We start from the raw sequence: 56,976 nt of genomic DNA on the forward strand, positions 1-56,976 counted from the left end.
GAAGTGTGTTTCGTCTCGCAGTGGCTGGTAGACCGACTCCTCGGTGAGTGAAATGACGTGCTGTTCTCCGTCGACTTCCTGAACCAGGCGCAGCCCGTTGCCGACGGCGGTCCGGCGTACCGCTTTGATGCTCTCGGCGAACCCGAGCTCAGTGGTGATCAGCGCGCCGAGCAACTCGTCCCCGCTAGCACCCAAGGACACGACCGGCAGGTTCTGGGTGTCGCCGAAGCTGCGCTTGGAGAATCGGGCCGTGAACTCCGCCCGAGCGGCAGCGGCGGCTTCGAGTCCGTGCAGTGCGGCGACCATCTCCCCGGCCAGGAGCCGTTTGATCGCCATGGGGTGCGCGCTGCCGTCCTCGCGGCGCTTGGCGATGTGGCCGATCTCCGCGTCGCTCCACTCGGTGAGGAGTTGCAGGTACGGCTCGATGAGGTGGTCGGGGATCGACATCAGCCGGCCGTACACGTCGTCGGGACTGGCCGTGAGGCCGACGTAGTTGCCCTTGCTCTTGCTCATCTTCGCGCCGGTACCGTCGGTGCCCTCGATCAGCGGGGTGGTGATGACGAACTCGGGCTTCTGGCCGGAGATCTCCATGACCTTGCGGCACATCTGCAGGTTGAGCAGCTGGTCGACGCCGCCGAGCTCGACGTCGGCGGTGATGGCAACGGAGTCCAGGGCCATGACGATCGAGTACATGAACTCCGCCAGCGACAGGCCCTGGCCCTCGGCGAGGCGGGTACGGAAGTCCTCACGCTGCAGCGACATCGACACCGGCACCCGCGACATGATCTCCACCAGCTGAGGTAAGCGGATCTCACTGAGCCATTCACCGTTGAACCGCAGATCCGCACGCGCGAAGTCGATGAACGGCGTGACCTGCTGCTGGTAGGTGCTCAGGTTCCCGGCGATGTCGGCGTCGGTGAGCGCCGGGCGCTCGTTGGACCGACCCGACGGGTCACCGATCTTCGCCGTGACGTCGCCGATGATGAACACGACGTGATGCCCCATGCGCTGGAACCGGCTGGCGATGATGATCGGCACCGCGTGCCCGATGTGCACGTCGGGCGAGGTCGGATCGATGCCGTACTTGACCACCAGCGGCCGGCCCTCAACCGCGGCCTTCTCGATCGCAGCGGTGAGGCTGCCCACGGACGGGATCAAGTTCAGCGACCGGCCGGCGATCAGCTCAGCCTGCTCGCGGGCCGTGAGGTCAGACAGGTCCAGGCCGCGCCGCGCGGTTGTCTCGGCGAGCAGGTCCGCGACCACGCCGTCATAGGAGAGGTCAGCGGTGTCGAGGATGGTCATCGCTCGGCTGACGGACTCACTCAAACGGCTCATGGTCGGGCTTGGCTCCCTGTTCGGTCACGGGTTCTTGTGTCCCGTGCGTGAAAACGGTCATTTTACCAGTACTGAGCTAGCCGAATTCTCTCCCGCAGCGGCCATGATCAGCATGCTCGCGGGAATTCGGGCTGCTCCTTGCTGACTCGGTCAAGGCGCACCAGCGGGCGTCCGCTCATGACGCTGACGAACACTCGGCCACATGGCGAGAGCGGATCGCCCGCCCTGATGGTATCGATCAGCATGCGCCCAAAGGCGTGGAGGGCGCGGCCTCGGGCCCCGTGTTGGAGCGCCGCCTCGGCCTGGTGCCTGGCCGCCAACGCCCGGAAGTGCCACGTTGCTCGTTTGAGGTGGGAGGCCGCTGCCCAGTTGGGCGGGTTGAGTCGCAGTTGGTTGAGGCGTTCGACCAGATCCAGGGTGACGCTCGCGCGGTAGTCCTGTGACAGGCCGGGGGTTCGGCGGTCCGTCATGCTCTGGTCGTGTACCCGGTAGTAGGTCAGCGGGTCCGGCAACTCGACTCCGTGTCCGACTTCCCGGAGCGCGTGGAAGAAGATCTCGTTGCTGACCGGCAAGAGGCTGAGGGCGACGTCGCGGCGGATCAGCAGGGTGCTGGTGTTCCCTCCCGGATGAGGCCGCTCAAGGATGGGTTGGCCGTCCTCTCCCACGACGTGCTCCCAGTGTTGAAGGAGCATCACTTTCTCGGAGATCGCCGCCGCACAGGTACGGAGTTTCGCGGGGTGGAGCCAGTCGTCCGCGTCGAGCGGGGCGACCCAGTCCCCCGTGCTGAACTGGATCGCGTCGGTGAGTGTCTGGCCGAATCCGCGCGCGGCGCGGCTGATCATTCTGATCCGGTCGCCGTGGCGGGCGCACACATCCAGGGTCTCGTCTGTGGAGCCGTCGTCGATCACGACGATCTCGTGCAGGACGTAGTCGCCGGGTTCCTGGTGGAGACAGCTGGTGATCGCCTGGTCGAGGTAGCGGCCGTAGTTGTGGCAGAGGATCACGATCGAGATCCGCAGAAGGCCGGTCACCGGTGCCCTCCGTAGACGCGGGCGTGGGCGTTGAGGATCTGTCGGTGTTCCTCGCGCCTGTACTCCAGGAAGGCCGGGTCGAGTTGTCGGGTGCCGCTGCTCAGCAGTTCGGCGGCGCGGTCGAGAGCTGTGAGGAAACGCTCGCCGAACAGGTACGGATGCCCCTCCGACCAGTCGAACCACTCGGGTTCTGGGACGAGCCCTTTGTGCCGCTCGTACTGCTGTTGGAAGTACCCGGTGGACGCGCATATGGGTAGGAGGTTCAGATCGAAGGCCAGTTCGAGTTGTCCCGAGTGGGTTCCCCACAGGTAGGGCAGCAGTAGCGCGTCGGCCCCGAGCCCAGCGTTGATCACCTCCGCGTCCGTGGGGTACGGGCGCATCGTGACCTGGATTCGAGGATCGGCTCGCACGGCGTCCAGGAGCTGGGGCACACGGCTGGCGGGGTGCGAGAAGTCGACAGGGCTGAAGGCTCGAAGCAGAAGGTCGAGTCGGGCGTCAGGGGCTTCGGTGCCGAGGCTCCAGTTGACGACGGTGGAGATCTGGTCGCGGTTGGGACGGGTGGCGCCGAACATGAGATAGCGGTTGGCCCGAGCCGCAGGGATCCGTTCGCGGCCGGCCAGGGCGTCCGGTGCCGCGACATAGCCGTGCGGGATGACCGCCACTGGCGCAGGTTCGGCCACGAGCTTGGCGATCGCGTCGGCAGATCCAGGAGTGAGGCAGATCCAGCTCACTCCTGCGGCTTCGAAGAGGCGCAGTTTTTCGAGGAGTTCGCCGTTCTCGCCGAACATGGGGGTCAGGTCGTGTGCGGTGAACACGACTCGGACACCGTCGGCGCCACAGGCATCGAGAAGGCGTTCCAACGCGGCCAGGTCCTCAAACTCGATGTGGTGCAGGTGGAGTACGTCCAACCAGTTGAGCGGCCGGTTTCTCAGGACCCACTCGGCACCCACGGCGGCCGGTACCTCGACACCGTCTTTGATCTTGGTGCCGTTGATGATGTCGAAGTCCGGACCGCGAAGTTTCCAGACGTAGGGGGTTCGGGCGGGCAGGTGTAGGACTCGCAGGCGGGGCGCCATCTCGATCACTCCTGGCCCAGGTTCACGACGACGAGCTGGGTCGTGAGTCCGCCGCTCGCGTCGTCGCTGCGGGTCAGGCTCGCGTGTTCGACCTCGAAGCCGGACGCGTTGAGCAGTGCCTCGAACTCGTCGCTCGTCCACTCGCGGACGTGACTGGGGTTGCGGGGCGGACCTGGGTCGGCGTATCCGCTGCGTTGCTCCCTGGCAGGGGTGGACAGCACCGCTCGGGCGCAGCCGTCCCGAAGGAGGCCACGAATCATCTTCAGCGCCGGAGTCGGGTCGAGAAGGTGTTCCAACACGTCGGAACACACCACGACGGAACGCTGAACGAGTTCGCGGCTGAGCGGAAGGCGTTCGGCCGTCTCCAGGTCGGCGTCGACCCAGGTCCCGAAGGGAAGGTTCTCGCGGCACCAGGTCAGGTTCTCGCCGAAGTCCACACCGACGTAGGTCCAACACGGGTACCCGAGAGCAAGCGCCGCGAGTTTGCCAGCCTGCCCGCAGCCGATATCGATGATCACGTCGCGGCCGTGGCGGATGGCCTGCTCAGCGGCGTACGGGTAGACGTCTGGCTGCCAGATCACGCCGTCGGTCAGGTCGTGGAAGTACTCGACCGTCTCGCGGCTGCGGTAGCCGGGTCGGATGAAGTAGGTCTCGGAACTGCCCAGGGTTGTCATCGAAGTTCTCCTCGTCATCGGGGCCAGAGAGCGAACAGGTCCGTGACCCGGTCGGTGAGCTGGGCGCGGAGCGTCCGCCATTCCCCGCCCTGGGCGCGTCGGGCGGCGGCTGCCTGGTCGAACTCACGGCCACCGACCTCAGGGAGACAGGCGTACATCTGCAGCAGCGCGGAGCCGTCGTCCTCGAGCGCGTTGTCCGGTTCCGCGGCCAGCAGGTCTCGGATGCGGTCGGGGCGCATGGAGGCGTCGATGCCCGATCCGGGGATGCTCTTGCTCATCTTCGGCAGGCCGTTGAGACCGGGGATCAACTTCGTGTACACGCCAGCGAGCCAGTCAGCCTGCAGGCCCCAGCGTTCGGCCCCGCGCCGGGCGAGGGCGACGTACTTGTGCTCGTCCACGCCGAGGGACACCAGGACTCGGCAGCCGTCGCGCAGAAGGTGCAGGAAGTCGGCCGCCATGAGCAGGGTCGCCTGCTTCATGCCGAAGTCCAGGTGGTCGAACACTCCGTGGTCGCGGTAGAGGCTGGCGAGGTCCTCCTCCGCCCAGAGGAAGTCCTCGTCCTGGAGGTGGCGGGCGAGCAGGTACGCGGTGGCCAGCACCTCGGTCGAGTCCTCCTGGCGGCGCAGGATGCCCCGGCGAGGTTCGAAGCCGAGTCGGAGCACGAACTCCTCGTACTGGTCGGCGAGCCGGCGCACGGCGCCCAGTGGCGTGCGCCGGGCGTTGTAGGAGTCAAGGTCACCGAGGACGATCTGCACCGTGAGACCGGCCTGCTGCAGGTGGACTGCTCGGAGCAGCTGGAACAGCGTGCCGGCGTGCGGCGGGCCACCAAGTCCCACTCCGGTGGTGACGACGGTCCGGGTGCCGGACTGCACGGCCGTCGCGAACTCGCCGCCCCCGGTGTGGCAGAGCCACTTGGTGCGCAGGTCCTCGGCGGCGAGGCCCGCGAGGCTGAAGTCGATGGTGCCGAGGCCGAGACGTTCGTACTTGTGCAGGCCGACGACCTGGTCGTAGTAGGCGCTGTCGAATCTCATGCGGGGACTCCTTGGTCTCGTAGGGCGAATGCCTGCCGAATGAGGGGCTCGAAGCCGTCGGTGAGCAGGTTGCCGAGGACCGCGTTGCGGGGTGCCGCGACGCTGCCGAGGTCTGCGGTGACCCTGCCGTCGGCGAGCACCCACGTCCGGAACGGATACGGGTCCTCCGGTGGCCGCGTGGGCTGCGCGAAGACCTCGAAGTCGACCAGCTCGCGGATCCCATCGACGGCTAGGACAAATGCGGCCGGGTCGTAGCCATACAGCTCGGCCTTTCCCTGGTTGGCCCGGCCGATGGGCCTGTATTGGGAGATCAGCCAGTACTCGACCGGCGTTCGTTCGGCGAACCTTGCGAGCTGTGCGGCCAGCTGCGGAAGCTTCTCGGCGCTGGTCGCTGTGGTGAAGGTGTTGAAGGCCAGGGTCCGCTTGTCCGCGGTGAGCATCTCGACGTTGGCGTGGAAACGCTCGAAGTAGCCCTCACCCCGAAACCAGTCAGCGATCTCGGTGTTTGGGCCGTCGACCGCGAGCGAGTACACGCCGACGTGGTCCTTGATTTCCGAGTAGCGCTCGCAGAGGAGCAGTCCGTTGGTGTGCAGGTTGAGCTCGAAGCCCGACTGTGCGCTGTGCTCCAAGGCGACTTCGAGGTGGTTGTCGTACGGCATCAGCGGGTCGCCGCCAGTGAGCACGATCCGTCGGGCGCTGGACTCGGCGCGGACCCGGTCGATGACCGCGCGCACGGTGTCCGGATCGGTGGACACCCGGTTGCGCTCCCGGTAGCAGAACCGGCAGACTCCCGGCGAGCCCGGAGTGGGTGTGAGGTCCCAGGCGTTGCAGTCGGTGTTGAGGACCAGGTGAACGATGGGCAGTTCGTCGAGCGTGAGCATGCTGCCTCCCTCAGTCTCGTCCGGACGTGAGTAGCTCCTGGACTTCCCGGCCGGAGCCGCCGGTGATCTCGATGAACTTGGTCAGGACGTCGATGCCGGCCCCGGCTCGGACGATGTCCGCCGCGAGGACCACGCACTTCTCGTAGGTCGGGGCGACCCCCGCCACGCACAGGAGCAGCGCCGCGTTGAGCACCACGGCGTCCCGGGCCCCACCGCCGGCCCTGCCCGCCAGCACCTTCAGGGCGAAGGACACGTTGCCTCGCGGGTCCGCGTGCTGCATGACCGACGCGAGGTCCGCCGGTCGGGTGGCTGCGCCGATCACGATGTCGGCCGAGGTCTCGTCGTCCAGTACCCCGTCGAGCACACGGCACGCGCGGACCATCGCCCCACCGATCAGCTCGTCCACGTGGCCGCCGGAGGCGAACTGGGAGCCGATGACCGTGACGTCCGGCAGTCCGAATCCCGCCAGGAGCCGGGCCGAGTCCTCCACTGCGAGGTGGGCGAGCCCGTAGACGTGGCTGGTGCACCTCACCGGGCTCAGCAACGCGGGGAAGCCAAGGCTCAGCGCGTGCACGGCCTGGAATCGGCCGCCGTAGCGGCTGTCGAACTCGGGAATCCGGTCCTCGATCGAGAAGAACCCGAATCCGAGGTCACTGGCCACGGCAGCCATCTCGTCCACCGGCGGTCCCGCGCTGGGGACACCGACGTACTCCATGAAGTCCCTCGACCCGGTCAGCGAAGAGGCGCTGCGCGAGCCGAGCTTGGCGATCCGCGCGCCACCCGCAGCTGCGACCAGGGCAGCACACGTGCTGATGTTGAACGTCTTGACCGACTTCTTCCCGCTGCCGGTGTAGGCGATGAGGTCGGCGTCGACGGACTCCTGACCCGTTCCGTCCAGGGAGAGTGCGGCGCGGATGGCGGCGCTCACCTCCGGCCGGCGGGGGCCACGGAGCAGCAGGCCGGTGAGCGCGCTGCCCAGCATTACGTCCCTTGTTCGCCCGTCGGGCAGGGCGAGCAGGCGCAGCATGCCGTCGTGGACGAGCTGTACTGGGATGTCGTCTGGGCCGTTGATGCGGTGCACGAGTTCTGCGGCGAGGCTGGTCATGCCACGTACTCCTTGTGGGTCTAGATCTCGGCAGTCAGCAGGACGCGAAACGGTCGCGTCATGCCTGGTTGGTCCAGGTCGCAAAGCCCTCGTCTCAGGTCGGCCAGGGGATACCGGCATTTGGTGAGGAGTGCCTGCCACTCGCCACCGGAGGCGAGCAGCCCGACTGCTTCACGGAAGTCGTCACGACCGTTGCTTCGGCAGTAGGAGAAGGAGCCACGGAGCGTCACCGAGCGACGGAAGAGGTCGCGGAGCGGAGAGGACAGCAGGACGTCGGGTGCGTAGGCGTTCTGAACCAGCACGGTGCCGCCGTCCCGGACGACGCTCAGCGCCTGGCGGATGGGCTGGTCTGTTGTGCCGCTGGCTGCGTCGATCACGGCGTCGCAGGCCGGTAGGTCCTCGGCACGCCGGACGAGGCCGACGTCGAGCACTGACCGGAGGGCTGCGGCGCGCTGCGGATCACGAACCACCAGGTGGGTCTCCCATCCTGCGGCGCGGGCACAGACTGCGGTACAGACGGCGAGCACCCCGCCACCCACGATGCCCAGCCGACCGGTCAGGCCAGCCAGCCCGCAACGGATGCCGTGCAGTGCGACCGCCATCGGGTCGGCCAGCACTCCGTGCGCGGGATCTGCCAGGGGCGGCAGCGGTACGAGGTTGTTTTGCGGCACGGCGAGCACCTCGGCGAGCCCGCCGGACAGGTCCCATCCGATCCGACGGAGGTTCGGACAGAGCTGGATCTGGCCGCGACCGCAACTGCGGCAGATCCCACAGGGTACGAGCGGGTCGACGGCTACCCACCGGCCTGATCTGGCCTCGATGCCGACGATCTCGTGCCCGGGGTACCAAGGTTCCGGCAGCGGGGCTGTCCAGGACGGGTCCAGCTTCGCTCGATCGCTTCCGCACAGCCCGCTGTAGCGGACCTTGACCAGGGAGTTTCTTGGGTCGGGTTCCGGCATCGTGACCGAGGCGACCTGAAGTTCGCGGTCACGCACGGTCCAGGCGAGGTACTGGCTCATCGGACCCGCACCCCTTGGAGAAGAGCGGGAATGTCCTCGACCTGGGTGACAGCCGGACCGTTCCAGTGGCGCTCGCCGAAGGCCAGGGTTCCCGAGCCGCCTCGGCGTCGTACCCGCACAGGGTGCATCCCGGCTCGCTGGGCACCGGCGAGCTCGTCACCGCCGCCGTCGCCGCAGTACAAGGTGTCGGCGGCGGCCACGCCGAGTCCGGTCGCGATGGCGGCGTACAGCCTGCGATCTGGCTTGGTTCCGCCTGTCCGGCAGCTGAACACCACCGAGTCGACCGCGTCCGCGAGCGCGCTACCGGGCCAGGCGTCGGCCACCTCAGGAGCCGCATCGGTGAGTACACCGATCTTGAAGCCCCGCTCCCGAAGCTGCCGCAGAACAGCGAGGACGCCACCGTCGGCCAGGAGCCGGGGAACTGCCAGCTGCGCGAGGCACTCGCGAATCGCTGGCTCAGACGCGGCGCGGGCTCCGCAACAGCGCCTCAGGTACCGCGCGACATGCTCGACCTGGGAGAAGGTTCCGTCATGACGCTGCTGCCAACTCTCCACGAGCACCGCGTTCACCGTGGCCGGCCGAGCATCCATGCACGCGGCCAGAGCGCTTGCTGCCCGAAGCCGCTCGGCATCGTTCGGGGCCTCGACCAGCGTGCCGAACAGGTCGAAGACGACGCCTTCAATGTGCCGCTCCATGCGTACCTCCTCGTCGAGCCCGCCAATCCCTGCTTTCCATTGACGGGTACCGAGGAGGCACGTTCCAGAGGGCGGATGCGGACAGCACGGTTGTCCGCATCGCCGGAGCCGGGTGGATCGCGTCACGGCTGGGTAGCATCGGGACGTGAGCAACGCGGCCTTTGACGGACTGACCTCCAGCGGCGAGCACCTGTTCTGGCTGCAGTCAGACGACGACGGCACCTCGCTGATGAGCTGGAGCGAGGACGAGGGCGCTGCCCGACTCACACCACCGGGTTTCGAGGTTGGCAACGCGGTGCACGCGTACGGCGGAGGCTCGTTCGCCGTCGCGCCCGAAGGGGTGTGGTGCGTCGCGGCTGAGGACGGCCGAGTTCACCTCGTCCCGCTGAACGGCGCAGCTGGCCGACCAGTGCCCCTTGGCGATGGACGTACCGGTGGCTTCGGCGACTTGGCCTTGAGAACCGGTGACCTCTTCCGTGTCAGGGAAGCGCTCGTTGGAGACAAAATAACGGCCGTGGACACATCGACAGGCGTCGAACGGATCCTGGTGCGATCCTCGGGATTCCTGGCCGCGCCATCTCCCGCACCAGGCAAGCTCGCCTGGCTGAGCTGGGGCGTTGACCAGATGCCCTGGGATAGCACCGAGCTCTGGCTCGCATCTTACGAACGCGGCGGCCTCCCCAAGGACCAGGTCCTGGTGGCGGGTGGCCCTGAGGAGTCAGTGGTCGAGCCCCGGTGGGCTCCGGACGGCTCCCTGTACTTCATGTCCGACCGCTCGGGCTGGCTGAACCTCTACCGCTGGGACGGCACCCACTCCCACCCCGTTGCCCCGATGGCGGCTGAGTGCGCGGCGGCGCCCTGGGAACTCGGGTACTCCAGCTATGCGTTCCTGCCCGATGGAACGGTTGCGATGATCGTGCGCAACGAGATGCGCGACCAGCTCACCCTCGTGAGTCCGTCCGGGCAGGTCCGGGCGCTCAATCTCCCGTACACCTCGATCAAGCCCTATCTGGCTGCCTTCGGCGATCGGGTGGCGATGATCGCCGCCACCCCCACCACCGCGCCTGCCGTCGTTCTCGTCGACATGGATGGAGCCCAAGAGGTCATCGCAGGCCAGCCGCCTCAGCGATCGGACTTCCCAATGCCTAGGGCGCTGGTCGCCGAGGGAATTCATTTTCTACTTCACCCGCCGGTGGAAGCCGAGTCGACCCGTCCGGCCCCATTGATCGTGCGGGCACATCCGGGCCCGACTGACGGCGTCACGTTCCGCCGCGATCCTCAGATCGACTTCTTCACCCGGCACGGCTTTGCCGTCGCGGACGTCGACTACCGGGGCAGCACCGGCTACGGCCGAGCCTTCCGCCAGGCCCTCTACGGTCGGTGGGGCCTCGACGACGTCACCGACTGCCGCACCGTCGCCGAGCACCTCCTCGCGACAGGCCAAGCGGTCGCTGGCGAGGTCTTCATCTGCGGGGCCAGCGCCGGCGGGTACACCGCGCTGCACGCCGCCTGTCACGATGGCCCGTTCGCCGCCGCAGCCGCCCGCTCACCGATCATCGACCCGAAACGGTGGGAGACGACCGTCCCGCGTTTCCAACGCGCCCACGCCGCAGCCCTCGACGGCGGCGCCGGCCCGGTGCGCGCACAGGTGGTCCACGTTCCGGTGCTGCTGATCCACGGCGCCGCAGACCCGATCACCTCGGCCTCCGACACCCTCGACCTGGCCCGAGACCTCCAAGACCGTCAAGCTCGCTACGAGCTACTCCTCCTCGACACCGCCAGCCACACACTTTCCGCACCCACGCTTACTTCCGCAGCGCTAGAAGCCGAACTGCGCTTCTTCCAGAGCGTGATCGACTCAGGCCGGTAGCGCCTCACGCGCGTAGTCCTCGAACTCCCTGACCAGGGGGAGCCCGGAGAACGGGACCAGTTCCTCCCGCAGGTCAGACACCCGTTGCCGGCTGCGCGCCGAGGACGTCTGGGCTGCGTAGTCAATCGCCCTGCGCCCGGTCGAACACGCCTCTTCCACCTGGCCGGCCCGAGCCAGCGACGACGCCATGAGGGCGGTGTCGATCGCCAACCGTCGGACGTGACTCGGCGAGATCCGCGACAACGCGTCGTCAGCCTGCTCCTGCGCCAACCGCTGCCGACCCAGATCGTGGAAACAGTGCGCCATCTCGTCGGCCAGGTAGGCCTGGCTGAAGTAGCCGATCCAAGCCGGCTCCTCGCCAGGCACGCCTCGGGCCAAGTCCGCCTCCGCATCCAGGAGCGCGCGGGTGCTGGCCTGCTCATCACCGCCACGCGCGTACGCGCGTGCCAGCACTGAACCGAATGCCGATCTCACGACCGGCCCGGAGATCTTCTGCGTTCCGTGCAAGCCTGCCCTGGCCATCCGGAGGGCTCCGCTGACATCTCCAAGATGTAGGGCGAGGTGCGCGCTACTCACCGAAAGCAGGTAGCCCCCGTAGAGCCTGTCGCCGGCTGCTGTGGCCAACTCAAGGGCACGGAGGTAGCAGCTCTGGGCATGCTGATCGTTGCCCAGGTCGATGGCCTGATAGCCAGCGAGCTCCCAGAATCCGGCCGCCGTCGAGTACAGACGTACTGCCGTCTCCTGATCTACAGGTACCCCAGCGAGCAGGCGCTCAAGCTCGGCTCCCACATAGCTGGAGACCAAAGGGTGAATCCGCCCAGCTCCGTGAACATGATCGAGCTGACGGAACCAGTCCAACTGCCGTGAGGCACCAACAGCTACCTCTTCGTCGATCCAGTGCGCTTCGGAGGTCGCCAACATGCGCGGTGCCGAGTCTACGAGCACCCAGTCCAACGCGGCCTGCTCAAGGCTCGTCGTTGTCGGAAGCGATGGCTGCCTGGAGGACTGGCGCTGCGCCTGCAGACTCGGCCAGAACGCCGCCAGCGCACCACCCGCATCGAGGGCGACATCGAGTCCTGTCACCAGATCTGGGGACGGCCAGCGAAGCGCCTTCTCGATCTTGCCGATCTGGTCCTTGCTGACGAATACCAACGTGCCAAGGTCCGCCTGCGACAGCGCACGCAACGTTCGCCACTCCCGCACGGCAGCACCGAACGCATGCCGCGGCGAGAGTTGCGGATGAAGCCGTCGGGCAGCCTGAGCCATCTACACCCCCGGTGGCGCGCAAAAGAAGGCCAAAAACTCTGAATGGCCCGGTGCAACCGACCACCAGCCCAGAATGAACGCGACCTGCGATCACCCCGACGATACCGACATACCAATCGATGAGCGAGCCCACCATGGCCAACCGTGACTCCCCAACTCGGCCGTCGCAGGCCTGGGTGGACGTACTGCTCGACGCCGTCCCGGGCGTCCTGCTTGCGGTAACCAGCCTGCGCTTCACCCGAGCACCCGTGACGTCGACAGCCATCAGGACGACGTTGCAGCCGCGACAGCTAGTGGCAACAAGGCGACTACTGGACGTTGGCAGTCACTGCTTTCCCAAAGTTCACGTTGAAGGTCACTCGCGCGGGTTGGAACTTGCCCTCCGCAGTGATTACTCCCGTGACGTGCTCCCCGGAGGCGAGGTTAAGCGTGTCGAGCTGCCTCTCGTCCTCGCCGAGGGTTGTGTTGTGCTTGGCTCCGTCGGTGGCCGTGATCGTGAAGCTCAGCGGGTTGACCGAGACGTTTTCGCTGCTGTCATTGGTGACCGTGACCTCCACGCTGGTGAAGTCGCCCCCGTCGTGAAGGACGCTGGGCTTGAACGCGGTTGCCTTCGCCGTCAGCTTCACCGGTGAAGCTGCAGGAGCCGGTGCGGTCGTAGCTCCTCCCGTACTGGGGACGAACGGCGCTTCCTTCGACTTCTCACTGCCGCTGCCACACGCGATCAGCACTGCGCATACCCAAGCGCTGGCGATGACGGTGACCAGCTTGCGTCCGTTCATGTGCACCTCCCGAGCCGCTGTTGCGTCCACCCGAGGCGCGAGCAGTCTGAATGACCCAGCCGGAGCCTCTGGAATTGTCAGTTAAGTAAACCAATTTCCAATTTGCCCTGATTGGAGTTTGGCAAATTCTGCCCGCATGAGGGCGCTAGCACGCTCTTCCCGCCACACCGACCATCAATCCGCCCAACGCAGCTCGAGTGCGTCTGGGGCCGCGCGGTCACGACGCGCCGTGGGGCTACAGGGTGAAGGTGACGAACTTGAACGGCGCTGTTCGGCGAAGTTGCCGGGAGACGGGTAGTCCCACGACCCACCACAAGGCGCAAACTCCCCGCATGAACAGGGTTCTGTGCTGCTCCGTTGTTGCTCGGGCGTCCTGGTTACCAGCGGGGATAAGCGGGGAAGCGTGGGGAATCAGCCCGAGCATGGGCCAAAATGATCTGGGCCCCTATCCTCCGAACGGAGGAAGGAGCCCAGGTCAAACTATGTGCGCCCGAAGGGACTCGAACCCCTAACCTTCTGATCCGTAGTCAGATGCTCTATCCATTGAGCTACGGGCGCAAACCTCGTTTAGTGTACACACCGAGGTGTGTGCCCCAAACTTGGGCGGAGGCTCGGGGATTTGAACCCCGGATGGGCGTTAAGCCCAAACCGCATTAGCAGTGCGGCGCCATAGACCGGACTAGGCGAAGCCTCCCAAACGATTCGGTACACCGAGCCGCCGGTTGAGGATACAGGGTCTGGCTCAGGTGACGCAAAGCGGTACCGAAGCCGGCCGGCCTCCCAGGACCGCCCACCCACCCAGGCGCCAGAACCCCCAGGCCAAGCGGCACAAACACCCAGGTCAAGCAGCACAAACACCAACCCGCCCCAGGCCCCGGACACCCCCGAGGTGGCCGGGCCCACCCACTCTGGGCGGACCCGACCACCCGGGACACCGCCAACCGGACCGGGGGGCCGGGCTCAGGTCGACGACATCCCGCAGCCCACCCGCGGCGGCCAATCCGGGTTGGGCACGAGGGGCACCCGAGCGCCCCTCATGAAGTACAACAATCCACGCTCAAATTGGGAAACTGGCAAGAATCAGACAGAAAGGGGCCCCGCCGGCGAACCGACGGGGCCCCTGACCGGGAACGTGTTACGCGTGCACGCTCACGATGGTGACGGGCAGGGCCGTCTTGCCGTCGCTGTACTGGAGCGCTCCGAGGTACCGCTTGCCCGCTTCCAGGCCGGACCAGGTGGCCGTCAGGGAGTAGGGCTTGGCCAGGACCACCGGCAGGGACGGCGTGTTCACCGTCAGGTTGCCGGCGGTGCCGCCCACGATCCACGAGTGGTGCTGGATGCCCACCTCGGTCGCGCCCACCGCACCACCGAAGAGGTCGATGTACACGACGTAGGTGCCCGAACCGAACAGGGTCACCGACTCGTCGGCCGAGCCGCCGGCGCTCTCGCCGACGAGGGTCAGCGTGGTGCCGGACTTCTTGTAGAGGAACACGTCGACGTCGGTACCCATCGCGTAGTCCGCGTTGAAGGTCGCGAAGCGGCTGAGGGTGGTGCCGGCCGGGACGTTGAACTCGAGCGCACCGACGAAGGCGCTGGTGGCGGGCTTCGTCTTGTCGAACTTGTGCGCGCCGATCTTCAGGTTGACCGTGTTGACCGTCGCCGGGACGAGGCCCGCGGGGGTGGTCGTCAGGGTGCCGGTGAAGCCCGACTTGATGTCGACCGTGGTGGAGCCGTCGGTGCCGGCGCCGACCGGGGTCTCCCCGGGGGAGACCAGGCCGAGCGGGCGGACCGCGATGGGGCTACGGACCGAGTGGCCGTTGGCGTCGTTCCAGGTCAGCGCACCGAAGGTGTACTTGCCCAGCTCGGCACCACTCCACGTGATCTTCACCGTGAACGTGGCCGACTTGCCGGGCGCGAGCGCCAGGCGGGACGGGGACACGACGACCGAGGTGCCGGCCGGCGCCTCGACCTTGGCGGTGTAGAGCGCGGTCTTGTTGGTGATGTTCTTCACGGTCCGGGTGACGGTCTGGGTGCCGGCGAGGCCCCCGATCGCGATGGACGGGCCGTTGAGGTCACTGGCGTCGATCTTCGGGAAGTCGTCGCAGTTGAGGTCCATCATGTCGGCGGACGGCTTCTGGCCGAGCGCGCAGATGTAGCTGAACCAGTTCTCCAGGTTCGACTCGTACACCAGGCCCGGGTCGAACGCCTTGGCCGGCTGGACGTGGCCCGCGCCGAAGTTCAGCGGGGTGGCGTCCTTGCCGAGGTTCTGGATCGGCAGGGCGTTGTTGTCCTTCTGGGTGGCCGTGGTCATGATGGCCGACTTGATGGCCATCGGGGACCAGTCCTGGTGCGCGCCCTTGATCAGGGCCGCGATCCCCGCGATGTGCGGGCTGGACATCGAGGTGCCCTGCATCGAGCCCCACTGCGGGGTGGTGCCGTTGGACTTGACCGCGGCGACGATGTCGACGCCGGGGGCGGTGATGTCCGGCTTCAGCAGGTTGCCGCCACCGGCGAGGGCCGGGCCGTAGGAGGAGAAGGCTGCCATCTCCGGCGCGCGGGCCGCGTACTGGGTGGCGACGCTCAACGAGGCCTTGGCGTTGCCGGCCGCGATGTACGCCTTGATGGCCGCACCCTCGACGTTGTTGACGTGCACGCTGGGTACGGCGTGCAGGTCGGCGGCGAGCGAGTTCGGGGTGGGGTTGTAGAGGACCATGCCCACGCCGCCCGCGTCCTTCACGGCCTGGCTCTTGGCGGTCCGGTCGTTGGTGCCCCGCTTGCACAGGACGGTCTTGCCGGCGACCTTGGCCGGGTCGAGCGTGCCGACGAAGCAGAGTTCGACGTCGGACGCGGGCTTGCCGGCGAGGCCGACGTTGACCGAGTCGACGAGGTCCTTCAGCGGGACGGCGTCGCCGAGGCCCTGGCCGGTGTAGGTCGCGCCGTTGCCCAGGGTGACGCTCTTGCGGAACGCCCGGTCGTGGGTGCTGGCGGCGACCGTGGTCAGCCACGGGCTGTTGTGCGCGACGGAGCTGACGCCGACGGTGTCGCCGGAGTTGCCCGCCGAGGCGGCGACGAAGACGCCGGCCTGCGCGGCGTTGAGGAACGCGATCTCGACCGGGTCGACGACCGAGGTCCGCGAGCCGGAGATCGAGTAGTTGATGACGTCGACGCCGTCGTAGACGGCCTGGTCGATCGCCTTCACCGAGTCGATGTTCGAGCAGTTGTTGCCGCCGACGTAGTCGGTGGCCCAGCAGACCTTGTAGATCGCGAGGCGGGCCGCGGGGGCCATGCCGGAGATGTTGCCGTACTGGTAGCCGTTCGGCGCGCTGGCCGCCACGTTGGCGTTGCCGGCAGCGGTGCTGGCGGTGTGGCTGCCGTGGCTGGTGTAGTCGCGCGGCGAGTCGAACTCGTCCGGGATCTGGTTGATGCCGGTGCGGTACCAGCGGGCGCCGATCACCTTGTTGTTGCAGGCGACGGGAGCCGCCTTGGCCGGGGCGTCGGTGCCCGCGTCGCAGACGACCGTGCCGTCACGATTGTCGGTGTTGCCGACGACCGAGCCGGCCTTCCACTTCGCGTTGATCTGCGCGGCGTCGGGCCGGGGCTCGGAGAGCGGGCCGAAGCTGCCGTTGTCCGGGGAGAAGCCGGAGTCGACGACGCCGACGATGACGCCCTCGCCCGCCTTGCCCTGGCCGCCGAACTGCTTCTGCCACACGCCGGCCGCGCCGTCGAGGCCGAGGAACTTCGGGGTGGAGAAGGTGTCCACGGTCAGCATCTCGGACTTGACCACGTTCTTGACGCCCGCGGTCTTCTCGAGCTGGGCCGCCTGGGTGGAGGTCAGCTGGGCGGCGAAGCCGTTGAAGGTCGTGTCGTAGGTGACCTCCTGCTTGACGCCGACGCTCTTGGCGACCTCGTCACGCTTCTTGCCGAGGTACTGCCGATACTTGTCACTGACAGCACTGCGGGCGTCGAGCTTCTGGCCCTCGGCCGGCTTGGTGGCCGCCAGGCCGTTGACGCCGCCGGCGTACGCCGCGATGGGCTTGGCGTCGAGCTGGACGATGTAGTAACCGGGTGCGTACTTGTCCGCCGATACGGGATCGGCCAGGGCAATACTCGGGGATCCCAGGGCCAGCGCGGTGAACGCCGCCAACGGGAGCGCGAGTGCCACTGTCTTCTTCTTTGACACAGGGCCTCCGTACTCAGGACACCCGCAGGGGTAGGGGTGTCCACGCTGGCCGGAGCCTATTGGTGCAGCCGTGACCAGGGGAGTGCCCAGACAATCTCGTGATAGAGCCGTTACCCAGTTAAGTCTCTATTGAGGTTGAGCCCTGTTAATGAACAAGTTTGTTACCTCCGAGTGTCCAGCCCACGAAGGCGACAATATCGAGCAGCGCGTGCGCAATGATCAGCGGCCACACCCGACGGGTCCGGGAATAGAGATAACCGAAGACCAGGCCCATGATCGCGTTACCGACGAATGCGCCGAACCCTTGGTACAGGTGATAGGAACCGCGCAGCACCGCGCTCGTAACGATCACTAGGGGCAGCCGCATGCGCAGTTCGCGGAGCCGGGTCATCAGGTAGCCGACGACGACCACCTCTTCGAGTACCGCGTTCTGGACGGCCGCGAGGACGAGCACGGGCACCGCCCACCACACCTCGGGCAGCGCGGCGGGCACCACGCTCGCGTTGAGCCCCAGGGCCCGGGCTCCGATGTACAGCGCGAGGCCCGGGATGCCGATCGCGGCGGCGAGGCCAGCGCCCGTGACCAGGTCGAACACCGGTCGGCGGGTGGTACGCAGCGCGTTCGGGTCGTCGCGGCGGAGCAGGTGCACGGCGAAGAACGCCGGCAGGACGGCGAACCCGATCCCGAGCAGCTGGTAGGTGAGGTCGAGCCACGGCCGGCCCGGGGCCTGGGAGGCGTTCAGGGTGGCGCTCTGGTCGGCCAGCGCCTTGCCTGCGGTGAGCTTGGCCACCAGACTCACGACCGAGTAGACGGCGGACGCCCCGAGGGACAAACCGAGAACCAGGATGATCTCGGTACGGATCCCCGGGCGTGCTGTCGTCGTCGTCTCCACCCGGGAAGTATGCCAACCATCGGGCCCGCCCAGCGCGTCTCGTCCGGGGACAACCACCAGAGAGGGCCCGATGAACGAACAGGACTTCCGCGAGTTCGTGGCTGCCCGGTCGCCCGCTTTGCTCCGTACGGCCTATCTGCTGGTCGGTGACTGGCACAAGGCCGAGGACCTGCTCCAGACGGCGCTGACCAAGACGTACCTGGCGTGGCGGCGGCTCGGGGAGATCGGGGCGGTGGAGCCGTACACCCGAAAGGTGCTGGTCAACACCGCGACCAGCTGGTGGCGGCGACGGTGGCACGGCGAGCGGCCCACCGACGTCCTGCCCGAGGTCGCCGAGGCAGACGGGGCCGACGCCCTGCTGGCCCGCGACGCGCTCTGGCAGCAGGTCCGACTGCTGCCGACCCGGCAGCGCGCGGTCCTCGTGCTCCGGTACTACGAGGACCAGACCGAAGCCGAAACCGCCCGACTACTCGGTGTGAGTGTCGGGACCGTGAAGAGTCAGACCTCCCGCGCGCTCGGCACCCTGCGCACCCGCCTCGGCGACCACACTCTGGAAGGGGTGATGACACGATGACCGCCCTCGAGGACGCGCTCCGCCGCAGCATGTCCGGCCAGGTCGCCGTACTGCCCGCCGTCGCCGACCAGGCCGACCGGGCGATCCGGGGAGCCGGCGTGATCCGCCGGCGACGGTTCGCGACCGGCGCGCTGGCGGCCCTGGTGCTGCTCGCGGGCACGGCGGCCGCGCTCGGTGGCCACGGCGAACCCCGGGTGCTGCCCGCCGGCCCGCCCCCCGTCGGCGTCGGCACGCCCACCCCCACGGCCCAGGTCGCCCCCGACGCGCCGCCGGTAGTGGACATCCTGGCCTCGTCCTACCGCGACGGGGTCCGGATCTGGCGGCCCGCCGACCAGAAGGAAGCCACGCTGTACGACCGGCCCTCGCCGACGGTGGTCCGCCTCGACGACGGCTGGTTGGCCATCGACAACGAGTGGAACCTGGTGCTGCTCCGGCTGAACCAGCAGCCCCGGGTCCTGTCCCCCGGGGTCCGGCAGGTCGCGGTCGCCCCGAAGACCCGGTCCGTCGCGTGGCGCACGGACACCCTGCTGTCGGTCGGCACGGTCACCGCGGACGGCGTGCTCGTCACCGAGCGGTCCACGGTCGCGCCGGCGGCGGTCGAGACCGGTCCGGTCCTGTACACCGGAAAGGTCGTGCTGCTCAGTGGCGCGCTCAACCGGGGCGAGGACGACGAACACGACGTCTGGGTACCCGACGGGGGCGACTACGTCAGAACGACGAAGGACAACGCCCACGTGGTACGGGTCTTCGGCCGCCGCCCCGACACGGGTGCCCTCGTCGGGGTCGTCACGAACCCGGACGGCAGGCAGTGCGTCGCCGAGCTGGAGTTCGCCCCGGGGATGCGGGTCCTGCGCAGATCCTGCGACCTGGGCGGCTACGGCTTCGCGGGCAGCCTGTCCCCCTCGGGCCGCCGCCTCGCCGTCAACGTCAACGAGTCGCACAACGGCCAGGCGCACCTGACAGTGGTCGACCTGGACGCGCTGTTCACGGCACCGAAGCCGTCGGTGGTCACCTTCGGGGAGATCTTCGACGCGTTCGGGTGGGAGACCGAGGCCAGCCTGATCGGGTCGCGGAGTCGCGAGCTGTTCCGGATCCAGCCCGCGACCGGCGGGGTCACCCTGCTGCGGGTGCCGGGCCTGATTCCGGACACGGGCGCCGCGCCACTGCGCTGAAACGACGAACGGCCCCCGGGTGACCGGGGGCCGTTCTCATCTGTCGGTGCTGGTTACGGGTCGACCCGGACCGTCGTGCCGCCGACGGCGCTGGTGCCGTCGCCGTAGGTCACGAAGCCCAGGTAGTGCTTGCCCGGCTCCAGGCCGGACCAGTTCAGCGTGAAGGTGACGAAGCCACCGACCCGCGCGCGCTGGCCGGTCGGGCTGACCGAGGCGTTACCGGCGCTGCCGGCCAGCACCCAGTCGTACCCGTTGATGGTCACGTCCGAGTGGCCCATGCCGAGGCTGAACAGGTCGACGTAGATCTCGTACGTGCCGGCGGCCGGGGCCACCAGCGAGATCGACTCCTCCGCGTCCGGCCCGCCGCTGTTGCCGACCTGGACGAGCCCGCCCGGGGTCTGCAGGTACGCGAACAGGTCCACGTCCGTGCCCTCGGGGTACTCGCCCGCGAACGTCGCGAACTTCATCAGGTCCGCGCCCGCCGCCACGTTGACCACGACCTTGCCGGTGTGGTCGCTCGTCGTCGGGTTCGCGTTGTCGAAGGACCCGCTGGTCGGGTTCTTCAGCACCATCGGGGTGACGTTCGCGGCGGCCAGGCCGTTGACCGAGGCGGTCACGGTGCCGGCGAACGCGGTGTCCACGCCCAGGTCACGGCTGCCCGCGGCCGACGTGCCCCAGATCTCCTTGGCGACGGTGACCGGGGTCGGCCGGACCGCGATGGGGCTGCGGACCTTGTGGCCGGGCTTGTCGTGCCAGGTCAGCGAGCCGAACTGGAACACGTTGAACGGGGCCGTCGTCCGGGTGAACTTCACCTTGTAGTCGTCGTACCCGCCGGCCGGAACCACCAGCTTGGTCGGCGTGACCTCCACGGTGAAGCCGGGCGGGGCCTCGACATCGAGGTGGTAGATCGCGTTGGTGCTGGTCACGTTGGTGACCCGCCGGGTGACGGTCTGCACGCCGGGCAGGTCGCCGATCGCGATCGACGGGTAGTTCAGGCTGCTGGCGTCACGCTTCGGCACGCCGTCGCAGTCCAGCTTGAGCGCGTCCTCGGTGGCGCAGAGGAACCGGTCCCAGTCGTTGTACGTCGACAGGTACACCAGACCCGGGTCGAACGCGCTGCCCGGCACGACGTGCCCGGCACCGAAATCGAACGGGGTGGCGTTCACGCCGTCGCGCTGGATCGGCTGGCCCGCGTTGTCCTTCTGGCTGGCCGTGGTCATCAGCGCGGACTTGATGGCCATCGGGCCCCAGTCCTGGTGCTTGCTCTTCAGCAGCGCGCCCAGGCCGGCGATGTGCGGGCTGGACATGGACGTACCGGACAGGGTGCCGAAGCCGTTGCCGTTGCTGCTGTCCGGGGACACGACAGCGAGGACGTCCACGCCGGGGGCGGTGATGTCGGGCTTGAGCAGGTCACCGTTGGAGACCCGGCCCGGTCCCCGCGAGGAGAACGCGGCCATCGACGGCGCACGGCCCGGGACCGGGGTGCCGGCCGCGAACGAGGCGGTCGGGGAGGCGCCGGCCAGGTACGCCCGCACCGCCGCGCCCGCCACGTTGTCGAGGTGGATGGTGGGGACGAAGTGGAAGTCGGCGTTCAGCGAGTTCGGGCTGGTGTTCAGCAGGAGCATGCCGACGCCGCCCGCGTCCTTCACGGCCTGGCTCTTGTCGGTGCGGCCGTTGGTGCCCCGGTCGCAGACCACGATCTTGCCGGCCGCCTTGGCCGGGTCGAGGGTGCCGACGAAGCAGAGCCGGACCTCGTTGGCGTTCGCGCCGTCCTTGCCGACCGCCGAGGCGGGGACCAGCGGAGCGGACGGGACGACCGGGCCGAGGCCGACGCCGGTGTAGGAGGCGCCGTTGCCGAGGGTGGTCTTGGCGGACCAGTTCCGGTCGTGGGTGCTCGCGGCGACCGTCATGTTCCACGGCGCGTTGTGCGCGTTGGTGCTGGCGCCCTGGTCGCCGGAGTTACCCGCCGAGGTGGCGACGAACACGCCGGCCTTGGCCGCGTTGTAGAACGCGATGGCCACCGGGTCGACGTTGGTGGTCAGCGAGCCGCTGATCGAGTAGTTGATGACGTCGACGCCGTCGGCGGTCGCCTGGTCGATGGCCGCCACGGAGTCGGCGGTGGAGCAGCTGGCGTTGCCCGCGTTGTCGACCTCCCAGCAGACCTTGTAGGCGGCGATCCGGGCGGCCGGGGCCATGCCGGAGATCTGGCCGACGGGCACGCCGTTGACGACGGCGGTCACGTTGTTGTTGCCGGCGGCGGTGCTGGCGGTGTGCGAGCCGTGGCCGTCGAAGTCCAGCGGAGAACGGTGCTCCTCCGGGATGGCCATGCCCGACAGGTACCAGTGCGCGCCGATCACCTTGTTGTTGCAGGTGATGCCCGGGTCACAGGTGCCACGCCACTTGCTGTTGATGATGGCCTGGTCCGGGCGGGGCTCGGGGAGCGCCGCGAAGCTCGGGTTCTCGACCCGGATGCCGCTGTCGACGATGCCGACGATGACGCCCTCACCGGCCTTGCCGACGTCGCCGAACTGCTTGGCCCACGTGCCGGTCGCGCCGTCGAGCCCGAGGAACCTCGGGGTGGAGACGGTGTCGAGGGTGCGGACCTCGTCCTTCACGACGGCCTTGACCCCGGGGGTGGCGGCCATCTTGGCTGCCTGGGCGGGCGTCATCCGGGCGGCGAACCCGTTGAAGGTGTACTGGTAGTCGTACAGCTTCTTCACACCGGGTACGGACTTGAGGGCCTGCGACCGGCTCTGGGCGAGTTGTCCGGTGCGCTGCTTCGCGGCCGCGCTACGGGTGTCCAGCCGGGTGTCCTGGTCGGGCTTCGCCGCGGCGACCGGTTCCCCGGCCAGCTGCACGATGTATGTCCCCGCCGGGCCCGCGGCCACGGCCTCGGAAATCGACGGAATAGAGGTCAGAGCCACCGCGGTGGCTCCGAGCGTGAGGGAAATCAAGATTTTTCTGCGGTACGCACGCACTGCGGAACCACCTGTCGATCGATGACGACACATGCCGACGCGACTCTATTCCACCGCACGGTAGTCAGGGCAATCCCCGCAATGGACAGTTCGCGTCGCACTCCCTGTGCGACATATAGACAAGTGACGGTGTGATGCTCTGTTAGGTGAGTACATTGTCGGTGTTACTCAAGGAGAGCTGGTCCTTTGTAGAACAACCGGACGTGCTCGCCAGTAACTTCTACGCACGCATGTTTCTGGCCGAACCACGACTGCGCGATCTATTTCCGGTCACCATGAACGTACAACGGAGCCGGTTACTCGGAGCTATCGTCCACGCCGTACAAAGCGTGGACGATCCGGACTCTTTCGCCGAGTTTCTCGCAGCGCTCGGTAGGGACCACCGCAAGTTCCACGTGCTGCCGGAGCAGTACGAGGTCGTGGGGCGGTGCCTGATCGAGGCGCTCCGGGAGTACTGCGGGGACCAGTGGACCCATGAGCACGAGCAGGCGTGGCGCGACGCGTACGCCGCCATCTCCTCGATCATGATCGCCGGGGCCCGCGCCGACCAGGACAATCCGCCGTACTGGCACGCCGAGGTGGTCAGCCACGAGCGTCGGGCTTCCGACATCGCGGTTCTCGTCGTCCGCCCCCTGCAGCCGCTGCCCTACCGCGCCGGCCAGTACGTCAGCGTCGAGTGCCGGCACCAGCCCCGGCTCTGGCGGGCCTTCTCGATCGCCAACGCGCCCCGCGCGGACGGCTTGCTGGAGTTCCACGTCCGGGCGGTCGGGGCCGGCTGGGTGTCCAGCGCGCTCGTCTGGAAGGTCCGGGCCGGCGACGTGCTCCGGATCGGCGCGCCGATGGGCACGATGAGCCTGGACCGCACCTCCACCCGGGACGTGGTCTGCGTGGCCGGCGGCACCGGGCTGGCCCCGCTGCGGGCGCTCGTCGAGGAGCTGGCGACGTACAACCGGACCCGCTGGGTACATCTCTTCTTCGGGGTACGCACCCGCGAGGAGCTGTACGACCTGGGCGCGCTGGAACGGCTCGCGGCCCGGCACCCGTGGCTGTCCGTGGTGCCCACGGTCAGCGACGAGCCGGACTACGACGGCGAGCAGGGCACGGCCTTCGAGGTGATGGCCCGGTACGGCCCCTGGCAGGAGCACGACTTCTTCGTCTCGGGGTCGCCCTCGATGGTGAAGGCGACCCTGCGCGGGATCCGGGACCTCAACGTCCCGGACTTCCGGGTCCGGTACGACGCGTTCGGGGATGTGGACTAGCCACGGGCGACGGCCGGGCGCCCTGGGGCCAGCCTCGAAGCGCCGGCTCAGGCCGCCGGCAGCAGGACCGAACGGGCCGCCGAAGCGGTCAGGTCCCGCTGGAACAGCGACCCACCCGGCTCCTGGAGCAGCGAGCCGGTCAGCAGGTCGCCCGTGTCGACCGGCGCGAAGCCGAGCTGCACGATGATGGCCGAGACGATCCCCTTGGCCTCGGCGTCGTCCCCGCACAACGGGATCATCCGCCGGTCGGGCCGGCCGGCCTGGTCGCGGAGGTGTTCCCAGTACAGCGCGTTGAAGGCCTTCACGACGCGCGCGCCGGGCAGCCGCTCAGCGGTCCAGGCGCTCGACGTCCGGCCGCCGAGGTCGTCCTCGGGCTGGGCGTTCATCACGTCGACCACGACCTTGCCGGTGACGGCGGACGGGGTGGGCAGGGCGGTCCGCTCGCACCACGGGGCGGCGAGGATGACCAGCTCCGCCGTCGCGGCCGCGCCGTTCACGGTGTCGGCCGACGTCAGCGGACCGAGCACCCGGAGCCAGCTCGCCAGGGACTGGGGGCCGCGGGAGTTGGCGAGGATCACCTGGTGGCCGACGCCGACCAGGTGCCCGGCGAGCGTCGCCCCGACCCGACCGGTGCCGATAAGCCCAATACGCATGGTGACATGATCTAGTAAAAATCTGTCCTTTTCAGGACAACACGCCGACGCCCCTGATAACACTCCGAGTGACAGTTGATACTGGCAGATCACCTAGGAGTACGGCTAAGGTTAGGCGACCCTAATCTGTCGAGTCGGAGGTCAGTACGTGGGCATGCGCCGCGACGCACCCGCTGGAGCGCTCCGATCCGGTACCAGTCCATCACTGTTCGTGGTCAGATGACGACGTCCCTGGCGCTCCCGTCGCCCGTCCAGCCGATCCTGACCACCCTCGCGGCGCTCCGCGCGGTTCGCGGCGGCCGGCTGGGCGTGGCGGACTCCCTGGTCGTGGCCGACCCGACCGGCTGGTCCCCGGCGACCTGCTTCACCGACGGCACCGCGGTGACCGAGCTGCTCGCCGGCCCTCGCGACTCGTGGGGCGCTACCCCGCACGCGGCCGGCGCGCTCGCCTGGAAGGCCTACACCTACTGGCTCACCCTGCCGGCCGTGCTCGGCTACGCGGCGGTCCGCCGGGTTCCCCTGCTGCACGCCGGCAACGTCCTGGTCCGGATGTCGCCGGACAAGCCGTTCGTGACGGTCGGCATGCGCCGGCTCGCCGTCGCCGTGCTGCCCAACGACCCGGTGGCCGGCCAGCGCGGCGTCCGGGTCGTACCCGATGAGGACGCCCTGCTCCAGCTCTTCCGCACCACCCTCGTCGACCAGCACCTGGCGCCCCTGCTCACCCAGCTGCGCTACCACGCCCGGGTCGGCCGGCGCTCCCTGTGGGGCTCGCTCGCCTCGGGGGTCGCGCACGCGGTCGCCCAGGCCGCGCCGGCCCTGCCCTGCGACGCGCTGGCCACGGCCGGCCGGCTGCTCGACATCCTGGACGTGGCGGACCTGGTGGACGTGCGGCGCGAGCCGGACGGGGACCTGCGGGTCCAGCGGCGGACGTGCTGCCTGGCGTTCACGGTGGAATGCCTGAAAACATGCGCTTCGTGCTGCCTGCCGGCGGAGTCGCACGCCGCCTGACCGGGCACGGGGGGGCCGTCGGGCCCTCAGGGGTTGGAGCGGAGGGCGTGGGATTCGAACCCACGAAGGTTTCCCTTACCGGTTTTCAAGACCAGCGCCATCGGCCACTAGGCGAGCCCTCCTGGCGGGGCCGGACGCGTCCGGAGACTGCCCGATCCCGCCGCCTAGTCTGCCAGATCCGATCGGGCCGGCGGGACCGACCGTGACGGCCGGGCCGGGAATCCCCTCCCGCTCACGTCAGAGGCGGGGAAACCGACGACGGGTACGTCAGCGGATCTGAATGTGAATCCCGTGATCAGCCAACTGAGCGAACCAGCCGCCGGGCTGCGGGAGCCCGCCCGGAGCCTTCACCAGATCAGGGACACGAGCCAGGATGAGACTCGGATCCTGCTATATCCACATTGGACACAGGTGGAGTACGCTTCGGCAACTTTCCCTCATCGAGAGGATCTTTCACAATGCTGTCCAAGCGTGCGCTCCGGCGCGTCGTCCTTACCGCGACCGCCACCACCGCGACCGCCGTCGCGCTCCTCGTGGGCCAGGCCCCCGCCCAGGCCGGGATCTTCTACACGGCCGGCGCCTTCTCCTCGCAGGCCGCGTGCGAGCAGTGGCGGGCCGACTACCTCGAGGGCTACTACAGCCGCCCCTGCGCCTACCAGGACCGGGCCGGCACCGCCAACGACGGCTGGTACACCAGCTACATGCTCGAGTTCTAGGAGGCGCGCTGGCGTGCGCGGCACCGTTCTCCCGGTGGGGCGCACGCCACGCGTTAGGTTCAGGTCATGCATGCGATGACGCTCCCCACCTTCGGCGACCCCGACGTCCTCACCTGGGCCGAGGTCCCCGACCCGGTACCCGGCCCCGGTGAGGTCCTGATCGAGGTGGCGGCCTCCGCCGTGAACCGCGCGGACCTGCTCCAACGCCAGGGCAAGTACCCGGCGCCGGCCGGCTCGCCCGCGTGGCCCGGGCTGGAGTGCTCGGGCCGGATCATCGGGCTGGGCGCGGGCGTCACCGGCTGGCACGCCGACGACGAGGTGTGCGCGCTGCTCGGCGGCGGCGGGTACGCCGAACGGGTCGTCGTGGACGCGGGCCTGGTGCTGCCGGTACCCGCCAATGTCGCCCTGGCGGACGCCGCCGCACTGCCCGAGGTGGCCGCGACGGTCTGGTCGAACGTGTTCGCCCTGGCCGGGTTGAAGGCCGGCGAGCAGTTCCTGGTGCACGGCGGGGCGAGCGGGATCGGCACGTTCGCGGTGCAGCTGGCCAAGGCGTGGGGGGCGAGGGTCGCGGCGACGGCGAGCGCCGGCAAGCACGAGGCGCTCCGGGCGCTGGGCGCGGACCTGACGATCGACTACCGGTCCGAGGAGTTCGAGAAGCTGGTCAGCGCGGACGTGATCCTGGACATCATGGGCGCGGCGTATCTGGCGCGCAACATCGAGGCGCTGGCCCCGGGCGGGCGGATGACGATGATCGGCACCCAGGGCGGGGTGAAGATGGAGTTCGACCTGCGGCGGCTGATGGCGAAGCGGGCCTGGATCGCGGGCACGACGCTGCGGGCCCGGCCGATCGAGAACAAGAGAGAGATCATCGCGGAGGTACGCGAGCACGTGTGGCCCCTGATCGAGGCCGGCAAGGTCCGGCCCGTCGTGGACCGGCGGCTGCCGATGACCGAGGCGGCCGAGGCGCACCGGGTGGTCGAGGCCAACGAGCACGTGGGCAAGGTGCTGCTGACGACCGGGGCCTGACGCCGGGGCCGGGCGGACGATCCGGGGCCGGCGCCAGCGGGCCTCTACCTGACGAGGAAGCGCGGCCCCGGCCCCTGGGCCCCGTACTCGTCCCCCGGGTTCGACAGCGCGCAGTTCCGCAGCGACAGGCACCCGCACCCGATGCACCCGGCGAGCCGGTCCCGCAGCCGCTCGATGAGCGCGATCTGCTCGTCCAGCCGGGTCTGCCACGTCCGGGACAGCCGCTCCCAGTCCGCCTTGGTCGGGGTGCGGTTCTCCGGCAGCGAGGCGAGCGCGGCGGCGATCTCGTCGAGGGACAGGCCGACCTGCTGGGCGATCCGGATGAAGGAGACCCGGCGGAGTTCGGCGCGCGAGTACCGGCGCTGGTTGCCGCTCGTCCGGGTCGAGTGGATCAGGCCCTTGTCCTCGTAGAACCGGAGCGCCGACTGGGCGACGCCGCTGCGGTGCGCGAGTTCGCCGATGGTGAGTGTGTCCACCGTCACATGCCCCTTGAGTTCAACTTGACTTTAACTTGCAGTCTAGCGGCATGGAACAACTCCTCGCCCTCCGCCGCCGCTTCACAGGGGACGACAAGCACCTGCCGAGCGCGACGTCCACGATGGACGTGCTGTGGACCCTGTACGACCGGGTGCTGCGGGTCGACCCGGCCAAGCCCGACGCCGACGACCGGGACCGGTTCTTCCTCTCCAAGGGGCACGGACCGGCGCTGTACTACGCGGTACTCGCCGAGAAGGGCTTCTTTCCCGCCGCATGGCTGGACGACGCCGCCTCGGTGACCAGCCCGCTCGGCCACCACCCGGACCGGATGCTGGTCCCGGGCGTGGAGATGTCCGCCGGCTCCCTGGGCCACGGCCTCCCCCTCGCGACGGGTACCGCGCTGGGCCTGCGCCTCCAGGGCCTCACCCTGCCCAGGGTGTACGTCCTCCTCGGTGACGCCGAGCTCGACGAGGGCTCCAACCACGAGGCCATCGCGTACGCCGGGGCCATCGGCCTCGACAACCTCGTCGTCGTGGTGGTCGACAACTCCTCCGCGAGCCACGGCTGGCCCGGCGGCATCGCGTCCCGGTTCGCCGTGAACGGCTGGTCCACGGCCACCGTCGACGGCCGCGACCAGGACGCGCTGGAGACCGCGCTCACCACCCCCCTGCCCGGCCGGCCGCACGCGGTCGTCGCACTCGTGGAGCCCAAAGATGCGTGAAGCCTTCATCTCGACCACGACGGCCCTGCTGGACGAGAACCCCCGGGTCGCCGTCGTCCTCGCGGACATCTCGCGCGCCGCGTTCGCCGACGTGACGAGCGAACGCCTGATCAACGTCGGCATCCGCGAACAGCTGATGGTCGGGGTGGCCGGCGGGCTGGCCCTGGCGGGGCTGCGTCCCATCGTGCACACGTACGCGCCGTTCCTCGTGGAGCGGGCCTTCGAGCAGGTCAAGCTCGACTTCGGTCACCAGGGCGTCACGGGGGTCCTGGTGAGCGTCGGCGCGTCGTACGACTGGACGGAGGGCGGCTACACCCACATGTCGCCCCGGGACGTGGCCCTGCTGGACACCATGCCCGGCTGGCGGGTGCACGTACCGGGCCACGGCGGCGAGGTCGCCGGGCTGCTCCGGGACGCCGTGGCCGGCGACGAGGGGGTGTACATCCGGCTGTCCACCCGGGCGAACCGGGAGCCGCACCCGGCGGAGCTGCACCGGGTCCGCGGCGACGGCGGGCCTCTGGTGCTGGCCGTCGGGCCGACGCTCGACAACGTGCTCGCCGCGACCGAGGGGCTGGCCGTGACCGTGGCGTACACGGCGACGCCCCGACCCCTGGACGTGACCGGGCTGCGGACCCTGGTCGACGGGCCGGAGGTGGTGGTCGTGGAGCCGTACCTCGCGGGGACGTCGGCGCACCTGGTCGGGGAGGCGCTCAACGACCGGCCGCACCGGCTGCTGTCGCTCGGGGTCGGGCGGGAGGAGCACCGGGTCTACGGCACCCCGGACGACCACGACCGCCTGCACGGGCTCGACCCGGCGGGGCTGCGGGCGTCGATCAGCGGGTTCCTGGGGATCTGAACCGGGCCGTGGCGGCCCCGGGGCACCGGACCCAGGGCCGCGGCCGCCCGGCTGGCCTCAGGACGGCCGTACCACGGCCGGCGCCGGCGTGGCCTGCCCGAACAGCGCCGCCGACAGGTCACTGAGCGTCCGTACCCCCCGCTCGAGTGAGTCCTCCCCGGTCGACATCTGGTACATGATCGCCACGATGTACCGCTGCCCGGCCCCCACGAACCCGACCGTGCTGGTGTCCCAGTGGCTCTCGTCGTCGTACTCGTCCTCCAGCCAGCCGTTCTTCACCCCCGGCTCCAGCTGCGCCCCGACGGACCACACGCCCCAGTGCTGGATGTCGGCGACGTGCTGCATGGCCCCGACCACGTACGCCCGGTCCTCGCCGTTCAGCGAGCCCAGCACGTACGCCATCAGGTTCGCCAGGTCGTCCGGCCGGCAGACGAGCGCGCCCCAGTCGTCGTTCTCGCCCTCCATGGCCAGCCCCGCCATGCCGTAGCGGTCCTGGAACACCGGGAGCATGTCGTGCTCGCCGAAGTCGGCCCAGATCCGGTCGGCCGCCTCGTCGTCGGACACGGACAGCATGTCGGCGAGGTCCTCGCGGTCGGCCGCGCTCAGGGTGGCGGTGCCGGCCCGGGACTGCTCCAGGACGTACACCACCATGGCGAGTTTGATCGTGGAGCCGGTCCAGCTCGTCTGATCGGCGGCCCCGGCCGACCACGTCGCCCCCGTCACCCGGTCGCGGAGCACCAACCCCAGCTGGCCGGGGCTGCGCTTGATCCGGGCGCTGACCTGCTCGAACCGGGCGGCCCAGTCACAGGGCCACGCCCCGCACGCGGGGGCGGCCTCCGGGACGCGCGTGGACGGCGCGGGCAGCGGAGCCGGGGTGGTGGCGGGAGCGGAGGTCGGCGCGGCGTCGGCGGCGGCGTCGGGCCGGACGGTCGAGCAGCCGGCGAGCGTCAGGACCAGTGCGAGCCCGAGGGTGAGGGCGGTCTTCATGGGTCGACCTCCGGACGCACCCGGTCGGGGTGGTGGCGGTGCGTCTACCCAGAATGACGCGCGGGACCAGGGGCCAGGTTGAGCCCGTGATCTGATCTTTACTTGCGCGGCTTCCGGCGGGCCCGCTCACGGGTCAGGATCCAGAGCGCCTCGACGCCGTCCTTCCACGTGATCTTCTTGCCCTCCTCGCGGGACCGGGCCCGGTAGGAGATCGGCACCTCGAAGGGCCGGACGCCCCGGCGGAGCAGCTTGCCGGTCACCTCGGCCTCCATGCCGAAGCCGCGGGACTTGATGTTCAGCGACTTGTACAGCGCGACCGGCATCAGCTTGAAGCAGGTCTCCAGGTCGCCGATGTACGAGTTGAACAGCACGTTCGCGGCGAGGGTCACGCCCTTGTTGCCCATGACGTACCAGAACGAGTACGAGCTGTGGCCGCCGAAGCTGCGGTTGCCGTAGACGACCTCGCCGTGCCCGTCGAGGACCGGCTGGAGCAGCTTGGGGATGTCGTTCGGGTCGTACTCCAGGTCCGCGTCCAGGATCACCATGTACTCGCCGGAGGCGCTGTGCACGGCGGTCAGGATGGCGGCGCCCTTGCCCTGGTTGCGCTGGTGTTTGAACACCTTCACCCGGGGGTCGTCGACCTCGGCCAGGATCTCGACCGTGCGATCCCTGCTGCCGTCATCGACGATGACCAGCTCGATCTCACACGGGTAGTCGACGTTGAGCGCCTGCTTGACGGCGTCGGCAACGCGGACTTCCTCGTTGTAGACCGGCATGAGGATCGAGAGCTTCACGGAGAGCTCCGAGGCGAATCGGCGGCAGGACATGCACAGACTACTGCCACTGGTGAGGTGTGACGAACTGCCCCCGCTGTGTGAGTGGCGCTCCCGTTTCCTTGACATGGGCCCCCGTTCAGGCCAGATTTTCTACGGTGACCATCATTGCCGGCGACTCCGGACTCCAGACCTCAGTACTGGAGGATCTGGGCGATGCCCGGAAATACCGGCGCTGGTTGGCCGAACTCGTCCTCCCGCACCTCGGGGACCACCCGCTGGAGATCGGCAGCGGCCTCGGCGACTACGCGGAGGAGTGGATCCCGCACCTCACCGCCATGACGGCCAGCGAGGCCGAGCCGGACCGGTTCGCGCAGCTCAAGGCCCGCTACCACGAGCACCCGACCATCGCCGTCCGCCAGCTCGGGCTGCCGAGCGAGCCGGACCGGGAGCCGAGGTACAGCTCGGTGGTCTCCCTCAACGTGCTGGAGCACATCCCCGACGACGTGGGCGCCCTGCGCTCCATGAAGGGGTTCGTGCGGCCCGGCGGGACCGTGGTGGCCGTGGCCCCGGCGTTCCCGTCGGCGATGAGCAGGTTCGACCGGGCGATCGGGCACCAGCGGCGGTACACGCGCAAGTCGGTGACCGCCGCGTTCGAGGCGGCCGGGCTGACCGTGGAGATCGCGCGGTACGTCAACCCGCTCGGCCTGCTGACCTGGTACGTGAGCGCCACCGCCCTGGGCATGACCCCGCACAACGGCCTGGGCCTGCGGCTGTACGACGCGGCCATCATCCCGGTGGCCCGGTTCGTGGACCGGATCTGGGCGCCGTTCGGGCAGTCGGTGTTCGTGGTGGCCCGGGTGCCGGCGGCCAGGGCGGGGAAGCGGCGCGGGGTCCCGAAGCCCCGGTAGCGCCGAGGGCCCCGGGAGGCCGGCCTAGAACGTCCCAGAGGGCTGCCAGGACCCGTAGACCCCGCGCAGCACCGCCACGACCTCCCCGATCGTCGCCCGGGCCCGCACGGCCGCCGTACACGCCGGGATGACGTTCTCCTGCCCCCTGGCCGCGTCGGCGACGTCCGCGAGCACGCCGGCCACCGACCCCCGGGCGGCCCGCACGGCGCGCACCGCGGCCACCTGGGCGGCCTCCATGGCCGGGTCCACGGCGAACACGTCCAGCGGCCCCTTGGGCTCCCGGTACACGTTGACGCCGACGACGGTGCGCACCCCGGACTCGACCTCCTGGGCGTGCTGGTAGGCCGCGTCCGACAGCTCACTCACGAGGTAGCCGGACTCGATGCAGGCGAGCGCGCCGCCCCGCCGGGCCACGGCGTCCATCACGTCGAGGATGTCGCGTTCGACGGCGTCGGTGAGCGCCTCGACGTACGGCGCGCCACCGAGCGGGTCGACCACCCCGTTGAGGCCGGTCTCGAAGGCCACGATCTGCTGGGTACGCAGCGCGAGGGTCGCGGCGGCCTCGGTGGGCACGCCGAGCGCCTCGTCGTACGCGGACACGTGCATGGTCTGGATGCCGCCCAGGGCCGCGGCGATCATCTCGGCGGTCGCCCGGACCACGTTGTTGAGCGGCTGCTGGGCGGTCAGGGAGCTGCCGGCCGTGAACGCGAAGATCCGGAGCTGCTCGCTCCTCGGGTCCTTCGTGCCGTACCGCGTCCGGACGAGGTTCGCCCAGACCCGGCGGGCCGCGCGGAGCTTGGCGATCTCGGCGAGCACGTCCATGTTCACCGACAGGAACGTGAACAGGGTCGGGGCCACGGCGTCCACGGACAGGCCCCGGCGCACGCACTCGTCCAGGTAGGCGATGGCGTTGGCGAAGGTGTAGCCGATCTCCTGCGCGGCGTTCGAACCGGCCTCGCGGATGTGGTAGCCGGACATGGCCAGGGGCACCCAGCGCGGGGTGTGCCGCACGCAGTGCTCGATCGTGTCCACGGCCAGCCGCAGCGAGGGCGCGGGCGGGAAGATCTGCGTGCCCCGGGCGACGAACTCCTTCAACACGTCGTTCTGGATGAACAACCCGAAATCATTGGGGTGTACGCCACGGGTCTCCGCCAGGGCCGTGAACAACGCCGTCCACAGGTACCCGATGGAGTTGGCGGTCGTTCTGACCTGGCTGATCTTCTCCAGCGGGATGCCGGCCATCAGGATCTCGATGTCGGCCAGCGAGTCGATGGCGACCCCGACCCGGCCGACCTCGCCGAGCGCCTTCGGGTCGTCGGAGTCGAGCCCGAGCTGGGTGGGCAGGTCCAGCGCGACGGAGAACCCGGTGACCCCCTGGTCGAGCAGGCTCCGGAACCGCGCGTTGGACTGGGCCGGCGAGCCGAAGCCCGCGTACTGGCCCATGATCCAGGGTTTGGCGGTGTCGCTGATCCCCCGGGTGTAGGGGAACTGGCCGGGCTGCTCAGACATGTGCCGCCCCTCGCTTCGTGGGCCGCCGTCGGCTCGGGGGTGCCGCGCGCTCAGACATACTCGCCCCGCAGCACGTTCTTCGCGATCTTGCCGGTGGAGTTGAGCGGGAAGTCCGCCCGGGCGTGGATCTCCTTCGGCTTCTTGAAGCTGGCCAGCCGGCTCCGGCAGTGCTTGTCCACGTCCTCCGGCGTCGCGGTGCCCGTGTAGAGCGCGACGATCCGCTGCCCCCAGTCCGGGTCCGGCACGCCGATCACGGCCACCTCGCGCACGCCGTGCACCTCGGCGATCACGGCCTCGACCTCGCTCGGGTACACGTTGTACCCGCCCGTGATGATCATGTCGCCCTTGCGGTCGACCAGCCACAGCCGGTCCTGCTCGATCCGGCCCAGGTCACCGGTGTGCAGCCAGCCGTCCCGGACGACCCGGTGCGTGTCGCCGGCCTCGCCCCAGTACCCGCCCATCACGTGCTCGCCGCGCGTCACCACCTCGCCGATCTCGCCGTCGGCGACCGGCCGGCCCTCCTCGTCGACGATCCGCAGGTCCACCCCGATCCCCGGCCGGCCCGCGCTGCTCAGCAGGTCGTCGCGCGCGTGGTCGGCCGCGTCCAGGATCGTCACCGGCGGGATGGCCTCGACCAGGCCGTAGTACTGCACCAGGTTCGGGGTCAGGTGCGCCATCGCCTGCCGGATCTGCTCCGGGGGCATCGGCGCGCCCGCGTACGCGAGCATCCGCAGCTCCGGCAGCGCCTCGCCCGTCGCCAGCAGCCGGGCCACCATCGTCGGCACCAGCGCCGTGTGCGTGACCCCCTTCGTGCGCACCGCGTCCACCACCGACGCCGCGTCGAACTGCGGCAGGATCACCTGGGTCGCGCCCGCCGCGAGGAACGGCAGCAGGAACAGCCCGGACGTGTGCGTGATCGGGCCGGCGTGCAGGTACACGTCGTCCGGGCCGGGCGGGCCGCCCAGGACGTCGTAGGTCATGTTCATCAGGCTCGCGTACCGGTTGCGGTGCGTGCGGCGGACGCCCTTCGGCCGGCCCGTCGTACCCGACGTGTAGTTCAGGCTCACCAGGTCGTGGTGCGCGTCCACCGCGCCCGGGGCCAGGATCCGGTCGTAGTTCTCGCCGATCACCACCTGGTAGGGCAGGTCGAAGCCCGGGTCGTACCGGGGGTCGCGGATGATGCCCACCGCACCCGAGTCCTCCGCGATCCGGGCCCAGTCGTCCGGGTGCAGCCGGTAGTTCAGCGCCACCCGGACCAGCCCGGCCGTCGCCAACGCCAGATCCGTCTCCACGTACGTGTTCTGGTTCGGCTGCAGGTCCAGCACCCGGTCCCCCGGCCGCAGGCCCAGGTCGAGCAGGCCGCGCGCCAGGCGGTGCACCCTGTCCCCCAGCTCCGCGAAGGTCTGGGTGCCCTGGGGGCCGTCCAGCGCGATCCGGTCGGCGTACCGCCGGGCCGCCCGGGTCACCAGAGTGCCGACATCCACTTCAGACCTCCCTGACGGCTACGGCGTCGAGGACGACCGCACCGTGTTCACGGACGAGAACGGGGTTCAGCTCGACGGCCACGTCGCCGGGCCAGTGCGCGGTGAGGCGCACCAGCCGGCGTACGACGTCGAGCAGTGCGGGGGTGTCGAGGGGCGGCTTCCCCCGGTACCCGTCGAGCAGTTTTCTGATCTTCAGCTCCGCCAGCATGCTCTCCGGATCGGCGGGCAGCAGCCGGATCGCCACGTCGTCGAGCAGCTCGGCGAGGGTGCCGCCCGCGCCGATCGTCAGCACCCGGCCCAGCGGGCTCGGCGCGATCCCGACCAGGACCTCCACCCCGCCGTCGACCTGCTCCTCGGCCCAGACCCGGCCGATCCTCCTGATTGTCTGGTACGCCTCCGCCACGGATTCCCTCGTGACGTTCAGGATCACGCCGCCCGCCTCGGTCTTGTGCACGAGGCCCGGGGCGACGGCCTTGAGGACGGCGCGCTCGAAGTCGAAGTCGGCGGGGGAGTCGAGGAAGTGGCCGCGGGGGACGGGGACGCCGGCCTGGGCCAGGGCGGCTTTGAGCTGCCATTCGTCGGTGACCGGGGCCGACTGCCGCGCGTCGGGTGCCTCGGGGCTGGGGGACTGGTCGGCTGCGGGCTCGGAGCCGGTGGGCGCGGGCGTGGCGGTCCCGGGGTCGGTGGGCTCCGGCTCCGGCTCCGGCGTCGTGAGGGTGGCCGCCAGGGCCCGGATCGCCCGGGCCGGGGTCGGGAAGGTGGCCACGCCCAGGCGGCGGAGCATGGCGGTGGCCGTCGGGGCCAGGTGCTCGGCACCCGTGCGGGCCACCACGACCGGCTTGGTGACGTGCGTGAGGGCTTCCACGATGCCGGTGACGTCGTCGCCGGTCAGGACGCAGAAGCACAACGCGACCGCGTCGACCCCCGGGTCCCGGTCGACCGCGCGCAGACAGCGTTCCACGAGGGTGCGGTCGCGCATCACGGTCGCGGTGACGTCGATCGGGTTCTCGGTACTCCCGAAGACGGGCACGATCTCGTCCAGCGCCGCCCGGGTGTCCGGGGCGAGGTCCGCGAGGGTGAGGCCGGCGGACTCGATCGCATCGGCGGCGAGGATGCCGGACCCGCCGGAGGTGGTGACCACGGCGATCCGGGGCGGCCCCGGACGGCGGGGCTCGGCGTAGTCGGCGACCCGCGCCCGCCCGGGGCGTGCGGTCTCCCCGGTGGTCCGGCGGGCGGCGGCGAACGCCTCACCCGCGTCCAGCAGGTCGTCCACGTCCGCGACCCGGGTGATGCCGAGCTGGCGCAGGGCCGCGTCCACCACCCGATCGTCCCCGGCCAGTGCCCCGGTGTGCGAGGCGGCCGCCCGGCGACCGGCCGCCGAACGGCCCGCGACCAGCAGCGCGACGGGTTTGCCCAGGGCCGCGAGCCGGCGGAGGGCCGGGCCGTCGCGGAGGGACTCGACGTAGCCGAGCAGGCCCACGCAGTCGGGTTCGGCGGCGAGTTCCGTGAGGACCTCCAGCGCGGTGACGTCGGCCTCGTTGCCGGTGGTGACGACCCAGCCGAGGGGGAGTCCGCGCTCGACGGCGAGGCTGGCCGCGCCGAAGCCGAGCGCGCCGCTCTGACTGACGAGCGCGATCCCTGCGACAGGGGTCCGGCCCGCACCGCCACGCGTGTTCGTGTGCGTGCCCTGGAGGGTCGATCCGCCACGCGGCCCCGGCTCTCCGGTGGGCGCCGCCGAGCCCGCGCCGCCCGGGACGCCGGGTTCGGAACCCGGGCCGCGCACGCCCGGCGCACCGACGGTCGGGCCCAGGGTGGTCGCCCCGCCGCCGAACCACGGGCTGAAGCTCGCCACCAGCCCGGTGCCCAGCGCCGCCGCCCCGATGCAGTTCGGGCCGAGGATCCGGGTGTCCCCCCGGGCCGCCAGCAGGGCCGCCTGGAGCTCGGCGTCCCCGGCCTCGGCGAATCCGGACGCGCCCACGATCGCCACCGGCACCCCGTGCGCGGCGCACTCCGCCACCGCCGCGACGGCCTTGTCCGCCCCGACCATGATCAGGGCCAGGTCGACGGGGCCGGCGGCGGCGAGGTTCGGGTAGGCGGGCAGGCCGCAGATCTCGGTGGCCGTCGGGTTGATCGGGAGGATTCGACCGGCGAATCCGAATCGGAGGAGGTACTCCACCGGGAGCCGCCCCAGCGAGCCCGCGCGGCCCGAGGCCCCGACGACCGCGATGGAGCGCGCCGACCACAACATCGACAGTCCAGCCACGCCCGAAGCGTGTCACGCTTTCGTTGCGGCCGTCAAGAACCCAACATACCGATGAGAGCCCGGGCCTCGGCGAGTACCGTCGGCCACGCCGTCGACAGCGGGTCGATCAGCCCGAAGTGCTCCACACCCGGCAGCTCCACGAGCCGCGAGCCGGTCCGGGCCGCGTACGCCAGCGACAGGTCCACCGGCACCTGCCGGTCCTCCGTCCCGTGCACCAGCGTGCCCGCCCGCGAGGGCTCGGCGAACGCGTACCGCTCCGGCACCTCGTCCGGCCCGCCGCCGAGCAGCAGGTGCGCGGCCCGGTCGTCGAGGTCGTGCGCCCCGGCGAGCCCGGTCACCGGCGCGAGGGCGAGCACCGGACAGTCCACGGAAGCCCACAGCGCCAGGTGCCCGCCGGCCGAGTGCCCGGACACCAGCGCCAACTCCTGACCCAGGATCCGGGGCACCTCGGCGAGCGCCAGCGTGATGTCGTCGAAGGTGCCCGGCCAGCCGCCACCGGGCTGACCGGTCCGGCGGAACTCGATGGTCGCCACCCGGAAGCCCTCGGCGGCGAACCCGGCGGACAGCGGCCCGACATGCGCCCGGTCGTACTCCGCCCGCCAGAAGCCGCCGTGCACGAACACCAGCAGCGGCCCGGCGCCCCGGACGTCGAACACCTGGTCAGGATGGTCGCCGTACGCCCCGGTGAAGTCGGGGGCCGGCGCGGGGCGGGTCAACACCTCTCGAGGATCCACGGCCAGAGGTTATCGTGTGCGCGTGACGACCGTTGAGTACACCGATATCCGCTACGCGGTCGCCGACCGGGTCGCGACCATCACCATCGACCGCCCCGACCGGATGAACTCCTTCCGGGGCCGCACCGTCGACGAGCTGATCCACGCCTTCAAGACCGCGTGGGCGGCCCGGGACGTGGCCGTCGTGATCCTGACCGGCGCGGGCGACCGGGCGTTCTGCGCGGGCGGCGACGTGAAGGAACGCGCCGAGACCGGCAGCTACGGGCCGACCGAGTGGGGCACGTTCGAGATCGAGCGGCTGCACCGGATGATCCGCGACATCCCCAAGCCGGTGATCGCGGCCGTGAACGGGGTCGCGGTGGGCGGCGGGCACGTCCTGCACGTGCTGTGCGACCTGACGATCGCGGCGAGCCACGCGCGGTTCGGGCAGTCGGGGCCCCGGGTGGGGTCGTTCGACGCGGGCTTCGGCTCGGCGTACCTGGCGCGGGTGATCGGCGAGAAGCGGGCCCGGCAGCTGTGGTTCCTCCTGGAGCTGATCGACGCCGACACGGCCCTGAACTGGGGACTCGTCAACAAGATCGTGCCTGGCGCGGAACTGCACGAGGCCGCGATGGACTGGGGCCGGCAGATCGCCAGCTACTCGCCGACCGCGCTGCGCTTCCTCAAGCACTCGTTCAACGCGGACTCCGACCACCTGGCCGGCCTGTCGCACCTGGCCTTCGACGGGCTGGAGCTGTTCAGCCACACGGACGAGGCCGCCGAGGGTGCGAACGCGTTCGCCGAGAAGCGGAAGCCGGACTTCGACCCCTACCGCTGATCGACAATGTCGGGGAGCCCGTCACCCGAACCCGGGCGACGACGCTCCCCGACACCAGAAAGACCCTGCTACAGGTACTGACCGGTCCGGCTCTGCCCCGGCCCGTCCTGCCCGCCGCCCCCACCCGGCCCGGGCGGCAACGCGGCCGGCCCCCGCCGGATCTGCTCCAGCTGCATCCGGGCCGCCATCTGCTGCGCCATCAACGCCGCCTGGATGCCGTGGAACAGCCCCTCCAGCCACCCGACGAGCTGCGCCTGGGCGATCCGCAGCTCCGCCTCCGAGGGCACCTCGTCCTCGGTGAACGGCAGGGACAACCGCTCCAACTCGTCGCGCAGCTCGGGCGCGAGCCCGTCCTCCAGCTCGGCGATGGACCGGTGGTGGATCTCCTTGAGGCGCCGGCGGCCCGCCTCGTCCAGCGGTGCCACGCGGACCTCTTCGAGAAGCTGTTTGATCATGCTGCCGATCCGCATGACCTTCGCCGGCTGCTCGACCAGACGCGAAGGGTCGTTGTCGTCGTCGCTCCCGACCAGGATGATCTGCTGCTCACGCGGCTGCTCTGTCATGTACCTATCCTGCCTCAGCGTCCGGACCACCGGGGACCACCGGGCGGACCGCGAAAATTCACCAGAAGAGGTCACTACGTAGGGTGACCAAGTGAGCTAACGTCGGAAAATGACGCCACTGCTCATCGCAACGGACCTCGACGGAACTCTCGTTCGTACCGATGGCACGGTCAGCCTGCGCACCCGCAGGGTTCTCGACCGGGTGCGGGCCGCCGGAATCCCCATCGTCGGGGTCACCGGCCGCGGCCCGCGACTCATCGAGCTGTGCCGGCAGGACATCCCGGCAGCCAGCTTCCTCGCCCTGGCCCAGGGCGGGTACGTGCTGGACAACTCCTCCGGCCGGTGGCTGCGGGAGACCTCCCTCGACGGCACCGTGTTCGCCAAGGCCATCGACCTGATCGAGGCCGAGGTCGGTCCGGTGCACGTCACTGTGGAGGCCGACATCTCCCCCGAGGGTCCGCTGTGGGGGGACCCGGGGCCGAGCTGGCCGTTCACCGACACCTCGTGGCGGCCGATGTCGCGGACCGACGCGCTGTCCGGGCCGGTGCTGAAGGTGTTCGTCCGCGCCGAGGGCCTGACGCCGGACGAACTGCTGGCCGTGGCCCGGGGCGTGGTGCCGCCGTCGCTGTGCGAGGTGACCGAGGCCGGCACCGGCTACCTGGAGCTGACCCCGCCGGGGGTCACCAAGGCCACCGGCCTGGCCGTGATCACCACCGCGCTCGGCATCGACCCGGCGGACGTGCTGGTCTTCGGGGACGCGCCGAACGACGTGCCCATGCTGGGCTGGGCCGGTCGGCGGATCGCCGTGGCCAACGCGCACCGCGAGGTGCTGGCCCTCGCGGACGAGGTCACCTTGAGCAACGACGAGGACGGCGTGGCCGCGTACCTAGAAAAGCTTCTCTAGGACCAGCGCGACCCCGTCCTCCTCGACGGAGGCGGTGACCTCGTCGGCGGCGGCCTTGATCGGGTCGGCGGCCTGGCCCATCGCGACCGCGTGCCCGGCCCACGCGAACATGGCCAGGTCGTTGCCCGCGTCCCCGATCACGAGGGTCTCCTCGGCGGTGATCCCCAGGTTGGCCGCGATCCGGGCCACCCCGCTGCCCTTGTTCACGCCCACCCGGGTGATGTCCATCCACCCCGAATAACCCAGCTCCACGTGGTACTCGTCGGCGGAGAGCCCGGCGCGGCCCAGCAGTAGTTCCGCCTCCCGGCGGCGCGCCCGCAGGTCCTCCAGCGTGGTGTGCTCGGTGTGCAGGTCGCCCGCGACCCGGCAGATCAGCCGGGCCGTGGGCTGGGCGACCAGCTCGTCGAGGGAGACCTCGCGCAGGTACCCGATGGCGTGCTCCAGGGGGAACTCCGCCGTGTACAGGTACCCGTCGGTGCCGTGCTCGACGGCGAAGCCGGCGTCGGGCGCGCAGGCCGCGAGCGCCGCGACGGCCGGGCGCGGGTCGATCAGCTCCCGGAAGATGACCTCGTCGCTGTCCAGGTCGTAGCCGACCGCCCCGTCGGAGCAGACCAGTTCGATCCCGGCCAGGCCGAGCATCCGGACCGTGGGCAGCGTGGTCCACACCGCCCGGCCGGTCGCGACGGTGACCGTCGCGCCGGCCTCGATCGCGCGGGCGATGGCCTTACGGACCCGCGGACTGGGCTCGAGGAACTTCCCCGAGTACGGCACGACGGTGCCGTCCAGGTCGAGCACGACCAGCCGCGGCGCCCGGGCTGTCACAGTGTTTCCCGACCGCCCAGGAACGGCTGCAGCGCCTTGGGCACCCGCACCGTGCCGTCGGGCTGCTGGTGCTGCTCCAGGAGCGGCACGAGCATCCGGGTGGTGGCCAGGGTGCCGTTGAGGGTGGCGACCGGCTTGGTCTTGCCCTCGGCGTCGCGGTGCCGGATGTTGAGCCGGCGCGCCTGGAAGGTGGTGCAGTTCGAGGTGCTGGTGACCTCGCGGTACTGCTGCTGCGACGGCACCCACGCCTCGCAGTCGAACTTGCGCACCGCGCTCGAACCCAGGTCGCCCGCCGCCACGTCGATCACCCGGTACGACAGCTCCAGCTTGCCGAGCAGCTCCTCCTCCCAGGCGAGCAGGCGCAGGTGCTCCTCGGCGGCGTGCTCCTCGGCGACGTAGGAGAACATCTCCACCTTGTCGAACTGGTGCACCCGGATGATGCCCTTGGTGTCCTTGCCGTAGCTGCCGGCCTCGCGGCGGTAGCACGACGACCAGCCGGCGTAGCGCTTCGCCTCGGTCACGTCGAGGATCTCGTCCTTGTGGTACGCGGCCAGGGCCACCTCGCTCGTCCCGACCAGGTACAGGTCGTCGGCGGGCAGGTGGTAGACCTCGCTGGCGTGCGAGCCGAGGAACCCGGTGCCCTCCATCGACTCCGGCTTGACCAGCGAGGGCGTGATCATGGCCGTGAACCCGTACTCCACGGCCTGGTTCATGCCGAGCTGGAGGAGCGCGAGCTGGAGCAGCGCGCCGGGGCCGGTGAGGAAGTAGAACCGCGAGCCCGAGACCTTCGCGCCGCGTTCCATGTCGATCGCGCCGAGCTTCTCGCCGAGCGCCAGGTGGTCGAAGCCCGCCGGCTGCTGCTCGCCGACCTCGCGGATCACGAGGTAGTCGTCCTCGCCCCCGGGCGGCGCGCCCTGCACGATGTTCGGGATGGCGAACTGGGCCGCCCGCAGCGCCACCTCGGCCTCGTTGACCGCAGCGTCGGCCGCCTTGACCTCGTTCGACAGGTCCTTGGTCCGGGCCAGCAGGGCCGCCTTCTCGTCGCCCTTGGCGCTCGCGACCTGCTTGCCGAGCACCTTCTGCTCGGCGCGCAGCCCCTCGAAGTGGGCGACCGCGTGCCGCCGGGACTCGTCGGCGGCAAGTAGGACGTCGACGGCCGATTCCGACTCGCCCCGGGCTCGTTGGCTCGCTCGGACGGTCTCCGGGTTCTCGCGCAGCAGGCGCAGGTCAATCATGTTGACCAAGGCTACCGGGCGGCCAATTCGTCCGCACTCGGGTTCGTGCGGTATGCGATCAACCCGCCGAGCAGCACGACGGCGGCCCCGGCGGCGAAGATCCACACCCCGACCGCATCACTCACTGTCAAAAGCGAAACAAGCCCGCCGAACTGTACCAATCCGGTGATCAACAACAGGGCGCGCCGCAGTCCGAGGCCCCCACTGCCGGCCAGCACCCAGAGCGCCACCCCGAACGAGGCCACCGCCCCGACCAGCCCCAACGGGAGCCGGTTCGCCTCGGCGCTCGGCCAGGTCAGCACCGTCGCCAGCGACATGCCCTCGTTCCAGGGCAGCATCAGGCCCACCACCTCGGCCACGGTGCCGACAGCAATGCACAGGAGCCCCGTCCGCCACATACGTCTATTGACGCTGAGCGATGACTTGATGACAACGGCCGAACGGCCGTTTAATCCCAACCGAGTTCGTGCAACCGAGCGTCGTCGATGCCGAAGTGGTGGGCGATCTCGTGCACCACGGTCACCGACACCTCCTCGATCACGTCCTCTTCGGTCTCACAGATCGCCAGCGTGGGCAGCCGGTAGATGGTGATCCGGTCCGGGAGGGCGCCCGAGTAGTCCCAGCCGCGTTCGGTGAGCGCGAAGCCCTCGTACAGGCCGAGGAGGTCCGGGTCGTCGGCCGGCCCCTTGTCCTCGACGAGCACCACCACGTTGTCCAGCAACCTCATCAGCTCGTCCGGGACCTCGTCCAGGGCGTCGGCGACCAGTTCCTCGAACCGTGCACGGCTCATCTCGACAGGCATGCCCGTGACGCTATCTCGCCGGAGCGCCCGTGGCTCGCGGTCGGGCCGCTACCGCCCGCCGCTGGGGTAGCTGCCGAGGAACGTCACCTTGGCGCAGAACATCTCCAGCGCCCGCATCGTCTCGGTGAGCGGCCTGTCGGCGATGTGCCCCTGGCAGTCGAGGAAGAACGCGTACCGGCCCAGGGCCTCCCCCGTCGGGCGGGACTCGATCCGGGTCAGGTTCACGCCCCGGATCGCCAACTCGGTGAGTACCCGCAGCAGCGCGCCCACCTGGTCGTGTGCGATGTGGACGACCAGCGTGGTCAGGTCGTGCCCCGTCGGCGCGCCCGGGGCCCCGGGCGGGGCCACCAGCACGAAGCGGGTGGTCGCCGGGTGGTCCCCGATGTTCTCCGCCAGCGGGGGCAGCCCGTTCTGCTCGGCGGCCAGCGGGGACGTGACCGCGGCGGGCAGTTCGCCGTCCCGGACCGCGATCGCCGCGGCGGCGTTGGACAGCATGTCCACCACGGTCGCGTCGGGCAGGTGGTCGCGCAGCCAGCCCCGGCACTGCGCGGAGGCCTGCGGGTGCGCCCCGACCCGGTCCGGATCCGGCGCGCCCACCAGCACGAACTCGACGGGCAGCAGCACCTCGCGGGTGATCACCAGGTGGCCGGCGAGCAGCTCGTCCAGGGTGATGTCCACCCCGCCGCCCACCGAGTTCTCCAGCGGGACCAGCGCGGCGTCGACCTGGCCGTCCCGGGCGGCGTCGAGGGCCTCCGGGACGCTCCGGCACGCCACCAGCTCGTCTGAGGGCCCCGCGAACGTGCGCAGGGCGGCTTCGGTGAACGTGCCGGCGGGTCCGAGATACGCGTACTTCACCCGGTCATTCTTGCGGAAGGTCACCCGTCAGCCGGTGACCGGCCTCGGTCAGCGCGGCGATCGCCTCGCCGAGCCGCACCGAGTTCACCAGAAGGTAGTCGGTGTCGTACGTCGAGAAGCAGAAGATGTTGACCCGCGCGTCGGCGAGCGGCACCGAGAAGGCGGCCACTATCCCGGTCAGCGCGAGGTTCACCGGGCCGTTCACCCGGAAGCAGCGCCACCCGGGCTCCACGGTCGCGGCGGCCGGCGCGAACTCGGCCGGGCACATCACGCTCGTCTCGAACGGCGTCCACGTCACCGACACGGCCTGGCCCGGTTTCCCGGACGTGGCGGCCTCCACCAGTGCGGGCGGCACGGCGGAACCGGCCGGCAGACGGCAGATGGCGTACTCACCGGGGAAGAGGTCCAAGTCCAACACGCAACGAAGCGTACGGGTTCGGAGCCGCACCGTGGCGATGCGTCCCAGGTGACCCAGGTCGCACCCCTAGTCTCGGTACGTGGAGTTCACCGCGCTAGGCGCCACCCTGCTGCTGATCTTCCTGGTCGAGCTGCCGGACAAGACGCTGATGGCGACCCTGGTCCTGGCGAGCCGCTACCGCCCGGGGCCCGTACTCGCGGGCGTGTCGGCCGCCTTCGCCGTGCAGTCCGGCATCGCGGTGGCCGCCGGTTCGGTACTGACCCTGCTGCCCCAGGCCGTCGTACTCGGCGCCGTCCTCGTGCTCTTCGCCGTCGGCGCGTTCCTGCTCTACCGGGAGAGCCGCCAACCCGTCGACGAGGCCGAGAACGCCCGGCACGTCGAGGCGCCCTGGTGGCGGATCGCGCTGACCAGCTTCGGGGTGCTGTTCGCGGCGGAGTGGGGCGACGCCTCGCAACTGGCCACGGCCGCGATGGCCGCGCGCTACCAGGCGCCGGTGGAGGTGTTCCTCGGAGCGTTCGTCGCGCTCGTCGGGGTCGCCGCCGTGGCGGTACTGCTCGGGCGGGCCGTGCTCCGGTACGTGCCGCTGCGCTGGATCCAGCGCGGTGCGGCGGTACTCTTCGCGGGCTTCGCCCTCTTCGCCCTCTACGAGCTGCTCAGGCTGCTCTAGACCGCCCCGGGTCTCAGGCGGCCCGCGACCGCTCGACGGGCACCCAGGTGGAGGGCCGGGCCGCCACCTCGTACAGCGTGTCGACGCTGCGGGCGGACAGGAACGAGCCCCGGGTCGCCAGGATCCGCTCCAGCTCGCGGTTGTGCGCGACGAGGCAGCCCTTCGGCAGGCCCTGCATCGACAGCTGACCGGAGCCGACGAACACGATCACCGGGGTCACCGGGATGGAACGGCCGGTCGCCCGGGTCAGCGCGCCGGAGGCCAACTTGGCGTCCCGGCGGGCCGACGGGATGTACGGCGGCCGCTTCCCGCTGATCTGGATCACGTCCCCGGCGAGCTGCACCGCGGTACGCCCGTGGGACTTCACCTGGATCGTGAAGATCCCACCCGGTCCGAAGAGGAGGAAGTCCAGGCTGCCCGGCAGGCCGAAGGAATGCGCGTCCAGCAGACGCCAGTCCGGGCCCAGCCGGGCGATCCTGTCCACGACCTTCTGGCGGGCCGCGTTGGAGCCGCGTTCCGCCTTCGCGGCACGGCGGCGCTCCAGCCATCCGGCGGACGGCGCCGGAGGCAGGTTAGAGGCATCGTTCAACGACATCGCACTCATCACACACCTCGCCAGTAGACTTTCCACTACGTTAGGTGATCCAAGCCTTACAATGCGAGGTTTGGTACATGAGTGAATGGGAACCTATCTGAGCGTCAGCTGACGCGCCTGCAGACCCTGCTTCGCCTGACGTTCCGCGGTGGTGAGATCGGCCGCGACCGCGTACGCCTCGGCGTAGCGCTTCACGAACTCGGCCAGCGGCTGCTCCCACTCGGAGGCCGGCGGGTCCAGCGGCACGTCCCACACGGGCACCAGGGTGCCGTGCGCGCGGAACATGCCCGCGAACTTGGTGCCCTCGCCCAGCAGGAGCTGCTGGCTGGCCGACAGGCGGGACAGCGCGTCCAGGGCGCGGTCCTCGTCGTCGGCGAGCACCCAGCGGATGTGCGACTTCTCGACGACCTGGCACCAGTAGGCGCCCTCGGCGGCGGCGAGCGCCGTCGTCGGGTAGATCGCCTCGTTGGCGCGCTCGACGCCGGCGGTGACCGACGGGTCGTTCACGTCGGAGTCCAGCCAGAACTCGAAGCCGGCGTGCACCGTCACGTCGAGCGGCTCGTCGGCCAGGATGTCCTGGAGCCTCGGACCCTCGCCCGGCAGCGCCGGCACGGCCACGGGCTGACCCGGGGCGGTCTCGAGGCCGCGCAGGATCGCCACGGCGATGTCCCGGCTGATGTCCCCGGACTGCACGTGCCGCTGGAGGGCGACGAACACCCGGCCGTCCGGCTTCGTCATCGCGGGCCAGGCCATCGGCAGCACCGTGGCGAGGATGACGTCACGGCCCTCGACCGCGAACTCCGGCTTCAACTTCAGCGGAGCGCTCGCGGCGGGAACGAGCTCCCGCAGCGCGACCCACTCGACCTCACTCGGCAGCCCGGCGAACGGCCGGGGGACGAAGATGTCGCGGACCTTGGGGCGCTTCTCGCCGGACTTCTTTGCACGCTTACTCACCCTGGCAGGGTAGTCCTTGGTGCCCGAGTTGTCCTAACGGGGCTGGTCGAACAGGCGTTACCAGTGCGTAGCCGTACCCGGAAAAGGGGTTTCAGGCGGCGTGCCGCAGCTCCGCCCAGACGCACTGTCCCAGCCCGTCGCGGATCACGCCCCAGCGGTCCGACAGGGCGGCGACGATGCTCAGGCCGCGCCCGTTCAGCGACTCGGGGCCGACCCGGCGCACGTGCGGCAGCTCGATGGCCCCGCCGTCGGTGACCCGCAGCTCTATCGAGTTCGGCCCGACCTGCCAGGCGACCCGGACCCCGCCGTCGGGCAGCGGCCGGGCGTGCAGCACCGCGTTGCCGACCAGCTCGGAGACGATCGCGGTGACATCGGCCAGGGTCTCGGCGCCCAGCCGTGGCGACAGCTCCACAGCTACCCTGCGCCGCGCGAGACCCGCGGCCTGCGCATGGTGGGGCACGACTACGCAGGAAGCGCGCTCTGAAACCTCCAGACACCCGCTCACGCGTCCCCCATCCTTTTGGGTGCTATCTAGCAACCTTCAGACAAAATACCCCGTACATACGGCTGATGGCCAACGGTGGCCGGAAGTTCTGCCCGTTCTTCCGCCGGTCCACTAGCCTGCGCCTTATGACTGTCGTCAACCACTGGACCGAGCTGCCCCACTGGTCGCCGCGCCGGGCGCTGTTCTCGTGCTATATCACCTTCGCCGATGATCGCCGGTTACACCAGGTCATTGACACCTACCAGACCGCTCTCCGGGACATCCCGAACCTGGACCTGATACTTCCGCAGTGGCGGCACATGACGATCCAGGGGGTGACGTTCACCGATGAACTCACCGCCGAGGAGATGACGAGCATCACTGCCGCGGTACGTGAGCAGCTCGGTTCCGTGCCGCCCGCCGTCGTGCACACCGAGCCCGAGGTGCTGGCCACCGACTCCGTCTACATCCCGGTCGGGCCGGTCGGGTCGCTGGCCGCGATCCGCGACGCCGTCCGCGCGGGCGTGTTCTCCGTGATCGACGAGTCCCGGCTGTACGCGCTGCCCGGGCAGGAGTCCGGCGAGTTCGAGCCGCACGTCAGCGTCGCGTACGTGAACGCCGACGGGCCCGCGCAGCCGTACAAGGACCGGCTCGCCGCGCTGAGTGTGCCGCCGGTGGAGCTGACGATCACGCACGCGTCGATGCTCGCGCTGACCAAGGACGACCACAAGTGGTCCTGGACGAACGAGGTCCGACTGCCGCTCGGCGGCTGACGGGAGCACCGCCGGCCCCGGGGCTGGTGGCCGGGGGCCGGTTCGGGGTCGGGCGGTGGCCGGGCGGTGGCCTCTAGATCACGATGCCGGGGGCGTCGGACGTCGAGACGATCGGCTTGCCCACGGCGTCCCAGGCCTGCATCCCGCCGTCGAGGTTGAACACGTTCGCGTAGCCGTTGCCCTGCAGGTACGACACGACGCGGGCCGAGCGGCCGCCGACCCGGCAGATGACCACCACGTCGCCGTCCTGGGGCACCTCCGCGAGGCGGGCCGGGATCTCGGACATCGGCACGTGCACGGCGTCCGGCGCGTGCCCGGCCGCCCACTCGTCGTGCTCGCGCACGTCGAGGAGGAAGGCCCCTGCGGGCACGTCGGAAGCGCTGACACTGGGGAGCTGCTCGCCAAACATGCCGCGATCCTATCCGTTCACGACGCCCGGATCGGTGCGGCGACGAGGTGGGCGGCGGGCCCTGTCGGTCACGACCTCCGGATCGGCACGATGACGAGGCGGCGGCGCGGCGGCGCGGCACGGGCCGGACCTACCGGTGCACGCCGCCCGACCGCGTGGTGACGAGGCGCCCGGGCGTCCCTATCGGTTCACGACGTCCGGATTGGCGAGCACGAACTCGTCGAGCCGGTCCTCGCGAAGCGCTGCGAACATCGGTTCGGTCCGTTCGACCGGTTCGGCGTACGCGACCCCGTCGATCCACTCGGCGGCGGCCGGGAGCTGGAGCAGGGTGATGTTCTCCGGCCGGATGCCACGGAGCGCCAGGAACAGGGCGGTCGTCGGGTGCGGGCTGGCGATGGTCAGGGAGTCGCCGGCCGCCCGGATCAGCCTGTCCAGCCGGGCCGGGTCGGCCAGGACGCCCCGGGCGAGGGCCTGCTGGAGCACCGCCTTGATGAACTGCTGCTGGTGGCGCTGGCGGGTGACGTCCCCGTCCGGGTACTCGCGCTGGCGGATGTAGTCGAGGACCGAGTGCTCGTTGAAGTCGTGGCAGCCGGGCTCCCAGGTCATGCCGCTGTGGATCGAGGTGGTCTCGACGTCCACGCACAGCCGTACGCCGCCGAGCGCGCCGACCAGCCGGGTGAAACCGGTGAAGTCGATGATGCCGGCCGCGTCGAAGCGGAGCCCGGTCAGGTCGCGCACGGTCTCGGCGAGGAGTTGGTACCCCCGTACGGGGTCGAAGGGCGGCCCGATGCCGCCGTACGCGAACGCCGCGTTGATCTTGTCGATGCAGCCGTCCACCGCGTCCAGGCAGCGCGGGATCCTGACCTGCAGGTCACGCGGGATGGACAGCACGTACGCCCGGTCGAGCCGCTCGTTGACGTGCACGACCATGATCGTGTCGGACCGCCAGACCTCGTGCTCCAGCCCCTGGCGCAGGTCGGAGCCGACCAGGAGCAGGTTCAGCGGGCCCGCGACGGAGCCGGGGCTGACGGTCCGGGCGGTGCCGTCGGGCAGGAGGTCGGCCCGGCGCACCGCGTTCTCGTAGCGGTCGAGGAGCACCCGGCCGGTGACGAGCGCCCCGCTACTGAGCAGCAGCAGGAAGGCCCCGAGGCCGATGCACAGCCGGGTCCACAGGGGTGCGCGCCGGCCCGCTCGCAGCCGAGGCACCCGCGCCCTCCCCATGGCCTCCAGGGTACGGCGAAAATGTCAGGTTTGGACCTTTGTTGCGAGCTCGGGGTGCTTGATCAGCACTTCGTCGATCTGGCCCTTGATCAACCCCTGGAACAGCTCCGTGCCGAGGGGTTGGACCAGCTCCTCGTAGTCGGCGCCGTTCTTCTTCTTCGTGGCGTGCGGGATCTGCATGGTGATGATGTCCGTCGGCTTGATGTTGCGCAGCGCGAACACCAGGTCGAGGAAGTCGTACCCGCCGAGGTCGAGCTGGAGGGACGCGCCGACCGAACGGATGATCTTGTCCAGCTTCACCGGGTTGCTGACGACGTCCTTGCTCAGCGCCTGCTTCAGGATCTGCATGACGAACTGCTGCTGGAGCTTCTGCCGGTCGTAGTCGCCGCCGGGCAGGTCGTAGCGCTGCCGGACCAGGGCGAGGGCCGTGTGCTCGTTGTAGTGGTTGCAGCCGGCCGGGAAGGAATACCCCGTGAATCCGGGCTGGGTGGACTTGAAGCCCTTGTCCAGGCACATGGTCACGCCGCCGAGCTCGTGGGTGATGCCCGTGAACCCGTACCAGTCGATCATGCCCACGAGGTCGAACTTCACCCCCGTGAACCCCTGCACCGTCTTCATCAGCAGCTGGAGCCCGCTCGCCAGGTCCTGCTTCTCGCCCGCCCCGAACGCGAACGCGGCGTTCAGCTTGTCCCCGGTCGTGCCCTGGTACCCCGAGGGCTTGTGCGCCGGGATCGGCACGTCCAGGTCGCGCGGCAGCGACAGCAGGTACGCCCGGTCGTGGGCCGCCGGGATGTGCGCCCACATCACGGTGTCCGCCCGGACCAGGCTGCCCGGCTCGTCGTTGCGGCGCTTGTCGATCCCGACCAGCAGGATGTTGATCGGACCCTTGACGTCGCGGCGCGCCTGCTCCTTGCCGAGAACGCTGATCTGTGGGATGGAACTGGTGTAGCGGCTGACGAGCGCCTGGCCGCCGATCAGCGCGATCCCACTGACCAGGGTGAGGACGCAGCCGAAGATCAGACACAGCCGGGCCCACAGTGGACTTCTCCGCCTACGGTGGACGCCCGGCTTGTCGATGGTCGTCATCGGGTCAGGCCGGGAGCCTGGTGGCGAACTCGGTGTGCTGGGCGAGGAACAGCTCGATCCGCTCGTCGGCCAGGGCCCTGAACATCTCGGGGGCGAGCTCCTTGTTGAGGCCCTCGCCCGCGTAGTTCCCGTTGTTGTCCTTGAGCGAACCGCTCGGCACCCGCATGGTCAGCAGGCCGTCCGGCTTGATGTTCTTGAGGGCCCAGAGCAGGTCCGCGAAGTCGTACCCCCCGAAGTCGATCTTCAGAGAGGAGCCGACCGACGTGATCAGCGAGTTGAGCTTGAGCGGGTTGCTGAGCACGTCCTTGCTCATCGCCTGCTTCAGGATCTGCTTGACGAACTGCTGCTGGAGCTTCTGCCGGCCGTAGTCGTCGCCGATGACGTCGTACCGCTGGCGGACCAGGGCCAGGGCGGTGTGCTCGTCGTAGTGGTTGCAGCCGGCCGCGAAGCTGTAGCCCTTGAAGCCCTCCTGGCTGGAGGTGAACCCCTTGTCCAGACACATGTCGACGCCGCCCAGCTCGCGGGTGATGCCGGTGAACCCGTACCAGTCGATGACGCCGGCCATGTCGAACTTCGTGCCGGTGAGCTGCTCGACTGTCTTCACCAGCAGCTGCATGCCACCGGGGCGACCCTGGTTGTTCTGCATCCCCGCGCCGAACGAGGCGTTGAGCCGGCCGCCGCGCTCACCGGGGAACTTCGCGGCGGGGAACGCCGGGATGTCCACGACCAGGTCGCGGGGCAGGGACAGGATGTAGGCCCGGTCGTGCTCGCGGGGGATGTGCACCCACATGACCGAGTCGGCGCGCTGGTTGGACTCGCTGTCGGGGTCGCCCTTGCGGTAGTCGAGGCCGGCCAACAGGATGTTGATGGGGCCCTTGATGTCGCCGCGCGGCTGGTTACCGGTGCCCGCGGGCAGCAGGGAACTGGAGCCGATCGCGTTGTCGACCTTGTTCAGGAGGAGCTGGCCGGCGACGAGGGTGCCGCCTGCGGCGACGACGATCACCGCGCCGAACGTGAGACAGAGTCGGGCCCAGAGGGGGCTACGCCGGACGCGGTGCGCGCCAAACTTGGCTGGCTTGCCGGACGTGACAGCCTCCTCGGTCGGCCGCCGCTCGGGCGGGTGGTGGTGACGGACCGGAGTCGGCCCGGCTTCGGACCCTATTCCAAGCCGACCCGACCCGCCACCCACACGAAGTGGACTTTCCTCACAATGGTCTTACTTTTGCGGTGGGTTGGCCTTGATCCACTCGGCCACCTGGTCCTTATTGACCGCTTCGTACAGAGCCTTGGCCCGAGCTTTGTCCGAAACGATGACGCTCTCGCCGTCGATATCGTCAGACCCGGCGTTTGGGCTGGTCAGGAATGTGAGATTGGACGACCGCAGCCCGCGGAACTGGATCGCGAGATCCACCAGGTCGAAGTTGTTGTCGACCACGACGACCTTGGTCACCGAGTCGAGGAACGCCTTCAGCTTGAGCGGGTTGGCAAGCGTGCCCCCGTCGGCAGCCTTGTCGAGCATCGCCTTCAGGAACGTCTGCTGGTGCCGCATCCGGGCGAAGTCGCCGTCCGGGAACTGCTTGCGCTGCCGGATGTAGTCCAGCGCGGCGTCGCCACTGAAGTGGTGCACGCCCTTCGCCCAGAACCGGTGGTTGCCGTGAATCGAGGTGGTGTCCTGCTCGACCGTCATGTCGACGCCGCCGAGCGCGTCGGTCACGGCCCGCAGCCCGTCGAAGTCGATCATGGCCACGTGGTCGATCAGGACCCCGGTGTACTCCTCGACCGTCTTCACCATCAGCGGAGCCCCACCCCAGGCGAACGCCGCGTTGAGCTTCGCCTTGGTGTCGCCGCCCTGGCCGTTCGGGTTCTTCGGCACGTGCACGTACAGGTCGCGGGGCAGGGAGATCAGGTTCGCCTGGTCGTGCTTCGCGTTGACGTGCAGCAGCATGATCGTGTCGGTCCGGGCGTCGGCCTCGATGTTGTCCGGGTTCCGGGAGTCACTGCCCAGCATCAGGATGTTGAACGCGCCGTCCACCGTCTTCGGCGGCCGGCCGGCGGTGAGGCCAGCGAACGCGTCGGTGCGCTTGACGTCGTTGGCGGCCGACTTCAGGTACGTCCAGAAGCCGAGGCCACCCGCGATCAGCACCACGACCAGCAGGCCCGACACGACCAGGATGATCCGGCCCCAGCGCGGGCGGCGCTTGCCGGAGCGGACGACGCCCTTCGGCGGGCCGCCGGGACCGGTGGGGCCTCCGGGGCCACGGCCGCCCGGGCCGCCCCCGACCTGGGCGCGGCCGCTGGGGACCTTCGCCGAGCCGGACGCCCCACGCGGCGGCACCTGGGCGCGGCCGGGAACCGGCGCGACGTCAGCCCAGGGGTCCTCCTGGGGCTGGGGAACGCGGGCGCGGCCGGACGGTACTGACGCGCGGCCCGTCGGTCGTGACTCATTCATGTCCCAAGGGTACGTGCGGGTCACACCACCTGCGTGATGTGACCCACACCTCACCGTCAGTGAGAGCCGGCACCCGTGAGGGCACGAACCTCCAGCTCGGCGTACTTCTTGGCATCCCGCTCCCGGGACGTGAGCGCACCCACGGCCGCGAACAGGAACCCGAGCGGGATCGAGATCAGTCCGGGATTGGACAGCGGAACCGGGGCCTTGGCCGTGCAGCTCCACAAAGCGGTCGCATTCGACACCAACTTCGAGTCCGCCGGTACCCCGCAGGTCGCCGCCTGCTTCGCGGAGAGCTTCGCCGCCGGCTGGGTGTCCGACGCCCCGCCCCACATGATCGGGCTGAGCAGGACCAGGAGCACGGCGGAGAGCAGGCCCCCGTAGATGCCCCAGAGCGCGCCCCGGGTGTTGAAGTTCTTCCAGAAGAGGGAGAACAGGATCGCGGGCAGGTTCGCCGACGCCGCGATGGCGAACGCGAGGGCCACGAGGAACGCGACGTTCAGGCTCCGGGCGAAGACCGCCAGGACGATGGCCAGGGCGCCGATGCCGAAGGCGGAGTACCGGGCGACCCGGACCTCCTGGCGGACGGCGTCGAACTGGGGGGCGGCGTTCTCCCGCTTGACCCCGTCGGCGGCACCGTCCTCGCGCTTCACGCCGTCGGAGGCGACGCCGTCCTCACGCTTGACCCCGTCCTCCTGCTTGACGCCGTCGGAGGCGCCCGCGCCGGTCGAGCCGCCCGAGCCGGTCGACCCAGCCGCGGCCGCGGCAGCCGCCTCCATCCGCCCCCGCCGGAACACGTTCGCATACAGGTCATGCGCCAACGAGGAGGAAGAGGCCAACGTCAGCCCGGCCACCACCGCCAGGATCGTCGCGAACGCCACCGCCGCGATCACCGCCAGCATCAGCGCCCCGCCGACCTCCCCGCCGAGGTACTTCTCCCCGAGCGCCTTGGCCAGCTGCGGCGCGGCCGTGTTCCCGCTCGGGTCCTGCTTGACGATCTCGCTCGCGCCGACCAGGGCCGCCGCGCCGAAGCCGAGGGCCAGGGTCATCAGGTAGAAGGTGCCGATGATGCCGATCGCCCAGACCACGCTCTTCCGGGCCGCCTTCGCGTCGGGCACCGTGTAGAACCGGATCAGGATGTGCGGCAGGCCGGCCGTGCCGAGGACGAGCGCGAGGCCGAGGGAGATCAGGTCCAGCTTGCTCACGGCCGTCATCAGCGGCGTGGACAGCTCCTTGCCGTATTTCAGGCCGGGTTGCAGGAACGCGTCGCCCTTGCCGGACTTCGTGGCCGCCGACTGCAACAGGTCGGACAGGTTGAACCGGAACGCGGCGAACACGAGCAGCGTCATCAGGAGCGCGCCGAGCATCAGCATGAACGCCTTGACGATCTGGACGTAGGTGGTGCCCTTCATGCCGCCGATCACGACGTACACGATCATGAGAATGCCGATCAGCACGATCGTGACGATCTTGGCGTTCTCCGGGCCCATCCCCAGGAAGGTCTCGCCCTCCTTGATGCCGAGCAGCAGCGCGACGAGCGAACCCGCGCCGACCATCTGGGCCAGCAGGTAGAACACCGACACGACGAGGGTGGACAGCGAGGCCGCCGTGCGGACCGGCCGCTGCCGCATCCGGAAGGCCAGCACGTCGCCCATCGTGTACTTGCCGGAGTTGCGCATCAGCTCCGCGACCAGCAGCAGCGCGACGAGCCACGCGACCAGGAAGCCGATGGAGTAGAGGAAACCGTCGTAGCCGGACAGCGCGATGATGCCCGCGATGCCCAGGAAGGACGCGGCGGACATGTAGTCGCCGCCGATCGCCATGCCGTTCTGGAAACCGGAGAACGACCGGCCGCCGTCGTAGAAGTCGGCGGCGGTGCGGTTCTGCCGGCTGGCCCAGATCGTGATGCCCAGCGTCACGGCGACGAGCACGACGAACAGGACCAGGGTGAGGTTACGCGCGAGCACTGTCGTCCTCCTCCATCTCTGCCTTGATCTTCTCGGCGACCGGGTCGAGCTTCCGGCCGGCGTAGCGCGCGTAGACCCACGCGATCACGAACGTCGACACGAACTGGAGCAGCCCGAACACCAGGGCCACGTTCACGTCGCCGAACACCTTGTGCGCCATGAAGCCCCGGGCGTAGGCCGAGAGGAGAACGTAGAGCGCGTACCAGGCCAGGAATGCGACCGTCATCGGGAACACGAAGCTCCGCAACGCCTTGCGCAGACTCGCGAACTCGTCGCTGGCCTGGACGGTCTCGTATTTGTCGGGTGACATCGTCACCGCCTTCTCAGGTCGGGGGAGTGACCTGGAACACGCTATGGACGCGTACCGCCCGCGACAGGTTCCCTCTCCGCCCGGCACGACGAACGGCACATTCCGTGCGCCCAGTGGTCCCCCGTGGACGGCGCCGGACCCTGCGGAGGATTGGCGGGAGGCGGTCGGTCACGGATACTGATCACACTCAATCGACTCCACCCCCCGGAGGTCGTGATGACGGATCCCGACGTTGTGCCCCCACTCGAGGAGACCCCCACCAACTGGTTCGGCCGGATCCGCCGCCGGGCCCGGGAGAAGTGGCTCTACCAGCGCGCCCAGCGCATCGAGGGCCGTCCCGTCGTCTCACTGGACAGTGTGCTCGGTCCGTTCGACCCCCGGTTCCAGTCCCGGGTGCTGATGCCGTTGGCCGCGCTGAAGGACCAGTACCTCGAAGGTCAGCGGTATCTGGTGCCCGACGACTGGCGGGTCTGCCGGGAGCGGATCGAGGAGGGCATCCGGACCGCCAGCGCGCTGGCCGAGGAGATGTCCCGGCCGACCGGCGACAAGCCCGACCCGGTGGAGACGTTCCTCGCCGGCCGGGCGCTGGAGGTGGCGTCCGAGATCAAGACCAGGGCCCAACGCAGAGTCCAGCGGGAGTACTTCAAGGGCACGATCATCGGGGTGTTCGCGAGCATCGTGCTGCTCGTCGTGCTGTACCTCGTGATCAAGGGTTGCCTGATGCTCTTCTCCGACGGCCTGCACGGCGACAAGAAGACCCTCGTGGAACACGCGCTGGTGGCGGTGGCCGGCGGGGCGGGCGGCGCGACGCTCAGCTCGCTGATCCGGCTCCGCAAGCAGGAGATCGAGGACCACCACGCGTCCGGGTTCCGCGCGGCGGCGATCCGGATCATGCTCGGCTGGTTCTTCGCCGCCACGATCCTGTTCATGGGCAAGGGCGAACTGTTCGTGCTGTTCAAGGTGCCGTCCGCGCCGCTGGCCCAGTGGTTCTACTGGGGCGGGCTCGGCTTCTTCGCCGGGTTCAACGAGGCGTGGGTGACCGACCTGGTCACGAAGAAGACCGTGGACGGGGCCAAGGAGGCAGCCAAGAAGGTCACCGACGAGCTGAAGGAGTTCGCTAAGAGGTGACGCGGGTGTACCGGCCCCGGTGGTAGACCAACGGTCCGGAGTCGCCGAGCTCAACGAACTCGATCGTGGCCTCCACCAGGTGCCCGTACCCGAACGGGCGGGTGTCGTCGAGCCGGCACCCCGCCCAGGTCGTCGCCTCGGCGAGCACCGGGCCCCACTCGGTCTCCTGCCAGCCGTGGTTGCGGAACGCCCCGCCCGGCACCGGCACCAGCCCGGCGAACTCGTCGGAGATCCGCTCCTGGCCGGGCGCGAGCACGTGCACCGCGAACCGGCCGGCGGCGGTCAGGGCGTCGTACACCTCGGACTCCGGGTCGAGCAGGCCCAGGATCCGGCCGGGCTCGCCGTCCGCGACCATCGTGGAGGCCACCGGGAGCCCGGCCCGGCCCGCGCCCACCCCGGCGGTCCACAGGGTGACCGTCTGGCCGAACCGGCCCCGGAGCCGGCGGACGGGGCCACGTTCGCCCTCGGGGGTCGCGAACGGGTGCTCGACGTGGATTCCGCTCATGAACTCGATTATCTCCCCGGCGTGACGGCCGCGAGGACTTCCGGGCCACGTCGTTGCAGCATGTCGCCGCCGACCCG

General features: G+C 69.8%; 55 protein-coding genes, 3 tRNA genes and 2 pseudogenes (1 of these 60 only partly in view). 15 read left to right on the top strand and 45 right to left on the bottom strand.

All coding sequences use genetic code 11. The features are described from left to right. The 9 genes from tyrS to PT931_RS00135 all read right to left on the bottom strand — a co-directional run. Positions 1-1,335, bottom strand: a 1,335-nt coding sequence (gene tyrS, locus PT931_RS00095; protein ID WP_456243659.1) for a tyrosine--tRNA ligase, incomplete at its 3' end; no start/stop codon positions are given. Positions 1,336-1,442: 107 nt separating this feature from the next. Beyond that, the gene (locus PT931_RS00100; RefSeq protein ID WP_456243660.1) at positions 1,443-2,366 is read right to left on the bottom strand and encodes a glycosyltransferase family 2 protein; all 924 of its coding nucleotides are present in this window, start codon (positions 2,364-2,366) and stop codon (positions 1,443-1,445) included. Then, positions 2,363-3,451 carry a hypothetical protein gene (locus PT931_RS00105; RefSeq protein WP_456243661.1) on the bottom strand — a complete coding sequence of 363 codons (1,089 nt, stop codon included), beginning with the start codon at positions 3,449-3,451 and terminating at the stop codon, positions 2,363-2,365. Before PT931_RS00105 ends, PT931_RS00100 begins: the two co-directional genes overlap by 4 nt. After that, positions 3,448-4,116 (bottom strand): class I SAM-dependent methyltransferase, encoded by a 669-nt coding sequence (locus PT931_RS00110; protein ID WP_456243662.1) that lies wholly within the window; start codon positions 4,114-4,116, stop codon positions 3,448-3,450. Before PT931_RS00110 ends, PT931_RS00105 begins: the two co-directional genes overlap by 4 nt. Positions 4,117-4,130: 14 nt before the next feature. Continuing rightward, positions 4,131-5,147 carry a hypothetical protein gene (locus PT931_RS00115; protein ID WP_456243663.1) on the bottom strand — a complete coding sequence of 339 codons (1,017 nt, stop codon included), beginning with the start codon at positions 5,145-5,147 and terminating at the stop codon, positions 4,131-4,133. Beyond that, positions 5,144-6,028 carry a radical SAM protein gene (locus PT931_RS00120; RefSeq protein ID WP_456243664.1) on the bottom strand — a complete coding sequence of 295 codons (885 nt, stop codon included), beginning with the start codon at positions 6,026-6,028 and terminating at the stop codon, positions 5,144-5,146. The genes PT931_RS00115 and PT931_RS00120 overlap by 4 nt, the downstream gene beginning before the upstream one ends. 10 nt (positions 6,029-6,038) lie before the next feature. Then, entirely contained in the window at positions 6,039-7,133 is a 1,095-nt protein-coding gene (locus PT931_RS00125; RefSeq protein ID WP_456243665.1) for a hypothetical protein, read from the bottom strand. 20 nt (positions 7,134-7,153) lie between these two features. After that, positions 7,154-8,152, bottom strand: coding sequence for an alcohol dehydrogenase catalytic domain-containing protein (locus PT931_RS00130; RefSeq protein ID WP_456243666.1), 999 nt, complete (start codon positions 8,150-8,152; stop codon positions 7,154-7,156). Next, positions 8,149-8,847 (bottom strand): HAD family hydrolase, encoded by a 699-nt coding sequence (locus PT931_RS00135; protein WP_456243667.1) that lies wholly within the window; start codon positions 8,845-8,847, stop codon positions 8,149-8,151. The genes PT931_RS00130 and PT931_RS00135 overlap by 4 nt, the downstream gene beginning before the upstream one ends. A gap of 145 nt (positions 8,848-8,992) precedes the next feature. Between PT931_RS00135 and PT931_RS00140 the strand changes: the two genes are divergently transcribed. Then, positions 8,993-10,717 (top strand): S9 family peptidase, encoded by a 1,725-nt coding sequence (locus PT931_RS00140; protein ID WP_456243668.1) that lies wholly within the window; start codon positions 8,993-8,995, stop codon positions 10,715-10,717. Here the strand turns inward: PT931_RS00140 and PT931_RS00145 are convergent. The 6 genes from PT931_RS00145 to PT931_RS00170 form a co-directional block, all read right to left on the bottom strand. Next, the gene (locus PT931_RS00145) at positions 10,706-11,983 is read right to left on the bottom strand and encodes a helix-turn-helix transcriptional regulator (RefSeq protein ID WP_456243669.1); all 1,278 of its coding nucleotides are present in this window, start codon (positions 11,981-11,983) and stop codon (positions 10,706-10,708) included. The genes PT931_RS00140 and PT931_RS00145 overlap by 12 nt on opposite strands. A gap of 308 nt (positions 11,984-12,291) precedes the next feature. Then, positions 12,292-12,762 (bottom strand): DUF4352 domain-containing protein, encoded by a 471-nt coding sequence (locus PT931_RS00150; protein ID WP_456243670.1) that lies wholly within the window; start codon positions 12,760-12,762, stop codon positions 12,292-12,294. A 485-nt stretch (positions 12,763-13,247) separates the two neighbouring features. After that, positions 13,248-13,320: transfer RNA gene (locus PT931_RS00155), tRNA-Arg, on the bottom strand. Between the two features lie 46 nt (positions 13,321-13,366). Further along, positions 13,367-13,456 (bottom strand) — tRNA-Ser (locus PT931_RS00160). Positions 13,457-13,897: 441 nt separating this feature from the next. Next, positions 13,898-16,924, bottom strand: a complete 3,027-nt coding sequence (locus tag PT931_RS00165; RefSeq protein WP_456243671.1) for a S8 family peptidase — start codon at positions 16,922-16,924, stop codon at positions 13,898-13,900. Positions 16,925-17,087: 163 nt separating this feature from the next. Then, positions 17,088-17,834 carry a CPBP family intramembrane glutamic endopeptidase gene (locus PT931_RS00170; protein ID WP_456243672.1) on the bottom strand — a complete coding sequence of 249 codons (747 nt, stop codon included), beginning with the start codon at positions 17,832-17,834 and terminating at the stop codon, positions 17,088-17,090. Positions 17,835-17,904: 70 nt separating this feature from the next. On the opposite strand from PT931_RS00170, the gene PT931_RS00175 reads away from it, so the two are divergent. Together PT931_RS00175 and PT931_RS00180 are read left to right on the top strand one after the other, a co-directional pair. Beyond that, entirely contained in the window at positions 17,905-18,408 is a 504-nt protein-coding gene (locus PT931_RS00175; protein ID WP_456243673.1) for a SigE family RNA polymerase sigma factor, read from the top strand. Then, positions 18,405-19,580, top strand: coding sequence for a hypothetical protein (locus tag PT931_RS00180; protein ID WP_456243674.1), 1,176 nt, complete (start codon positions 18,405-18,407; stop codon positions 19,578-19,580). The genes PT931_RS00175 and PT931_RS00180 overlap by 4 nt, the downstream gene beginning before the upstream one ends. A gap of 53 nt (positions 19,581-19,633) precedes the next feature. Here PT931_RS00180 and PT931_RS00185 read toward each other — a convergent pair whose 3' ends face one another. Then, entirely contained in the window at positions 19,634-22,438 is a 2,805-nt protein-coding gene (locus PT931_RS00185; RefSeq protein WP_456243675.1) for a S8 family peptidase, read from the bottom strand. A 266-nt stretch (positions 22,439-22,704) separates the two neighbouring features. On the opposite strand from PT931_RS00185, the gene PT931_RS00190 reads away from it, so the two are divergent. Continuing rightward, a complete protein-coding gene (locus PT931_RS00190; RefSeq protein WP_456243676.1) occupies positions 22,705-23,817 on the top strand; it encodes a globin domain-containing protein in 1,113 nt (370 codons plus the stop codon). 47 nt (positions 23,818-23,864) lie between these two features. Here the strand turns inward: PT931_RS00190 and PT931_RS00195 are convergent, their stop codons facing one another. Next, positions 23,865-24,470 (bottom strand): NADPH-dependent F420 reductase, encoded by a 606-nt coding sequence (locus PT931_RS00195; RefSeq protein ID WP_456243677.1) that lies wholly within the window; start codon positions 24,468-24,470, stop codon positions 23,865-23,867. A 219-nt stretch (positions 24,471-24,689) separates the two neighbouring features. Between PT931_RS00195 and PT931_RS00200 the strand changes: the two genes are divergently transcribed. Beyond that, the gene (locus PT931_RS00200; RefSeq protein WP_456243678.1) at positions 24,690-25,478 is read left to right on the top strand and encodes an IucA/IucC family C-terminal-domain containing protein; all 789 of its coding nucleotides are present in this window, start codon (positions 24,690-24,692) and stop codon (positions 25,476-25,478) included. Between the two features lie 39 nt (positions 25,479-25,517). Here PT931_RS00200 and PT931_RS00205 read toward each other — a convergent pair. Next, positions 25,518-25,600: transfer RNA gene (locus PT931_RS00205), tRNA-Ser, on the bottom strand. 336 nt (positions 25,601-25,936) lie between these two features. Here PT931_RS00205 and PT931_RS00210 point away from each other — a divergent pair. Further along, positions 25,937-26,194, top strand: a complete 258-nt coding sequence (locus PT931_RS00210; protein ID WP_456243679.1) for a hypothetical protein — start codon at positions 25,937-25,939, stop codon at positions 26,192-26,194. Between the two features lie 66 nt (positions 26,195-26,260). Then, positions 26,261-27,220 (top strand): NAD(P)H-quinone oxidoreductase, encoded by a 960-nt coding sequence (locus PT931_RS00215; RefSeq protein WP_456243680.1) that lies wholly within the window; start codon positions 26,261-26,263, stop codon positions 27,218-27,220. Between the two features lie 44 nt (positions 27,221-27,264). On the opposite strand, the gene soxR is transcribed toward PT931_RS00215, so the two are convergent. After that, positions 27,265-27,696, bottom strand: coding sequence for a redox-sensitive transcriptional activator SoxR (soxR, locus tag PT931_RS00220; protein WP_456243681.1), 432 nt, complete (start codon positions 27,694-27,696; stop codon positions 27,265-27,267). 50 nt (positions 27,697-27,746) lie between these two features. Here soxR and PT931_RS00225 point away from each other — a divergent pair, with 50 nt between their 5' ends. Together PT931_RS00225 and PT931_RS00230 are read left to right on the top strand one after the other, a co-directional pair. Further along, positions 27,747-28,418, top strand: coding sequence for a transketolase (locus tag PT931_RS00225; RefSeq protein ID WP_456243682.1), 672 nt, complete (start codon positions 27,747-27,749; stop codon positions 28,416-28,418). Continuing rightward, positions 28,411-29,274 carry a transketolase family protein gene (locus PT931_RS00230; RefSeq protein WP_456243683.1) on the top strand — a complete coding sequence of 288 codons (864 nt, stop codon included), beginning with the start codon at positions 28,411-28,413 and terminating at the stop codon, positions 29,272-29,274. The genes PT931_RS00225 and PT931_RS00230 overlap by 8 nt, the downstream gene beginning before the upstream one ends. A gap of 57 nt (positions 29,275-29,331) precedes the next feature. Here PT931_RS00230 and PT931_RS00235 read toward each other — a convergent pair whose 3' ends face one another. Together PT931_RS00235 and PT931_RS00240 are read right to left on the bottom strand one after the other, a co-directional pair. Further along, positions 29,332-30,261 carry a hypothetical protein gene (locus PT931_RS00235; protein ID WP_456243684.1) on the bottom strand — a complete coding sequence of 310 codons (930 nt, stop codon included), beginning with the start codon at positions 30,259-30,261 and terminating at the stop codon, positions 29,332-29,334. Between the two features lie 98 nt (positions 30,262-30,359). After that, entirely contained in the window at positions 30,360-31,055 is a 696-nt protein-coding gene (locus tag PT931_RS00240) for a glycosyltransferase family 2 protein (protein WP_456243685.1), read from the bottom strand. Positions 31,056-31,192: 137 nt separating this feature from the next. Between PT931_RS00240 and PT931_RS00245 the strand changes: the two genes are divergently transcribed. Further along, positions 31,193-31,945 (top strand): class I SAM-dependent methyltransferase, encoded by a 753-nt coding sequence (locus PT931_RS00245; RefSeq protein ID WP_456243686.1) that lies wholly within the window; start codon positions 31,193-31,195, stop codon positions 31,943-31,945. Positions 31,946-31,969: 24 nt separating this feature from the next. Here the strand turns inward: PT931_RS00245 and PT931_RS00250 are convergent, their stop codons facing one another. From PT931_RS00250 to PT931_RS00265, 4 genes are read right to left on the bottom strand one after another with little or no spacing between them, the layout of a single operon-like run. Next, a complete protein-coding gene (locus PT931_RS00250; protein WP_456243687.1) occupies positions 31,970-33,454 on the bottom strand; it encodes an acyl-CoA mutase large subunit family protein in 1,485 nt (494 codons plus the stop codon). Positions 33,455-33,504: 50 nt separating this feature from the next. Next, entirely contained in the window at positions 33,505-34,938 is a 1,434-nt protein-coding gene (locus PT931_RS00255; protein WP_456243688.1) for an AMP-binding protein, read from the bottom strand. A gap of 1 nt (position 34,939) precedes the next feature. Further along, positions 34,940-37,201 carry an acetate--CoA ligase family protein gene (locus tag PT931_RS00260; protein WP_456243689.1) on the bottom strand — a complete coding sequence of 754 codons (2,262 nt, stop codon included), beginning with the start codon at positions 37,199-37,201 and terminating at the stop codon, positions 34,940-34,942. Between the two features lie 32 nt (positions 37,202-37,233). Beyond that, positions 37,234-37,941 carry an alpha/beta hydrolase family protein gene (locus PT931_RS00265; protein WP_456243903.1) on the bottom strand — a complete coding sequence of 236 codons (708 nt, stop codon included), beginning with the start codon at positions 37,939-37,941 and terminating at the stop codon, positions 37,234-37,236. Between the two features lie 16 nt (positions 37,942-37,957). Here PT931_RS00265 and PT931_RS00270 point away from each other — a divergent pair, with 16 nt between their 5' ends. Continuing rightward, positions 37,958-38,752, top strand: coding sequence for an enoyl-CoA hydratase-related protein (locus PT931_RS00270; RefSeq protein WP_456243690.1), 795 nt, complete (start codon positions 37,958-37,960; stop codon positions 38,750-38,752). Between the two features lie 68 nt (positions 38,753-38,820). On the opposite strand, the gene PT931_RS00275 is transcribed toward PT931_RS00270, so the two are convergent. Beyond that, positions 38,821-39,315, bottom strand: a complete 495-nt coding sequence (locus tag PT931_RS00275) for a bacterial proteasome activator family protein (RefSeq protein WP_456243691.1) — start codon at positions 39,313-39,315, stop codon at positions 38,821-38,823. 109 nt (positions 39,316-39,424) lie between these two features. Here PT931_RS00275 and PT931_RS00280 point away from each other — a divergent pair, with 109 nt between their 5' ends. Further along, positions 39,425-40,219, top strand: coding sequence for an HAD family hydrolase (locus tag PT931_RS00280; protein ID WP_456243692.1), 795 nt, complete (start codon positions 39,425-39,427; stop codon positions 40,217-40,219). On the opposite strand, the gene PT931_RS00285 is transcribed toward PT931_RS00280, so the two are convergent. The 6 genes from PT931_RS00285 to PT931_RS00310 all read right to left on the bottom strand — a co-directional run bounded on the left by PT931_RS00285 (position 40,202) and on the right by PT931_RS00310 (position 44,351). Continuing rightward, complete coding sequence (locus PT931_RS00285) at positions 40,202-41,041, bottom strand: HAD-IIB family hydrolase (RefSeq protein WP_456243693.1); 840 nt, start codon at positions 41,039-41,041, stop codon at positions 40,202-40,204. The two genes, PT931_RS00280 and PT931_RS00285, sit on opposite strands and share 18 nt — an antisense overlap. Then, positions 41,038-42,276, bottom strand: a complete 1,239-nt coding sequence (gene serS, locus PT931_RS00290) for a serine--tRNA ligase (RefSeq protein WP_456243694.1) — start codon at positions 42,274-42,276, stop codon at positions 41,038-41,040. Before serS ends, PT931_RS00285 begins: the two co-directional genes overlap by 4 nt. Positions 42,277-42,287: 11 nt before the next feature. Beyond that, positions 42,288-42,635 carry a hypothetical protein gene (locus PT931_RS00295; RefSeq protein ID WP_456243695.1) on the bottom strand — a complete coding sequence of 116 codons (348 nt, stop codon included), beginning with the start codon at positions 42,633-42,635 and terminating at the stop codon, positions 42,288-42,290. A gap of 89 nt (positions 42,636-42,724) precedes the next feature. Continuing rightward, positions 42,725-43,078 carry a metallopeptidase family protein gene (locus tag PT931_RS00300; RefSeq protein ID WP_363728995.1) on the bottom strand — a complete coding sequence of 118 codons (354 nt, stop codon included), beginning with the start codon at positions 43,076-43,078 and terminating at the stop codon, positions 42,725-42,727. Between the two features lie 48 nt (positions 43,079-43,126). After that, a complete protein-coding gene (gene pheA / locus PT931_RS00305) occupies positions 43,127-43,933 on the bottom strand; it encodes a prephenate dehydratase (RefSeq protein WP_456243696.1) in 807 nt (268 codons plus the stop codon). 4 nt (positions 43,934-43,937) lie between these two features. Then, the gene (locus PT931_RS00310) at positions 43,938-44,351 is read right to left on the bottom strand and encodes an ACT domain-containing protein (RefSeq protein WP_363728997.1); all 414 of its coding nucleotides are present in this window, start codon (positions 44,349-44,351) and stop codon (positions 43,938-43,940) included. 79 nt (positions 44,352-44,430) lie between these two features. Here PT931_RS00310 and PT931_RS00315 point away from each other — a divergent pair, with 79 nt between their 5' ends. After that, entirely contained in the window at positions 44,431-45,018 is a 588-nt protein-coding gene (locus PT931_RS00315; protein WP_456243697.1) for a TMEM165/GDT1 family protein, read from the top strand. A 13-nt stretch (positions 45,019-45,031) separates the two neighbouring features. Here PT931_RS00315 and PT931_RS00320 read toward each other — a convergent pair whose 3' ends face one another. The 3 genes from PT931_RS00320 to PT931_RS00330 form a co-directional block, all read right to left on the bottom strand. Further along, positions 45,032-45,613, bottom strand: coding sequence for a nuclease-related domain-containing protein (locus PT931_RS00320; RefSeq protein ID WP_456243698.1), 582 nt, complete (start codon positions 45,611-45,613; stop codon positions 45,032-45,034). 93 nt (positions 45,614-45,706) lie between these two features. Then, a complete protein-coding gene (locus PT931_RS00325; protein ID WP_456243699.1) occupies positions 45,707-46,567 on the bottom strand; it encodes a DUF5926 family protein in 861 nt (286 codons plus the stop codon). Positions 46,568-46,658: 91 nt separating this feature from the next. Beyond that, positions 46,659-47,072 (bottom strand): ATP-binding protein, encoded by a 414-nt coding sequence (locus PT931_RS00330; RefSeq protein ID WP_456243700.1) that lies wholly within the window; start codon positions 47,070-47,072, stop codon positions 46,659-46,661. A gap of 125 nt (positions 47,073-47,197) precedes the next feature. On the opposite strand from PT931_RS00330, the gene PT931_RS00335 reads away from it, so the two are divergent. Beyond that, complete coding sequence (locus PT931_RS00335; RefSeq protein ID WP_456243701.1) at positions 47,198-47,824, top strand: 2'-5' RNA ligase family protein; 627 nt, start codon at positions 47,198-47,200, stop codon at positions 47,822-47,824. A gap of 73 nt (positions 47,825-47,897) precedes the next feature. Here PT931_RS00335 and PT931_RS00340 read toward each other — a convergent pair whose 3' ends face one another. From PT931_RS00340 to PT931_RS00375, 8 genes and pseudogenes are all read right to left on the bottom strand, one after another. Continuing rightward, the gene (locus PT931_RS00340; RefSeq protein WP_456243702.1) at positions 47,898-48,233 is read right to left on the bottom strand and encodes a rhodanese-like domain-containing protein; all 336 of its coding nucleotides are present in this window, start codon (positions 48,231-48,233) and stop codon (positions 47,898-47,900) included. Between the two features lie 180 nt (positions 48,234-48,413). Next, a complete protein-coding gene (locus tag PT931_RS00345; RefSeq protein WP_456243703.1) occupies positions 48,414-49,439 on the bottom strand; it encodes an LCP family protein in 1,026 nt (341 codons plus the stop codon). A 39-nt stretch (positions 49,440-49,478) separates the two neighbouring features. Further along, entirely contained in the window at positions 49,479-50,540 is a 1,062-nt protein-coding gene (locus PT931_RS00350) for an LCP family protein (RefSeq protein ID WP_456243704.1), read from the bottom strand. A gap of 4 nt (positions 50,541-50,544) precedes the next feature. Then, on the bottom strand, positions 50,545-51,543 hold the full coding sequence (locus PT931_RS00355) for an LCP family protein (RefSeq protein WP_456243705.1): 999 nt from the start codon (positions 51,541-51,543) through the stop codon (positions 50,545-50,547). Positions 51,544-51,756: 213 nt separating this feature from the next. After that, positions 51,757-52,989 (bottom strand): LCP family protein, encoded by a 1,233-nt coding sequence (locus PT931_RS00360; RefSeq protein WP_456243706.1) that lies wholly within the window; start codon positions 52,987-52,989, stop codon positions 51,757-51,759. A 56-nt stretch (positions 52,990-53,045) separates the two neighbouring features. After that, a pseudogene (locus tag PT931_RS00365) lies at positions 53,046-53,663 on the bottom strand (sodium:solute symporter family transporter); the annotation flags it as partial. Positions 53,664-53,750: 87 nt separating this feature from the next. Then, a pseudogene (locus PT931_RS00370) lies at positions 53,751-54,956 on the bottom strand (solute symporter family protein); the annotation flags it as partial. Further along, on the bottom strand, positions 54,943-55,266 hold the full coding sequence (locus PT931_RS00375) for a DUF485 domain-containing protein (protein WP_363729008.1): 324 nt from the start codon (positions 55,264-55,266) through the stop codon (positions 54,943-54,945). The pseudogene PT931_RS00370 and the gene PT931_RS00375, both read right to left, overlap by 14 nt. A gap of 216 nt (positions 55,267-55,482) precedes the next feature. On the opposite strand from PT931_RS00375, the gene PT931_RS00380 reads away from it, so the two are divergent. Next, positions 55,483-56,394: a hypothetical protein gene (locus tag PT931_RS00380; RefSeq protein WP_456243707.1), complete on the top strand. Its 912-nt coding sequence runs from the start codon at positions 55,483-55,485 to the stop codon at positions 56,392-56,394. Here PT931_RS00380 and PT931_RS00385 read toward each other — a convergent pair. Together PT931_RS00385 and PT931_RS00390 are read right to left on the bottom strand one after the other, a co-directional pair. Further along, complete coding sequence (locus PT931_RS00385) at positions 56,384-56,899, bottom strand: flavin reductase family protein (protein ID WP_456243708.1); 516 nt, start codon at positions 56,897-56,899, stop codon at positions 56,384-56,386. The two genes, PT931_RS00380 and PT931_RS00385, sit on opposite strands and share 11 nt — an antisense overlap. Positions 56,900-56,907: 8 nt before the next feature. After that, positions 56,908-56,976 carry the final stretch of an ABC transporter permease gene (locus tag PT931_RS00390; RefSeq protein ID WP_456243709.1) on the bottom strand. Its footprint extends 1,557 nt past the window's final position, so only the last 69 of its 1,626 coding nucleotides appear in the window; the start codon falls outside the window, past its right edge; its stop codon occupies positions 56,908-56,910.

It is taken from the genome of Longispora urticae, assembly GCF_053902585.1.

Coding starts and splice junctions, on each gene's coding strand:
- PT931_RS00110 (WP_456243662.1), bottom strand. CDS start 4,116: ATGACAACCCTGGGCAGTTCCGAGACCTACTTCATCCGACCCGGCTAC.
- PT931_RS00115 (WP_456243663.1), bottom strand. CDS start 5,147: ATGAGATTCGACAGCGCCTACTACGACCAGGTCGTCGGCCTGCACAAG.
- PT931_RS00120 (WP_456243664.1), bottom strand. CDS start 6,028: ATGCTCACGCTCGACGAACTGCCCATCGTTCACCTGGTCCTCAACACC.
- PT931_RS00125 (WP_456243665.1), bottom strand. CDS start 7,133: ATGACCAGCCTCGCCGCAGAACTCGTGCACCGCATCAACGGCCCAGAC.
- PT931_RS00130 (WP_456243666.1), bottom strand. CDS start 8,152: ATGAGCCAGTACCTCGCCTGGACCGTGCGTGACCGCGAACTTCAGGTC.
- PT931_RS00135 (WP_456243667.1), bottom strand. CDS start 8,847: ATGGAGCGGCACATTGAAGGCGTCGTCTTCGACCTGTTCGGCACGCTG.
- PT931_RS00145 (WP_456243669.1), bottom strand. CDS start 11,983: ATGGCTCAGGCTGCCCGACGGCTTCATCCGCAACTCTCGCCGCGGCAT.
- PT931_RS00150 (WP_456243670.1), bottom strand. CDS start 12,762: ATGAACGGACGCAAGCTGGTCACCGTCATCGCCAGCGCTTGGGTATGC.
- PT931_RS00175 (WP_456243673.1), top strand. CDS start 17,905: ATGAACGAACAGGACTTCCGCGAGTTCGTGGCTGCCCGGTCGCCCGCT.
- PT931_RS00180 (WP_456243674.1), top strand. CDS start 18,405: ATGACCGCCCTCGAGGACGCGCTCCGCCGCAGCATGTCCGGCCAGGTC.
- PT931_RS00195 (WP_456243677.1), bottom strand. CDS start 24,470: ATGCGTATTGGGCTTATCGGCACCGGTCGGGTCGGGGCGACGCTCGCC.
- PT931_RS00200 (WP_456243678.1), top strand. CDS start 24,690: ATGACGACGTCCCTGGCGCTCCCGTCGCCCGTCCAGCCGATCCTGACC.
- PT931_RS00210 (WP_456243679.1), top strand. CDS start 25,937: ATGCTGTCCAAGCGTGCGCTCCGGCGCGTCGTCCTTACCGCGACCGCC.
- PT931_RS00215 (WP_456243680.1), top strand. CDS start 26,261: ATGCATGCGATGACGCTCCCCACCTTCGGCGACCCCGACGTCCTCACC.
- PT931_RS00225 (WP_456243682.1), top strand. CDS start 27,747: ATGGAACAACTCCTCGCCCTCCGCCGCCGCTTCACAGGGGACGACAAG.
- PT931_RS00230 (WP_456243683.1), top strand. CDS start 28,411: ATGCGTGAAGCCTTCATCTCGACCACGACGGCCCTGCTGGACGAGAAC.
- PT931_RS00235 (WP_456243684.1), bottom strand. CDS start 30,261: ATGAAGACCGCCCTCACCCTCGGGCTCGCACTGGTCCTGACGCTCGCC.
- PT931_RS00250 (WP_456243687.1), bottom strand. CDS start 33,454: ATGTCTGAGCAGCCCGGCCAGTTCCCCTACACCCGGGGGATCAGCGAC.
- PT931_RS00275 (WP_456243691.1), bottom strand. CDS start 39,315: ATGACAGAGCAGCCGCGTGAGCAGCAGATCATCCTGGTCGGGAGCGAC.
- PT931_RS00280 (WP_456243692.1), top strand. CDS start 39,425: ATGACGCCACTGCTCATCGCAACGGACCTCGACGGAACTCTCGTTCGT.
- serS (WP_456243694.1), bottom strand. CDS start 42,276: ATGATTGACCTGCGCCTGCTGCGCGAGAACCCGGAGACCGTCCGAGCG.
- PT931_RS00300 (WP_363728995.1), bottom strand. CDS start 43,078: ATGCCTGTCGAGATGAGCCGTGCACGGTTCGAGGAACTGGTCGCCGAC.
- PT931_RS00320 (WP_456243698.1), bottom strand. CDS start 45,613: ATGTCGTTGAACGATGCCTCTAACCTGCCTCCGGCGCCGTCCGCCGGA.
- PT931_RS00335 (WP_456243701.1), top strand. CDS start 47,198: ATGACTGTCGTCAACCACTGGACCGAGCTGCCCCACTGGTCGCCGCGC.
- PT931_RS00340 (WP_456243702.1), bottom strand. CDS start 48,233: ATGTTTGGCGAGCAGCTCCCCAGTGTCAGCGCTTCCGACGTGCCCGCA.
- PT931_RS00350 (WP_456243704.1), bottom strand. CDS start 50,540: ATGACGACCATCGACAAGCCGGGCGTCCACCGTAGGCGGAGAAGTCCA.
- PT931_RS00360 (WP_456243706.1), bottom strand. CDS start 52,989: ATGAATGAGTCACGACCGACGGGCCGCGCGTCAGTACCGTCCGGCCGC.
- PT931_RS00375 (WP_363729008.1), bottom strand. CDS start 55,266: ATGTCACCCGACAAATACGAGACCGTCCAGGCCAGCGACGAGTTCGCG.
- PT931_RS00380 (WP_456243707.1), top strand. CDS start 55,483: ATGACGGATCCCGACGTTGTGCCCCCACTCGAGGAGACCCCCACCAAC.
- PT931_RS00385 (WP_456243708.1), bottom strand. CDS start 56,899: ATGAGCGGAATCCACGTCGAGCACCCGTTCGCGACCCCCGAGGGCGAA.